Here is a 44,644-nt window from a genome sequence, read left to right as displayed (position 1 = left end):
TCCAACTACCACTGAAATAGTTGATAAAGTTATTTCTGTTGCTCTCGATTTGATGAATCCTCAACATTTAAAAAATTGGTTCACTAATTGTTGTTACTGTACCTCATAACACCGGGAAGTGCTGTAATATCTGTACTTGAGGTAAAGATTTTGTGTGTAACATAGCGATAGCGAAGCGCTGCTGCAAGCAGTTCGCCATATAATAGCGTAACGCACCATTTTAAATCATTGACATCATCAGAAAATCCCCATCTTCATCCTGTACATCCTTTCATCCTGGACATCCTGATTCTGACATTACCCCACAAAGCAACAATTAACGCAAAAAAACCGCGAAAAATTTGCTTTTTAGGTGTTGACAAAGGATTTTAAAAATGTTATTATCATCTTGATAAGGAAGAACTATCTTAAATTATTTATAGTAGGGTGTGTTAGCTGTATTCGTAACGCACCATTAGTGAATACTTTATGTGTAGCATAGCGATAGCGAAGCGCTGCTGCAAGCAGTTCGCCATATAATAGCGTAACGCACCATTTTAAATCATTGACATCATCAGAAAATCCCCATCTTCATCCTGTACATCCTTTCATCCTGGATATCCTGATTCTGACATCACCCCACAAAGCAACAATTAACGCAAAAAAACCGCGAAAAATTTAATTTTCAGGTATTGACAAAGGATTTTAAATATGTTATCCTGATATTGATAAGGAAGAACTATATTAAATTATTTAAGAGTAACGCACCATTTTAAATCATTGACATAATCATAAAATCCCCTCCTCATCCTGTAAATCCTTTCATACTGGACATCCTGATATGGCTAACGCCACGCTTCGCTATCAGACAAATGGGAATTTAAACCTGTTTGCAGGTGATTTCCTATTTGCTTAAATACTACCTAATTCTGCTGGGGTAATTGATGAATTACCCCTTTTCAACAATGATTAAATCAAATTATAAACATCTTTGTATAAAATCTGAATTGCGGAGCGGAAGCCGTTTATTCCCTAACCACCAGCATAGAGAACAGGATCTTTTAACCCCAATTCAGCAAAAGCCGCTAACCGCAATTGACAGGAATCACAGACACCACAGGCAATATCATTACCAGCATAGCAAGACCAAGTAAGATGCCAAGGCACTCCCAATTGATTACCAAGTTGGATGATTTCTGTTTTTTTTAAGTCAATTAACGGGGCGATAATTTTAATTGGTTTTCCAGAACGTCCTTGTTTTGTTCCTAAGCGAAAAACTTCCTGGATAGCTTGGATATAATCAGGACGACAGTCTGGGTAGCCAGAGTAATCTAGGGCATTAACCCCAATATATACTCGTTCCGCTGCGATCGCTTCGGCATAACCCAAAGCAAAACTTAAAAAGATCGTATTCCGGGCAGGAACATAGGTGGTAGGGATATGATCAGCCATTTCAGCCAGCGATCGCTCTTGAGGTAAATTAATCTTATCATCTGTCAGTGCAGAACCACCCCATTGCCGTAAATCAAAATTAACTACTTGATGTTCAATTACACCGACTGTATTAGCAAGCATTAAAGCAGAATTTAATTCTTTTCGATGTCGTTGTTGGTAATCAAAAGAAATAGCATAGCATTGACAACCATCCGCCTTTGCTTGGTAAAGAACCGTCGAAGAATCTAAGCCACCGGATAATAGAATTACAGCTTTCATATCAAAATCAGCAATGGGGAGAACAAGAAGTAGGGAAAATAGAGGAGAATTTGATCAATTACCCATTCCTTCACAAATTCCATTCAAAAAATCAGAAAATCAATAAAATGCAATCAAAAAATTAAATATGTACAAAAATTCCCCGGTAGGAGAACAGAAATTTTATAGACCCTCCAGCAAATTATAATCTAAATTTCCACTACTTATTTATAAGTTAAGATACTTACAAAAGAAAAATAAAATTACTGTGATCAAGAGCAGACATTTATTTGATTAGTTAATTGATTAACGGCATATCCGAGAATTTTCACTGAGAAATTAGGGAATTTATCAAGTCAACAAAAAAACACATAATTTTTTGAGGAGATGAATAAAACCGGGAAATTAATAACCATTGACCTAAAATACAATCCAGATGACGGGAACTGAACCTAAACTTTAAAATTCTTCATAAAGACAATCACTATGTTACCATCTGGATGGTTAAAGACAAATAAAACCGGGCATTTAAGTATAAAGATAAAGGTTAAAAACCTTAGAGTCTCTAAATTTGGTGGTTGAGGAGAGAACAATAGTGCAAAATAGCAGATCAGTGTCAGAACCAAATCTATATTCACAGCGCAGCCAGCCGCATCATATCCGTATAGGTGTGATTGGGGTTGGTAACATGGGACAACATCATACCCGCGTTCTCAGTTCCATGAAAGATGTGGAACTAGTAGGGGTTTCCGATATTAACGTTGAACGTGGGTTAGAAACGGCCAGTAAATACAAAGCTCGTTTTTTTGAAAATTACTGCGACCTATTACCCCATGTAGACGCAATTTGTGTTGCAGTACCTACAAGGCTACATTATCCCGTGGGCATCAACTGTTTATTAGCGGGAATTCATGTTTTAATTGAGAAACCAATAGCGGCTAGTATTTCTGAGGCCGAGTCTCTAGTGAATGCTGCTGCCGAATCTCAGTGTATTTTACAAGTTGGTCACATTGAGCGATTTAATCCCGCATTTAGAGAACTAAGTCAAGTCCTCAAAACCGAAGAAGTTTTGGCTTTAGAATCGCACCGCATGAGTCCTTACTCAGCGCGGGGGAGTGATGTTTCCGTAGTGCTGGATTTAATGATCCATGACATTGATTTACTGCTAGAATTAGCCGCATCACCAGTGGTGAAATTAACGGCTAGTGGAACTCGTTCCTTAGACTCAGGTTATTTAGATTATGTAACCGCGACCTTGGGCTTTGCCAATGGAGTTGTTGCCACTCTTACAGCCAGCAAGGTTACCCACCGAAAAATTCGCCGTCTGGTGGCCCATTGTAAAAATTCATTTACAGAAGCAGATTTTCTCAATAATGAAATTTTGGTACATAGGCAAACCCCTGTCAACCCCCTGATCGATCAGCAAAAAGTCCTATATAGACAAGATGGTTTAATCGAAAAGGTTTATACCACTAATATTCAGCCTCTGAGTGCGGAGTTAGAGCATTTTATCAACTGTGTCCGTGGTGGCAATCAACCTTCTGTTGGTGGTGAACAAGCTCTCAAAGCTCTGCGATTGGCTAGTTTAATTGAGCAAATGGCTTTAGAGGAAAGAGTCTGGAATCCATTAGAATGGTCTTCAGAATCGAGAGTCCAATCTTTGACCGAAAAAAATCGGATACAAGCCCCGTCCTTCTAGGACGGCTTTATAGTAAACTAGGTATAGTCGCCACAGGGCATTGGGAGACTATAAACGGACACTCCAGACCGGATCAGACTACTTTTCGGTAGCACCGGTCAGTGAAGTGTCAAGGAATCCTCGCTCATAAAAAGACGAGGAGGTATGTCAAATCAACCATTTAGCCCCAACTAGCAGTGGGGGAATTAACGGTTTTTTCTCCCACTCTCACAAAAGCGGAGTTATATAAACAATCTTCTGCGGGTAATTTTAGAAATTAAAAGGACTACTATACTGTTTATTTCTTGGCAACTCAATACAAGCGTAAAAACAGCAAATCGGGAATAAAAGCTTGACATCTGGTTATAAATGCCATAAAAAATGCTAAATCATCGAAAATTGACTATTGCCCATTATCAATTTAGACGTATTTCTAGTTACACTTAACCCAATCTAAAATTTTTTGTAGCTCACCTTTTTGTAAGATGAGCATGATAACTTTTTACAGAGGAGCTTTCATGACAGACCAACCCTCCGCAGCTAATCCCATAAATGCCGCTGCCATTCCCATGAACCGCCCAGCGGCAGCCACACCAATGAATTCTTTAAAGCCAACTAATGTTGGGGGTAAAACCATTCTCAGCGTTGATTTAGGCAGAACCTCCACAAAGACTTGTGTCAGCCGTGAACCGGGCAGTGTAGCCTTCATTCCTGCTAATGTGAAGCAGATGAGTGTTGCTGAAATTCGTGGCGGTGTGTTTGAGGCTAAGGCAACTGACCCACTGATGGATTTGTGGTTAGAGTATCAAGGTAGTGGCTATGCTGTAGGGCAATTAGCCGCAGATTTTGGCGCAAATCTTGGCGTAGGCCAATCTAAGGTTGAGGACGCACTGATCAAAGTCTTGTCCTGTGCCGGCTACTTTAAGCTTAAAGATGAAATTTCTGTGGTTCTGGGTCTACCCTTCTTGTCTTTGGAACAATTTGAAAAAGAAAAGGCACAGTTAACTAGTTTGGTAGAAGGACCTCATGTATTGAATTTCCGAGGTGAATCTTTATCTTTGAAGATTAGCAAAGTCTGGATTATGCCTGAAGGATATGGTAGTTTGCTGTGGTCAGAAACTCAACCTAATAAAGGAACAGGAGTTCCCGATTTTACGAAAATGTCAGTGGGGATTGTAGATATTGGCCACCAAACCATTGATATGCTCATGGTGGACAATTTCCGGTTTGCTAGAGGGGCTTCTAAGAGTGAAGACTTTGGGATGAGCAAGTTTTATGAATTGGTAGCTGCGGAAATAGAAAATGCTGATAGTCAATCTTTAGCATTGATTTCTGCGGTTAATAAATCCAAGGGCAATCGCTTTTACCGTCCTCAAGGTGCTAGTAAACCTACTAATCTAGATGATTTTCTCCCTAACCTGATAGAGCAGTTTTCACGAGAAATTTGCGCTCGTGTGTTAGCTTGGCTACCAGAACGGGTCACAGATGTAATTATTACAGGTGGCGGTGGAGAGTTTTTCTGGGAAGATGTCCAACGTCTACTCAAAGAGGCTAAAATCAATGCTTACTTGGCTGCACCTTCTCGACAAGCTAATGCTTTGGGTCAATATATTTACGGAGAAGTGCAAGCATCCGCTGCTGTTCGCCCTGCTAAATAATAAAACTAATGTTCCAATGGTCAAAAAAGGTAGTTAAATCCGTTACGTTCAATCCAGAAATTGCTGATGAGAGCTTGTTAGCGCAGGTGGAAAACTACTTAGAGGCGCAACCAGAGAAAACTTTCAGTGACCTATGTAAAGAGGCCCTATGGAAAGTTTTCTTACCGGAATCTGTACAACCAGCTTCTAAAACAGCAAATATAACCACGATTGAACAGAAAATCAGTGAGATGCAATTGCAAATAGCTAGTTTTGAGGAACGTTTTTTTGTTAAGGAGTCTCGTCGTTTGGATGCCATAGAAAGTCAAATGTTGCAACTTACTCAACAAGTTGCAAAGTTAACAACCATTCTGAGTCAGCAACCACCTACTTATATTCCTCCTCAACCTGAATCTGAACCTGAACATAATGAACCTGAACCTGAACCTCAAGAGGTAGACCCTGTAATCAGTCGTATTGGTCAGTTTCTTGATGATTTTTAAGAAAAGACCAGATTTTTACTTGTTTTTACTTTGAGAACAACTCTTAACTAAACTACCGTAAGTTCCACCAATAAGCTGCTTCAGTATTATTGGTGGGATCTTTCGTTTAAAGATTAAAAAATAAAAAAATCCCGACATTTGTATCTAAGGATTTTTAATTTTCCATAAATAGCTAGAAAGTAGATTTGTCACAATATGAGCAACTATTGGTAATAACAAGTTACCACTCAGTAAAGCACTATAACCTAAAATTACACCAATGAGAGTCGCCCAAATTACATAAGGCCATTGTTGAGGACCACTAAGGTGTAAGACTCCAAAACAAAGACTAGATACTATTACAGCTAGATGATCCGCGCCCAAAGCTGGTAACATTACACCTCGAAATAATAATTCTTCACTTAAACCTGGTAATAATCCTAGCCAGATTAAATCGGGCATTGCTAGAGGTTTGAGAACCATTTCTAGATAATAATCCGCACTTTTACGGTAATTAGGGAGAAAGCGATAAGCTAAACTACTTAATATGGTAATGATTAGACCTAAACCGATTCCTAATAATAAGTCTTGTTCGTGCCAGTGCCATTTGAAGAGGATGATATTGCTCCAATGTAACCATAACTTAGCAACTATCCAAAGAATAATCGCTGTTACACCCATTGCTACTAAAACTTGGGTGCGTGTTAAGTAAGGAATTTCTGGTTCTTGATTTTGTTGTTCAACCACAGGAATTTAAATAAATAATGGTAACGGGCAATTGACAACCGAAGGTTTTAGAGATATTTTGCGTAAGTCATAAAACATAAAATAAAATAAATTAAATTAAATTAATTCATGCTTATCTGCGTTCATCTGCGTTCATCTGCGGTTAATTATTCTAGAAGAAGTATTCTATGGAGTTTCATTTTAGCTCAATCAGAATAATTGTAGGTTGGGTAGAGCTACAGCGAAACCCAACCTAGACAATCATTAACGAAAAATGATTAATATTTGACTATATCTGACTAGATTTTTGTTATTTAAACCTAATACCTGCTTTATGCGCTACTAATAAGCCTACAGCTTCCAAATATGAGTTTACCTGTAAGCTGGGAATTTTTAACTTATGAGCAGAAACCTGTAACAAGGTTTTATTTTCCGTAACTGTAATTATTTGACATTGACTTTGACTTAAACTCAATAAAGCACTACTTCCACAGGATGTGTCAGGAATAATTAAAGCGTCAACCTGGCCTGCCCACAGATCCGTTGATAATGGCTGATAAGATTCTGTATTAATTATAAATTGCGGAGCGTTACTTAAACCAACTAAAACGCAAGGTAAGAATGTATAGCCTAGTTCTTCAGCCGCAGCACGAGGTGATAAATTAGAGGCTGTAGGGGCAGGAGAAAGGGCAGGAGCATGGGCGCAAGGAATTTTAAAGGTACGGACTAATAAATGGCTAATGACGGCTTCAGCACCGGCTAGAGGGTCTACTCCTTGACCTTGGCGATAGTTTTGCAGCGCGGTTTCGTCCATGTCTTCAGGGAAACGGGTAACAACTGCGATCGCTTGGGCTTTTTCCTGTATAATTAACTTTTCAGCAGCCCGTAATAAACTATCAGGATTACCTATTGTTCCCCAACTTGTCCCTGATGAAGAAATCCGTAATTCTACATTTAAATCTGCATCGGTAATTACATGATTTGTAATATCTAACCCTAAAGTTGCCCTGGCTGCGTCCGCTACCTGCAAGTGTCGCAGCATTAATTCCGGCTCAATACCCTGGTCTAAAAGTAAACCTACCCTATTGCTACGAACAGGACGTAAACCCCATTCTCCAGCGGCAAATTTGTCTAAACCATAACCTTCTACATAGAAAGCGTTGGGAATATTCCAGTATAAGCTTGCACCATTCATGACATTGGGGTGAGTAATCAAGCGATCGCATACCTGTGATATAATTCTCGCTACTGGTAATGCGTCACCAGCATAACCGCCAATTGCTGCCCCAATGCCAGTGGGTATAATTAAAATGACCGTGTATGGTTTTTGAATGGGTATCACAGGTTCTTTATTTCGCGGTAGACGCGAAGAATAATCTAAACAGTAACTACAGCCTCTATAGTTGCGGTTTGTTGGGTTTCGTCAATAGCGGTAATAGCCCAACGTAGGGGTTCACCTTGTTTTTGTAATTCCGCTGTAATAGCTTTTTCTAATTCAGTGGGGGTTTCTTGTAATTCAATTTCAGCGGTAATAAAATGAGTTGTCATTATTCTAAATCCTTTGTATTGGTAATCTTGAGTATAGAAGGACTTGATGGTAATTGGCAACTATATCTACCCCTTTCCAAATTGCTTATCATAAACTATTTCTTCCTTACCTGTTTCAATTTTCAAATCAGATAATGGCTTAGAAACACACAGGAGCGCGTAGCCTTGTTTTTGCAGTTCTGGACTTACACCCATTCCCTCGCTTTGATCTACAGACCCTGCTAATATTAATCCAGCACAGGTTGTACAAACACCAGCATGACAGGAAGCAGGTAATTCCAAACCCGCTGCTTCGGCTACTGATAAGACTGCTTCACCTTCTGGAACTTGCAGGGTATATATTTTACCTTCGTGATTGATTTCTACGGTGTAAGTTTTGGACATATACAATAGCAGCTTTTGGGAACGGACAAAAAATTAATTGTATTTAACAATATATAGCAATTTTGTCCAATTTGGGAAAATTTATTTTTTTTAGAAAAGATGAAAAATCTTAGACCAAGTATTAGCAGAAATATCCAGATGAACATAATATTATCAACAAATAACATCCTGTACATCCTTAAATCATGGAAATCCTGATTCAGACAAAGAAATTAAGTAACGGCTTTTTGTTGTTGATATATTTGCTTAAATAAAGCTTGCTGTTTTTGATGATCAACAATTGGTTTAGGGTAATTGACGCGATGATATTCTAGAGACGGAATTTTTCCAGTTACTAAATATGCCGTATCTAAAGAACGTAATTCCGGTATCCATTGACGAACATAAGCTGCTTCCGCGTCGAATTTTTGGGTTTGACTAGCTGGATTAAAAATGCGTAATGGTTGGGGGTCCATACCACTAGAAGCACTCCATTGCCAACCTCCATTATTAGCAGATAAATCACCATCAATGAGTTTCTGCATAAAATATTTTTCTCCCCATTGAGGATTAATTATTAAATCCTTAGTCAAAAAACTAGCAACTATCATTCTACATCTATTGTGCATCCAACCAGTTTCATTTAATTGACGCATAGCAGCATCAACTATAGGATAACCCGTTTTACCCTCACACCAAGCTTGAAAATAAGTTTCGTTATTTCGCCAGGGAAATGTTTTAAAATTATCTCTATATGCACCATTAGCTAATGTGGGGAAATGGTACATAGCGTGTTGATAAAATTCCCTCCATGCTAGTTCTTTTTGCCATGTTTGGATACTAGCATTTACTTCCTCACTATTACTATTTGCTAACGCTTCTATGGTACTTTGCCAAATAGTTCTAATACCAATAACACCGAACTTCAAAGCAGCACTTAATTGAGATGTTCCCTCAATAGCGGGGAAATTGCGCTGTTCTTGATATTCATTAATAGGATCATGGGTAAAATTTTCTAATTTTTCTTGTGCTGCTAACTCTCCAGGATTAATGATTAATTCCCTATCCCAAATAAAACCTAGAACTTCGGCAGTAGGTAAATTGATTATTCCAGATTTTTCGGCTATTTCTTGTTCTTCTGCTGTGAGATTTTGCAGATTTTCTAAAGTTTTAACTGGTTGAGATTTTGGTTTACTATACCAATTTTTCCAGAAAGGAGTATAAATTGTATAGGGAGTTTTCCCACCACTAAATATTTCCGTGGGAGAGTGAAGTAACTGATCCCAATTATAGTTAAGAAACTCAATTCCTGCGGTTTTTAAAACATCAATTACCGCTAAATCCCGAATTTGTGAATAAGGTTCAACATCCCAATTCCAAAATACTGCTTTAGCATTTAAAGCCACTGCTAATTGAGGAATTGCCACAACGGGATCATTTTGCAAAATTAATAATTGACTACCTGCTTGTCGGTATCTTTCTTGAAGGGATTGTAAACAACCAATCATATATTTTACCCTAGCAGGTGCAATATCATCACCTTCAAGAATTTGAGGATCTAGACAAAATACACCTACAATCTTGGGAGTTTTTTTTCTGGCCGCAGCTAGTCCTGTATGGTCAGAAATACGTAAATCTCGACGATGCCAAAACAAAATTAAATCAGACATTGAATAATAAAAATATGTTCCTGTAAAGTAACCGATAAAATCTGTTTTTCCTTTGATTCGTTAATAAAAATCAAAATAGATTTTCACAAAAAACTTGCACAACCCGACCTATAATTTCTTCACCAAACCAAGGAGTATTAAAAGAAAGTGTCTGGAGATTTGCCTGATTTACTTTCCAAATTTGCTGAGGATCAAATAATGTCAATTCAGCTTTTTCACCCGGTTGAATGGCTTTAACCTCCTGTTGTAAACAAGTCGCTGGTTGATGACTCAAAACCCGCCATAATTCCAAAGGTGTAAATTCTCCAGTAGCCACAAGATTTTGCCATAATAGGGGTAATGCCAATTCTAACCCAATTGCTCCCGGTGGCGATTCCGCAAAAGCTTGAACTTTTTCCTCGTAAGTATAGGCTGCGTGATCAATTGCGATCGCATCTATTATACCTGTTCGCAAACCTTCCCGTAAGCATAGCATATCTTGGTAATTTCCCAAAGGCGGATCTAAATGTAAGGCAGTGTGGTAACTTCTCATGGACGTTGTATCAAGTAAAACGTGCATCCAGGTTGTACTAGCGGTAATAGGCACACCTTTAGATTTAGCTTCAGCAATTAATTGTACGCTACGTGCAGTAGAAACACGCATAATATGGACTGGTGTACCGATATCTGCGACTAATTCTAATAAAGCTGCAATAGCCGTTGTTTCCGCACTAGCTGGCATCGGGGGTAAACCTAAACGCAAGGCTTCTGCACCTTCTCGGATCATACCATTAGCTGCTAAATGGCGATCGCAAGGCCAAAAAGCCACAGGTTTACCAAAAGGTTGAAGATACTCCAAAACCCGTCTAACTATCCCCAAATTTTCCCAAGGTTTACCATCAGTAAAACCCACAATTCCCGCAGCGGTTAAATCTGCTACTTCCGTTAATTGTTTACCTGCCAAATCTAAAGTAATTGCTCCCCAGATGTGAAGACTGGGGGAGACTTTTTGCCGATTTCGGTATTGTTGTAACTGTGTTACCAAAGCAGGTCGATCAATGACTGGTAATGTATCAGGTAAAACACACATCCTAGTAAAACCACCAGCAGTAGCAGCTTGTAAAAGAGAACTTAAAGTTTCTCGTTCTTCAAAACCAGGTTCACCGGAATGACTATATAAATCAACTAATCCAGGACCGATAACCAAACCTCGACAATCGCGGACAGACGTATCTGTAGTAAAATTTGTAATTTGTGGGGCGACATCTTGAATATAACCATCAATAATTAACACATCGGCTACTATGTCAGTTTTTTGGAAAGGATCGATTACTCTTACTTGTTTTAATAGTTCTTTTGTCATGAAAAATATTACTTATCAGTCTTTTAACCGTTGTCTATTCTACTGTTTGATCATGCAAATTAGACGTTTTAGCCATAACTTCAGTATTAAAATATAATATAGGTGTTTTTTGTAACCTATATCCTCATAATTCACATTTCCGACTTCTAGCCAGAAATCATCATTTATTCACAATTTTTTATAACTTAGGTTAATATGGAAATTATCATTATAATAATTGTTGTATTTCCACTGATATGCTTGAACCTCTCCATGATCAAGATTTGCAAAGTTGGATTGAATCAACAATTCAACACCTTAAAAATCGTCAATTTGAGGCCCTTGATATTGAATATCTAATTGAGGAATTAAATGATTTGGGTAAATCGGAAAAAAATGCACTTACAAGTAATCTTATGATCTTGTTAGCTCATTTGCTAAAGCTAAAAGTCCAAGATGCTCCAGATAGTATGAAAATGAGTTGGTATCACTCAGTTATTGAACATCGTCAACGAGTTTTAAACAATTTAGAAAATACTCCTTCTCTCAAAAGTTTTCTTTTAGAAGCTATAAATAAAGCCTATTCTCAAGGACGTAAATTAGCAATTAAAGAAAGTAAATTTGCTGCTTTTGGAGTGCGTATTGCTGATGAAAGTGAATATCCTGATATTTGTCCATTTTCTGTTGAGCAAATATTGGATGAAGATTTTTATAGTTAGTGAAAATACGCTGCATTTTTCGGTTTAGCGATACATGATTTATTCTTTCCTAACTCCTGTGTAAATCCTAAAATCTATGCACAGCTAGATCAATCAAAAGTACGAGTCAGGGTAATTCATCAATTACCCCAACAACTTAGCAAATTATAATTAGCAAATTATCAAGCGCAAATTATAACGCTCCAGCAGCAGTTTTATCCAGTACACTATTACTTAAATGTCCAGTAATATTCATTGCTTGCAGAACCGGATAACCTTGACTACCAGCAGGATAATCAATCACACTCACAGCACCATTACCTTGACGGAAATTCCAGAAATTTTCCGCAGATAAACCCAGAATATGGCACAATAAAGTTTTATTAGTCGCATCATGAGCGACCACTAAGCCTAGTTGTAATTGCTGAGATTCGGCATTTTTAATGATTCCATTCCAATCACTAACACTGCGTTCTCTCACCTGTTCTAGGTTTTCTCCTTCTGGCATCTGTACTTCTGCGGGTATTGTACGCCACCTTTCTAATTCCCCGGGAAATTCCCGTTCAATTTCCGATTCAAATTTACCTTCCCACAGTCCATGACTAATTTCTCTTAAACCGGCAAACAGTTGCAAGTTTAAACTAGGATGATATTTTAAAATAATTTCCGCCGTTTCCTTGGGACGGGACATAGTGCTACTAACCGCAAAATCAATATTCACATCTTTGAGAAATTCTGCGGCTTTTGCGGCTTGATTTCTGCCATTATCATTGAGGGGAATATCAATTTGTCCTTGAAACTTACCTTGACGATTCCATTCAGTTTCACCATGACGCACCAACAATAATCTTACCCCTTGATGACCGGGACGCAAAGAAGGGAAGGTTTCACCCAGATGTTGGGTTTGATTCATAGATTCTAACTGTACTGGTTCACCCAAACCACCAGCAAAATTTAAAACACTAATTCCGCAGTTAGACTGTTGTAAACAATGGTAACGACTGGGGGAAATGCCCAAAGCAGTGCTAATTAAGGCGCGATTAATCCCATTATGACCAACAATGAGGATAGTTTCACCTTGGTGCTGGGGGAGAATCTCTTGCCAAAATTGTTTAGCTTGGGCATATAATGCTAAAACTGGAAAATGTTCTTTAGTTTCGGAATTTTCCTGTAAAACCATGCGAAATTCATGGGGAAGTTCCTTCCAGATGCGGTAATCTGCTGTTAACTGTTCTTTGACCTCACTCGTCGTCATTCCTGCCCAAAGCGGTAAATCAACTTCCACCAATTGTTCATCAATTTGAATTATGGGAGCTTGTGTAGCCAATTGACTGCGGATAATTTCCGCTGTTGATTTTGCCCGTTGCAGGGGACTACTATAAATAGCTTGAAATGAAATACTACTGAGGGCTTTACCTGCTTTACTGGCATCATCACAGCCCTTTGGGGTTAAAGATGACGCATCAGTACGCCCTTGAATACGTTTTTCTATATTGTAGGTACTTTGTCCATGACGCACGATGATCACACGGGTCATTTTTTTACTTTCCTCTTAAATAGCACTAATTTTACTACAAAATGTACCAGCAAGTCAGAATCAGGATATCCAGGATTAAAGGATGAAAACTTTGTATAATCATTGATATTAGGATATTAGTTTCATCTGTGGAGTTAAATCTAATGACCCAAACTACAACCACAAATTTAGAATTAATTCAGCCTTCAGCTAATCATCAGACCTTGACAGATGAGCAATTTATGTTATTGAAGGAAAATGATAATCTTTATGAATATGTGAATGGAGAGCTAATTATTGTCGCAAATTCAGGTGTAGAACATGGCTACTTAGCTCTTACTCTGGGATATTTTTTAACAGGTTTTGTACGTAATTATAAGCTCGGTATAACTTGTGATTCTAGCACTGCCTTTAAAATGAAAACTGGTAACAAAAGATCGCCTGATCTGGCCTTTATTTCTAAAGAAAGGTTACAAGGTTTAAAGCGATTACCCAAGGGTTTTTTTGATGGCGCTCCTGATTTAGCTGTAGAAATTATTTCTCCTAATAACACTTTTGAAGAAATTCATCATAAATTAGTAGAGTATTTTGAAAATGGAACTCGTTTAGCATGGGTAATATTGCCAGACGAAGAATGTGTATTGATTTACCGCAAACCTAAGCCATCACAGCTTTTGCAATTGGAAGATAGTCTTGATGGAGAAAATGTTATTCCTAATTTTAATCTTCCTTTGATAGAGTTATTTCAAGAATTGTCTTTTTAGATACAGCTGCTGCAAGCAGATCGCCTACAATAATTCTGTAGACAATCGCTTATATTATTTAGAACTCAAAACAGGCTCAATTTAATATTTACCTGTAAATACCCGTTCTGCAGGTCCTGTCATGTAAATCCGGTTGTCAATTTCTGACCATTCGATTTCTAAAGTCCCACCGGGTAATTCAATCATAGCAGTGCGATCGCATTTATCATTCAATACTCCTGCTACTAAGGACGCACAAGCACCGGTGCCACAAGCGAGGGTAATTCCCGCACCCCGCTCCCAAACGCGCATTTTCAAGTAGTTGCGATTTACGACTTCAATAAATTCTGTATTGGTTTTCTTAGGAAATACCGGATGATTTTCAAATTGGGAACCAATGCTTTCTAAATCAACTGCTGCAACATCTTCTACAAATGTGATACAGTGAGGGTTGCCCATGCTGACACAGGTAACATCCCAAGTTTTCCCGGCTACTTCTAAGGGATGATTAATGACTTGAAGCCCACTAGATGCTAAATTAGTAGGAATTTCCTCTGCTAATAATCGCGGTTCACCCATATCTACTTTTACTTGACCATCATCTGTGAGTTGGGGTACAATCACACCTGCTAAGGTATGAATACTATATTTATCTTTGGTACGGTTAATGCCTTCTAATTCTGTCAAAAATACCGCTAAACAGCGAATCCCATTCCCACACATTTCTGGTTCTGAACCATCGGAGTTAAAAATCCGCATAGTGTAGTCCGTGCCATTTTGTCCAGGAAGGGCAAAAATAACACCATCTGCACCGATACCAAAATGGCGATCGCACCACTGTACCGCTTTCTCTGGTGTCAATACTGGTGTTAATGAGGAACGGTTATCAATGAGAATAAAATCATTACCGAGTCCGTGATACTTAGTAAATTCGATGGCCATTTGTTGTTTTTTGATAAGTCAAAGATTCATTAATTTTATGCAGTATTTTGTCAATTGTCAGTTGATGTGATCATTTTAATGATTACGAATATATGAGAGCCAATCAATTTGATATAGGACTACCCAGCATTCGTCAAAATCCTTTCTATTTAATAGTGATTTTCCCCTCAGCAAAGGCGATTAAAGCATTAAGTTCCTGGTTTGATCCTACCACCAACAAGCGATCGCCTAAAAGAAATGTAGTTTGATGATTAGGATAATCGATTTCTTCACCATCAGCACGACGAATAGCCATTAAACTGACTCCAGTTAAATAACGCATATTCACTTCTTCTAAAGTCATCCCAATTAAGGGAGAATTTGCTGGTAAATCATACCAACGACGATTCAGATCACGAGTCACCTTTTGTAAATACTGAGAAACTTCAGCAGCAGAACGTTCAGGACGTAAATCTAAATAATGATTTTGGCGAATTTCCTGGATTTTCTGTTGTACCAAATCTGGCAACAAACCAACCGCAATTAATAGATGATTTGCCATTTCTAAACTAGCTTCAAATTCAGGTTGTATTACTTCCTTTGCTCCCAATTGATAAAGAACTTCAATATTTTTATCTTGAGTAGCACGGACAACTGTATCTAATTCTGGACATAGTTCTAAAGCCCGTTTTAAACACAGCCGAATACTTGCCGGATCTGGAAGAGCAATGGCCATACCTTGAGCGTGACTTACTCCAGCAGTTTCTAATACATGAAGACTGACAGAATTACCATAAACATAGGGTATACCCGCTTCCCGTAACTGCTGAATACGACTTTCCGATTGGTCAATAACCACCACAGGTAATTGATATTGCTGTAACAACTTCACCAAATTCTGACCAATGCGGCCATAACCACAAACTACTATATGATTCTTCTGTGGTAAATCTGCCGATAAATCAAGAGCTTGATCATTGACTAAATAGGGTTTAAGCCAAGGAATAGATTCCGCAAAATCGAATAAAAAAGGTAATAATCGCAGGATAAAGGGAGTTAACATTAAAGTAACAGCCGTAGTTCCCAAAATTAGTAAATATATGCGCCGAGAAACCAAACCCAAAGCTTGTCCTTCACTAGCGAGAACAAAGGAAAATTCCCCAATTTGAGCTAGTCCCAAACCAGCAATTAAAGCAGTTTTTAAAGGGTAGCGAAATAGCCTGACTAAAGGAGTAATAATTAAAAACTTACCTACAAAAACCAAAGCCACTAATCCGAGAATTAACTCCAGATTTTGCCACAAAAATACCGGGTCAATCAACATCCCAATGGCTGCAAAAAACAAACTAGCAAATATATCGCGTAAAGGTTCAACAATAGTTAAAGTTTCATCAGCATATTCTACCTCAGAAATCATCAAACCAGCGACAAATGCGCCCATTTCAATGGATAACCCTAAATATTCTGTTAAGAGCGCAATTCCCAAACAGATTGTTACCACACCTAATAAAAATAACTCCTTACTTTCCGTACCAGCTAATAACCTTAATAACCGTGGAATTAACCAAATTCCCGCCGCATAAGCGCCAGCCGCAAATAAACCAATCTTCACCAAAGCCATAACCACGGCCACACCAATAGCTTCTCCTGGTTGATGGAGAGCAGGTAATACAGCTAACATTAATCCTAGAGCCAAATCCTGGACGACAAGAATCCCCAACATTACCTGTCCGTGGGGTGTTTCCGTTTCATTGCGTTCCATGAGACATTTGAGGACTACAGCAGTGGAAGACAAAGACAAAATCGAACCCAGAAACACACCTTTAGCAGGTAAAGTTCCCCAAGCTCCTGTAACACCACACACGAACACAGTGACGAGAATAGTGAGGATAATTTGTAAAGTACCACCTCCCAGGGCGATCGCCTTAACTTTCTTCAGTTCCGTCAAAGAAAATTCCACACCCAAAGCAAACAACAAAAAAGCCACCCCAAACTGGGCTAAAGTTTCCACCTGGACAATTTCCTTAATTAATCCCAGTCCAGTAGGTCCAACAACCATACCACCGATGATATATCCTAGTAACACAGGTTGCTTTAAAAGTGCTGCTAATAGACCACCGCAAGCTGCGACAGCAAACACCGAAACCAAATCAACAATTAAGCGAAAATCTTCTTGCACCTTTTTAAATCAAAAATTATCAACAACTATATAGATTCAGCATACAAAGTTTTGTCCCTTTGCGGCGCAAGTTGGGATACAATTTGGGATACAATCACAAAAAAATTTGGACTGACCAAAAATCTGGGATACAAGCCCCGTCCACTTCGGCAAGCTCAGTGCATCGCTTTTAGGACGGCTTTATGTTAGAATTTGGTTATAGTCGCCTTATGGCATTGGGAGACTTTAAACGGACATGGAGGGACGATAAGACCACTTGTGGCGTGTTCCAGTGAAGTGTCAAGAATCATCGCACCTTCAGGTCGGTGAGTATGTCAACACCCAAAAGTGATCAAGTCCCCACAGACGAAATTTATCAGAAAACGCCGTAATACCCCATCAGTTAGAACTCATGTTTGTAAATGTGGGTGCATACTTGACCGTGACCACAATGCTGCAATTAACATCCTAACTAAAGCACTAAAACAAACTGGCTATGATCTAAGTACGGTGGGGCGCACCGGAACTTCTAACGCTTGTGGAGAGATGACCCTCTACCCAGACTTAGTAACAATTGAAACAAGAATCCCCGTCCCTTTATAGGGCGGGGAGCGTCAATTACCCGTTAGAAACCCGATAACCAATATCCCGACGATAATACATCTGATCAAATTCAATTTCTTTAATACCTGCATAAGCTTGAGCTAAAGCTTCCTGGAAATCCGCACCAATTCCAGTTACATTTAACACTCTACCGCCATCCGTAATAATTTCCTGGTCTGCATTTAATTTTGTCCCCGCATGAAACACGGTCGCCCCGGCCATATCTGCTGCTACCAAGCCATTAATTACCTTACCTTTGACATATTCTCCCGGATAACCCCCAGAAGCAGCCACTACTGTCGCCGCTGCACCTTGTTTCCAAGCGATTGGTGGCATATCCGCCAAGCGCTGTTCTATACAAGCCAAGATCAGATATTCTAAAGGTGTTTCCAGTAACGGTAAAATTACCTGGGTTTCAGGATCACCAAACCGACAGTTAAATTCTAAAACCCGAAAATCACCATCAGGTGTAATCATTAACCCAGCATACAAAACGCCTCGGTAGTCAATTCCCCTAGCTTGTAAAGCGGAGATAGTTCTTTCTAATACCTCTGTTTGCACTCGTGCCATTAACTCCGCTGTGGCAATGGGCGCGGGAGCATAAGCACCCATACCTCCAGTATTGTCTCCAGTATCACCTTCACCGACACGCTTGTGATCTTGAGCAGGTAACAACGGCCGAATTGTTAAACCATCAGTTAGAGCTAAAATTGATACTTCTTGTCCCAGTAAACATTCTTCAATTACCACAGAATTACCAGCACTGCCAAACTGTCCTTGAAAAATCGCCTCAATGGCTGCTTCTGCTTGGGCAATATTTTCGGCAACTGTGACACCTTTACCAGCAGCTAAACCATCGGCTTTAATCACAATGGGCGCTCCTTGGTCATGAATGTATGCCTTTGCTGATGCTGCTTCCGTAAATACCGCAGCTTTGGCCGTAGGAACTCCCGCTTCTGCCATTAATGCTTTAGCCCAGGCTTTACTCGCTTCTATTTGCGCCCCGGCTTTGTTTGGACCAAATACCATTAAGCCTTGATTTTGCAGATAATCAGTAATTCCCTGAGCTAAAGGCACTTCTGGACCGACAACTACTAAAGAAATACTATTAGCTACTGCATATTCACTGATACCTGCAAAGTCATCTACCGCTAGGGACAAGTTTTGACAACCTTGCATAGTTGCTGTACCCCCATTACCCGGCACACAGACAACTTGCTCAATTTGATCAGATTGTAGCAATTTCCACGCTAGAGCGTGTTCCCGTCCCCCATTCCCGATAACTAAAACTTTCACTTATTTCCTCGCGCGTAATCAAGCAAAACGAGAATATATGATACCATTTTCAATTGTCCAAGCTGGTAATCTGGCTAGATTTACGGTTTGTGTGTCAAACGAGCGAACTGCTTGCAGCAGCGCTTCGCTATCGCACAATTATAATATCAATATTATGCTCTTAGTTTTATCCTAGATGCTATTTATCAGATATATTATTCATCATGGCTGTATGATAAGCTTAAATTATATAAAATCAATAATACTTTTGATATTTATAACTTATAGCAATTTGCCTTTAGATTTTCTTAATAATTAATTGAGAATCTTTTCTATTTATCAACGAGGTTGCTATACTTTCAGCGATTTGCTATAATTTCAGAGAATTTCATAATTGGGTTATTATTGTCAATTTTTGATCCTTCAAAAGATGTCAGTCTCCAACCCCTTTATTTACAATGGTTTCAGAAATCAATTTCCCAAGCTAATACAAAACTTTACAAAATTAGTAGCTATTCCTTCAACAATTTTAGCCATAAATTTGCTCAGAAATGATCTAATTTGAGAGATAGTAAAAATTTACTATTGACAAATTGACAAAAAAGTGATGCATAACTTGTCACCCGTTAAGGGGTTTAGCACTGCTAAACCCTTACATATCGCGTCAATTACAGGATGTTTGAGGGTTAGGAGATTGCAACTTAGCCCGTCTGTTCCTCATTATCAATGCTATTTAGCACTTCTTGAAGACGACTTCTAAATTCTCCTTTTGGATGTCCCCCTTTTACCTCACCCAGAATCTCAAATTCTCCCTCCGGTGAATTACAAACAATGTAAGTAGGCCATCCCATTTCTGATTTATCTGGATACTGAGCCAGTAAAATATTACGGTATTGGCGGTAAGTTGCTGTATCCTGCATTTTTACATCTATAAACTGCAAACCTAATTCCCCAGCCACTTTTTCGTCATAAAAAGACATTTTGTGGCAAATCCCACAATCCTCCGAAGAGAATTTAATCACAGCTAAAGTCATGGCTCTTGGTAAATTTTTGAATTTTTAGTCACAAATCCTAGTACAGTTTGGCGGAAATAACATGACCATTAAAAGCTCCGAAAATTTGATAGATTACAAAGCTTGAAAATGGTTCATTCACTTACGCCGCAGTGTAATAGGAGACATGATAGCATAACAACACAGATATAACCAGAAATGTTGAATTTATATACTGTACAGATTTACCATTATATGTATTAATGAAATTGCCTCTTTTCAGGCTTTTCTTGATCAAGTGTACACAAACAGGGATGTCTAAAAAATCATAATTCTACAAAATTTAACAACATGAATGGTAAATTAATTGTCTTTGAAGGGGTAGAAGGATGTGGTAAAACTACTCAGATGCACTTTTGTTCTCAGTGGCTAGAAAGTTTAAATATCTCAGTGGTGCTGACTCGTGAACCGGGAGGAACGGAGTTAGGGAAGGATTTACGGGGGTTATTATTGTCAAAGTCAGCCAATAAGCCAGTAAGTGATATTACGGAACTTTTGTTGTATGCTGCGGATAGGGCGCAACATATTGAAGAAGAATTAAAACCGAATTTAGCTATGGGAAAATATATTTTATGCGATCGCTATACAGATTCTACCATTGCTTATCAAGGTTATGGCAGGGGTTTAGATATGAGTCTAATTAATAATCTCAATCAGATTGCTACTGGAGGTTTAACAAGTGATATAACTATTTGGTTAGATGTAGATGTGGAGGTAGGTTTATCGCGCAAACGTGGACAAGCTACATTAGATCGCATTGAACAGGAAACAATTGCTTTTCATCGTCGAGTACAAAGGGGATATAAGGATTTATATGTATCCTATCCATCCCGAATTGTGCGAGTAGATAGCAGTGGGAGTCAAGAAATTGTGCAGCAAAATATACAAAAGATTTTACAGAAACGGCTGTTTTCATAATTATGTTTTCGTCATTAATCGGACAACAACAAGCGGTAGAATTACTAACCCAGTCCGTTAAACAGAACCGAGTTGCACCTGCTTATATGTTTGTAGGTGCTGATGGTGTGGGTAGAAGTTTAGCAGCACAGTGTTTTATAGAATTACTTTTTTCCAGTTTTGTAAAACCTGATCAAATTCCGATTTTACAACATCGAATTAAACAAAGAAATCATCCAGCTTTATTGTGGGTAGAACCAACTTATCAATATCAAGGACAAAGATTTACTCCAGCAGAAGCAGCACAAAAGGGAGTTAAACGCAAAGCACCACCAGTAATTCGGTTAGAACAAATTCGAGAAATTACCCAATTTCTGGCTCGTCCACCCTTAGAAGCGGCGAGAAATGTGATAGTATTAGAACAAGCAGAAACCATGGCAGAATCTGCGGCCAATGCGTTATTAAAAACTTTAGAAGAACCGGGAAAAGCGACATTAATTTTAATTGCACCTTCCCCGGAATCTGTATTACCAACTTTAGTATCTCGTTGTCAGAAAATTCCTTTTTATCGTTTAGATAATGCTGCTATGAAGCAGGTATTGACGCAAACAGGAAATACAGAGATTTTGCAACATCCAGAAGTGTTAAATATAGCCGCAGGTAGTCCAGGAAATGCGATTTCATCTTACCAACAATTGCAAAATATTCCTAGCGAATTTATGGAACAGGTGAAAAAAAGACCAACATCTTATCGTCATGCTTTAGAATTAGGGAAGAAAATTGATAAAGAATTAGATACAGAAGCGCAATTATGGTTAATTGATTATTTACAACAATACTATTGGCAACAAATACATGAACCGAAAATTATTCAACAGTTAGAAAAAACTCGGAAACATTTACTTTGTTATGCTCAACCTCGTTTAGTTTGGGAATGTACATTTTTAGCTTTGTTTCAGATATCGCAAATACAGTAAATTGTAGAATCATTGCTTTAAGTTCTTGTTTAATATTCATCAATTACAATTCCTTTATCAATCCTCAAAAATACTATCAGAAATTTCTCGTTTTACTCTAAAATTAACGTTCATAATTTGTTGGTACAATATATCTAAATCAGAAATATTAATTTTACCATTTAGCTGTAATTTACGAATCACTGCCAAAGTTCCTTTAACATTTAATCCTAGGATGCTTCTATTAATCAAGGTAGTCTTAAAAAATGGATAAATGACGTAAAAAAGCTATTGAAAAGAAGACAACCAAGCGGCTTTCGTTATATCTTCCCTGTTAATCGTTTAGACGAAAACAATAAGAGTATTTTAGAACAGCTTAAAACAGAATTTCCTAATATAGACATACAATATTATGATTGTGATTCAGTTGATCGCCTTGTAAAAGCCTTGAAAAAAGTAAATAGCTTACCTGAATTAGTTGAATATATTAAACAAGCTAGGAATTAAAATTTATGACTACATCTCTTCATTTTGCAAGACTTAAATATTTTTCTGAAGAATTTACTAAAGATAAAAAACATGATGATATTTTACAAGAGTTAAAGAAAATTTTAGCAAAAGAAGAAAGTGAAAATATTGATGAAACACTAGACAGTAAATTTACTGAAAATATAGAGACTGAATATGTTATGATCAACGCTAATATACCTGAAGTACAAAAATTACTCATCGGTGAATCAGAAATTTTATTACACCGTAAATCAAGATATTACTTTGTTAATGAAACAATATGGGAGGTTATAAAAGAAGCTATTTTTGAACAATCTAGAGAAATAGAAAAAAAAGAGGATTTTTTCAACATAGCAGAAGAATATGTAAAACTTAAAAAATATTTTGACAAAAAAATGTTAGTTTTTGAAGCTTCATAAATATAGATAGTGGCACAGGCTTCTAGCCTGTGAAACTGTTAAAATCAAACTGTGAAAATTCCAAAATCAACCTGTAAAATTTTTAAAATTAACTCTATCAAATGATTAGTGTTAATTACTTTCATAAGATAACAGGCAGGATGCCTGTTCCACAATTCACAATTATTTTAACTAAAATTCTTCCCATAAAAAAGAATAATCTTCAGGAGTTTCCACTAAATTAGCTTTAACAGGATTTTCCCTAATATAATTCCAAGTATTCACAAACTCTTGATGATTTCTCATTATCCGATCATATCTTTCATCTTGCCACACAATGCCAATATGCTTCATAACTTTGGGAATTTGCTTAGAACTATAACTTTTAATACTATGTATAATACTGCTTAAAGACCAACATTCATTTTCTGATTTAGGTAAAGGCTGCATTAACCAATGAAGATGATCTGGCATAATTACTAAAGCAAAAGTACGATATCTAATTTGATTTTTATTTTGACTAGCATCAAAAAACAAACAACAGTTTAAAACTGTTTGCATTGCTTCATTATTTAATTCCAACTTATCCCAAGTTTTAAAAGTTATAAAATAAACAGATCCCGCTAATTCCCAATGGGGTAAACATCTCTTTTTGATGTCTAGTTGTGGATTAGTTTCCACTGATAAAAGTTTAGATTGTTCTATTTCCATAGTGTTAGTATGATGTTGTTCATGATTAATATTTAGAGTATATCCAAATTCATAGAATTATATCTAATTAAGTGGCACAGGCTTCTAGCCTGTGAAAATGTGAAAATAAAATTTGTAAAAGTGTAAAAATCAGACCTGTGAAAATGTGAAAATCAACCTGTAAAATGATCACCTTTTCCCTCTCTATGAAAAGTACAACCTGCTTTTTCTAATAATTTAATTAATTCTTTGGGTTTTAAAGAAGGTATATTTTTAGGCATAAACCTTCCTCAATTCATAGATTTCTGATTGTTTTTCTTTTTCCTCAACTAACAAAAATTCATGTAATTCATCTATAGAAATAGGAGATTTATAAATATTATCTTCTGATTCATAAACATCTTCAAAAGATGCTATTGCGTCCTTTAATTTATTAACTGCATCTTCTTGAGTATCTCCCTGTCCAACAATACCATTTTCTAAACACAAACCCACCCAAAAATCAGAACTTTGTTTGAGAACAACTGTGTAAAAGTTCATTTTTGTTTTCCTATAGATTAAATTTAGGATCAAGAGAAAGTATTAAGCAATAGCAAACTCTGTAAACTTCCGAGTTTCTGGATCATGAAAAGCTAAAACAATATCCTCTTTTGGTACACCTTCCCTTAATAACTCCGTTGCTATTCCCTCCTGGGTCCAATCTTCCTCAATGTAAATCTTTTCATTTTTAATGCGAACATAAATATGAGTATTATTAACTCTTTTTTTGTTAACCCAATCAATACTACGCCAAAAATAATGATGATTATTGTCATCAAAAATTAGACAATTTTCCGGGTGAAAATCAGGAGCTTTTTCAACAATTTGATAATATTCTGTTAAGATTTTTTTGATTATTTCTCCATATCTTGTGAGCTTATCCATGATACAATTTCCTCCTGTTCGTTATTAAAAACAATAAACTCTACCTGATGACGTTTAACAATAGCTTTAACTGATTTTCTTTGAAAAAAGCTCTCAAATACAGTGTCTTTAACAGCTAAATAAATGGCATAATGTTTTTCAGATAAATCTAAAATATCACGATATACAATATATTGTCCTAATGCCAATTCAAAATCCCTCATCAGAGAAGGATTAATAAAACTTTTTATTTCCACAACAATGGTACGATCATTTTGTTCAGCTAATAACGTTTTTTCAGCAAGTAGATCAGCGTAAAGTTGGGCATCTTCGTATTGTAAAAAATAAGAAATGGTAGATATCCTTTGCCATTTTCCTCCTTAGTTTAAGTTCATTGATATTATAGTAACATTTTTTTGACATCGGCTAAATATACAGAAACACGATCTTTCTAAAGATTATATTGCTTTCTTAAACTGACTTTTCCACATAAAATATTAATCATAACATAAATTATAACATTAAGGTGAGTCCATCCAGACCCACCTTAACCTAAATCATACTAACAAAGTTTTTCTCTATTAAGCAATAGCAAACTCTGTAAACTTACGAGTTTCAGGATCATGAAAAGCTAAAACAATATCCTCTTTCGGTACAGCTTCCCTTAATAACTCCGTTGCAATACCTTCCTGGGTCCAATCTTCCTCAATGTAAATCTTTTCATTTTTAATTCTCACATAAACAGTAATTGCCTTCACTCGTTTTCTTTCATTCCAACCTACATCAAACCATAAATACTGATCTCTTTCATCATCAAAAGATAAGACTGTATCAACTCCAGAAATATTAGGAGTTTGACTAGCTATTTGATCATATTCTGTTAATATTTTTTTGACAATTGCACGATAATTATTTAATTTATCCATTGGACAATTTCCTCCTGAACAATATTAATTACAATCAGTAAAATTTTATATTCCTCTATGACAAGTTGAATCCCTTTTGTTTGAAAAAAAGTTTCATAAGCCTCTTGTTCGATTGCTAAGTAAACACGATAATCAGGATGTAATTGTCTTAGCAGTGTACGGTATAAAATATATTGTCCTAAAGCACATTGAAACTCATGAATTAGGGACAGACTCAAGAAACTTTTAATTTCCACTACAATATTAGTATCTTCTTTTTGTGCAGAAAACAACTTTTTTCCGGCAAGATCAGCAAATAGTTTTAATCCTTCATATCTAATGGTATAAGGATCACGAATAATCTGCCAACCATCCTTGAGTAAAGCGTTTTTAAATCCATCATGGTAGATATCTTTTGCTGGCATTGTTTACCCCAATAATAAACTATTATAACATTTCAGGTGAGTCCATCAAGACCCACCCTAACCTAAATTATACCAAAGCCGCCTGTTCCTCCTTACTAATCACCCTCCCCTCATCCTCAAAACCAACAATTTGATCAAAATTCAAATAACGATACAAATTATCAGCAAAAGGATTAATTTTCTCCCCAACAATCTCCATATATTCCTTAACCGTAGGAATACGTCCCAACAACGCACAAACCGCCGCCAATTCCGCTGAACCTAAATACACTTGAGCGCCTTTTCCCATGCGATTATTAAAGTTACGAGTTGAGGTAGAAAACACCGTTGTATTATCATCAACTCTTGCCTGATTTCCCATACATAAACTGCATCCTGGAATCTCCGTTCTCGCATTCGCACTTACAAAAACATCATACACTTTTTCTAGTTTTAATTGATGTTCATCCATTCTTGTCGGAGGTGCAATCCATAACCGCGCTTTCACCGCACCAGCACCTTCTAAAACCTTGGCTGTTGCTCGATAATGTCCGATATTTGTCATACAAGAACCTACGAAAACTTCCTGTACTGGATCATTCGCAACTTCTGATAATAACTTAACATTATCAGGGTCATTTGGTGCCGCTACAATTGGTTCTTTGATTTCGTTTAAATCAATCTCAATTACTGCTGCATATTCGGCATCTGCATCTGCTGATAATAATACAGGATTAGCTAACCATTCCTCCATTTTTGCCACGCGCCGCAGGATAGTTCTGGCATCACTATAACCCCGTGCTACCATATTTTTTAACAGAGCAATATTGGAACGCAAATATTCCGCTATTGTCTCTTCACTTAACTTAATTGTACAACCTGCACAAGAACGTTCGGCGGAAGCATCTGTTAATTCAAATGCTTGTTCTACTTTCAAATTTGGTAATCCTTCAATTTCCAAAATTCGCCCGGAAAAAACATTTTTCTTGTTCTGTTTTTCCACTGTTAATAATCCTTTCTGCATAGCTACATAAGGAATGGCGTTAACAATATCTCTCAAGGTAATTCCTGGTTGCAATTCTCCTTTAAAACGGACTAATACCGATTCTGGCATATCTAAGGGCATTACACCCAATGCACCAGCAAAGGCCACTAAACCAGAACCTGCAGGAAAGGATATTCCCAAGGGAAAGCGGGTATGGGAGTCTCCTCCTGTTCCCACGGTGTCGGGTAATAACATCCGGTTTAACCAGGAGTGAATGATACCATCACCGGGACGCAAAGCCACGCCACCACGAGAGGAAATGAAGTCTGGTAGTTCTTGATGGGTTTTGATATCTACAGGCTTGGGATAAGCGGCTGTGTGACAAAAACTTTGCATGACTAAATCTGCACTGAAACCTAAACAAGCCAGTTCTTTTAATTCGTCTCTGGTCATTGGTCCTGTAGTGTCCTGAGAACCCACTGTGGTCATGATTGGTTCGCAAGATGTCCCCGGACGTACTCCTGGTAAACCAGAGGCTTTACCGACCATTTTCTGCGCCAATGTGTAGCCTTTTCCGGTGTCGGTTGGTGCTTGAGGACGGATAAATAAATCGCTGGGTGCTAAACCCAAGGCTTGACGGGTTTTGTCGGTGAGGGTACGGCCAATTAATAGGGGAATGCGGCCACCTGCGCGAACTTCGTCTAAAATGGTGTCAGGTTTGAGGCTGAAGGTGGAAATTACTTCTCCTGCGGCGTTGGTAACTTCACCTTTGTAGGGGTAGATGGTAATTACGTCACCAGTTGCCATTTTTGTAACATCGCATTGTATGGGTAAAGCTCCCGCATCTTCGGCGGTGTTAAAAAAGATAGGTGCGATCGCACTACCCAAAATATAGCCTCCAGCCCGTTTATTTGGTACAAAGGGGATATCATTACCTAAATGCCATAATACAGAATTGATTGCAGATTTACGAGATGAACCTGTACCCACCACGTCACCGACATAGGCCACAGGATGTCCTTTTTTCTTTAAGTCTGCAATGGTTTCTAAACTTCCCGGTTGTCGGGTTTCTAACATTGCTAAGGCGTGTAAAGGAATATCTGGACGGGTTGTAGCGTGGGTTGCTGGTGATAAGTCGTCAGTGTTAGTTTCTCCGGGAACTTTGAAAACCGTGACGGTGATAGATGCTGGTAATGTGGGACGAGTGGTAAACCATTCCGCTGCGGACCAGGAGTCTACCACTTTTTTAGCGTATTTGTTGGTTTTTGATAGTTCTAATACATCATGAAACGCATCATAAACTAACAGGATTTTGCTCAATGCTATTGCTGCGGTTTCCGCTACCGGGGAAGAGAGTAAATCAATTAAGGATTGAACGTTATAACCGCCTACCATTGTTCCCAGTAATTCTACTGCTTGGATAGCAGAGACTAAGGGACTGGTAATTTCTCCTTTAGCAATAGCAGTAAGAAATCCGGCTTTTACATAAGCTGCTTGATCTACTCCGGGGGGAATGCGATCGCGTAATAAATGTAATAATAACTCTTCCGTACCTGTGGCGGGATTTTTCAGTAATTCACATAATTCTGAAGTTTGTACTGCGTCTAATGGTAAGGGGGGAATACCGAGTTGGGCGCGTTCTTGGGTGTGTTGTTGGTATTCTGCTAACATGATTTAGCCTTTCTCCTGCTATGTCTTGTTTTCTTTATTTTATTGTAAGGGAATTGTTACAGGAGTTACTGGTAAACGAATTTGTCAGAAATAGACAGTTTATAGTTTATGATCTTTATTCTAGGTAAATTACTAAAGATATATGTTATAATAGAATCCACATTAACAATCAAACATTTGATTATTTATGAGTATTGAAATTCCCGCATTTCAAGTAATTCAAAACAACATATCCATGCTTGTGTTTGTAACTACTGTGAAGATGATTTATGAACGTTTTGATGTTTCTCGAAGAATTGATGATAAAAAGTTAGGATATCAAAGATCATTTTCTAAAAAGAGAATCAAAGAAATTAAAAATTATATTAATCAAGAACAGGGTATTATACCTAATTCTATTCTGGTCAATATTGATGAAGGCAAATTTGACTATCAAGAAAATAATAATTTACTCATTTTACATGAGACAGAATCTTTAGGTCTAATTATAGATGGACAGCATAGAGTCAACGGTTGTTATGATGCAAACCCTGATTTTAAATTAATGGTAATTGCCACTTTGGGATTATCTATTAAGGATCAAGCAAGACTTTTTGTAACAATTAATAAAACTCAAAAAGGTGTTCCTGCATCTCTTTATTTAGATTTAATGAATTTGTTAGAAGGAGATATTGAAGATTTTGATGGAGAAGGAGTTAGTGCTGAAAGACGTGCCAGAGAAATTGCTATTAGATTAAATGAAACAGATGAAAGTCCTTTATATGAATTAATTAGAACCACTGGAGAATCAGGTTTTGGCATATCTTTAAATGAATTTGTCAATCAAATTAGAGATTATGTAGAACCCAAAACAGGAAAACTTGCTAATTATGGTTTTGAACAGCAATATAAGGTTTTTGAAATATATTTCCGTGCCGTTAAAGCTGTATTTTTAGAACAATGGGAAGATCCAAAATCTTATGTTTTGAAAACAGTGGGTTTTGGTGGACTCATGCAAGCATTTTATGAGATTTTTAATTTGGTTATACAAAAATATCAATTGTTTAATACCGAAAATACAATTAAAGTGCTGAAACTAATTCAAGACTTTAAATTTGATAGAGATAACTTACCAAGTGGTGGTGGTTTTAAAGCACAAGAGAAAGCTGGTGACATGATAGTAAGTAAGTTAAAAAATGCAGTTCGGGAAGATTTTGTGGTTATGATTGGAGATTAAAAAAGGTGTCATTAACATTTGAGGAAATTGCTATTGCTTTTAGTAATTGTAATAGTGATGCTAAAAGTTCTTTTAAAGATTATTTGATTAACTTATATAAATCAAAAACAGATTATGAAAACGGATTTACCATTTCTAATGTAAACAATTATATATTAACTGATATTGAAAAACTTTTATCTAAAGCAATTTTAAATATTTGTGCTGCTGACAATTTGATTAAAAAAGGATATTTTAGTTGGGGTTTTGTGACTTCATATTATGCTAATTTTTTTTTAATACAAGGTTTAAATAGAACACAACTTAACTTTACAACTTGGGTATCGCGTTCTATAGATTGTATAGAAAAAGATTATCAAAAAAAGAATATTCATATCATAGGTATTGCTAACTCATCAGATGAACATCAAAGACAGTTCAAACGGTTTTTTGAAAATTTTAGTCATTTCAGAAATCGTAAAGGAATTGATAGGTATTGGAATATCGGAATTAAACCTTTTGAATTAGGCAATGAATCAGAAATAAGAAATAAAATTAATTATGAAATTTGTAGTGATGCTTTTTATGAATTAGATTTAGATAATATAGAGTTTAAGAAAATCAGTAAAGATAATCTCTATTCTCCTTTTACTGAATATAAAGAAAATTCACGAATATTTGATAATTATTCCCGTCGTAATTTAAAATTAGCAATAGCTAGATTAAGAATGCTAACCTACACATTAAATTTTATTGCTGTGAGAAATTTAGAATATCACAGTTATTATCAAAGGAATATGAAAAATAGACTAACAGCTATTAATCAAAAATATCCTGATGTCAGTGTATGGATTAAAGAACTGTTTCAACAATGGTTAATTTTTGATTCAGAAATAGTAGATAATGATAATGTATTTTAAGTTGTCGCTCACTATCCCAGCATCAAAAATAACCCATCCTGTAAATCCTAAAATCCTGGATATCCTGATTCTGACAAACTGATGTTGATATTATGCTAAACGATATTCTGCACTTCATAATGTAGTATAAGCCTTTTCAAGCATTATTCTTAATAAGGGTGGAAAAATTACGTATTAAAACTTAAAATCTTTGACAATATATGTATTGTTAAAAACAATAAAAAATAAAATTAAGGAAATATTCGCATATTACAAAATGAAGTGCGGAATATGGGATACTAACATGATTTAGCTTTTCTCCTGTAATGTGTTGATTTATTTATTTTATTGTAAAGGAATTGTTACAAGAGTTAGGGATGGACAGAACTTGCCACCTGATATTTTTTGAAGTTTAAGAAATATTAAATTTTTAATATATGTTATGTAGGATTCAATTGTAATTATGATATAATTCATGTAGTCTAAATAAAGTTTTAAATTTCTATCTGTTTCTATCTCTCATGAGTAATGGATTAATACAATTAACGTCTGCGGAAATTAAACAAAAAATAAATCATCAGGAGCTTTTTGGAGTTGATGATTTGTTTGAATATCTTTTTAATTTCTGTAAAATCTGTTTAACAGCAGATACAAAGCAACTTCAAAAGTTTAGCTACTATGATTTAAAACCATCTGTCTTACTTTCTGGTGTTCCTAATACTGGTAAAACAACACTGTGTTATTCGTTATTTCATAAGTTAAGAGAAGAAGTTACTAATGAAATTAACTTCTATTATGTTGATGTAGGAAGGATGCTTGATCCAGCTTTAGGCCAGTCTTCACGTAATATAGGGGATATTTTTGATGATTTAAAAAGTAAATGTAAAAATGGTTCTTCTGTATTTCTGTTATTAGATGAGTTAGATACTTTCTGTATGAGTAGAAGTAGAACTCAAGAACATGATGCTATCAGGAGAGCTATGACGACTCTCATGGGTGAACTAGATAACCTGCATCCTAGTAAAGATAACAAACTTTTAATTTTTGGAATTACCAATGTTCCAGAACAAATTGACACCGCAGTTGTTAGAAGATTTTCTTTAAAAAAAGAAATGCAGATTCAAATGAATTTAGATACTTTTAATAAGTATTTAGAGGCTTTAGGTGATACAATTAAATATTCACCTCCTGAAGAAATCATAAAACAACTATTTGAATTGTATCAAACAAGAAAATTAACTGCGGGAGATGTAAAGAATTTTTACAAGGAAGTTTATATTGACTTTTTATGTAAAAATAAAGAACAAAGTCTAATTGAAAAGAAAATTATAGAACTTTTTGAAAAAGGTTTTTCAACTTGTGAACATCTTGAAACTACAAAAAAGGAGTTACTTAGATAATGGCTGATCAAACTGACGAAGATAAAATGATAGAAAGACTAACCATTCATAAGAATATGATTGGGTGGTTAATTGAAAAACTTCAGCAAGAAGGAATTGAATGTCAAAGAACTACTGGTAATGATTCAAAGGGAGATATCTTGTGTATTAATCCTGAAGATGTTCCCAGAGTTAAGGAAATAGTTCGTCAAATTAAAAAAGACTAAAATTCATAATTTGATTATGCCTCACATAGAAGTAAAAAGTAGAAAAGTAATTCATTCTACATTAGCTAAAAAAATCATAGATAAAGGTGATATCATTGCAGTTTTAACTACTGGATATATTACCAAACAGGCAAAAGAAGTATTTGATCAAGCTGATATAGCTTGGTCTGAAAAGATTGAAGAAGAACAATTTTTAGAATCTGAAGCACAGGAGGTAGAATAATGTCATTAGATATTACATTTTACAGCAAAAATGGTGAAGCATCAGATACCATAGAATTTTCAGAGCAATTCTATGAGAAATTAATTAAATCAGATTTCACAGAAATAGGCGCATCTCATAAAATAAAAATCAAAGTTGATGAAGAAGAACAGGAAATTGAAGCTATTGATTTGAATAAAGGAATAATAACTAATAGACAAAGATTAATTGATTTTTTCAAAGAAAAAATTGTTGAAGAAAGTAAAAATATGATAGAAAAGTTAGGAGATGCACCTTCAAAAGATGAATATGAAAAACAAAGTTATTCTCTGAAAAAATTTCATGAAATACTAGCTTCTGTAGAAGACAAGAAATATGATTATCTCGAAAGAGTTACCTAAATTAATCTATATCTTTCTGTGATCTTAGATAATGGTGCGTTACATTATATTAACGCACCCTAAAACTAATATAAAAAATAACCCCATCCTGTAAATCCTAAAATCCTGGATATCCTGATATGGCTTGCGCCACGCTACGCTATCAGACAATATGCTATAATCTACCTAATGATTTAGGAGTTAAATTAATGCTACAAATCAATAAGAATTATGTTTTAGATCAAAATCAAAAACCAATTGCTGTCCAAATTCCTATTACTGAATTTCAACAAATAGAGGAAATTTTAGAAAATTATGGATTAGCAAAACTGATGGAAGAAGTAGAAACTGATGAAGTTTTATCTAAAAATGAAGCTTTAAAATATTGAGAATTACTTAAAAATAACAATGTAGAAAGTTGAATATACAAAGAAATTGTTAAAAGAATTAGCATCTTTACCTAAAGAGATTTAATCTGGGATAGAAGCAATTGTTTTTACTGAATTAGAAATAGAAAATCTTTTTGAGTTAGGCTATCTTGGAAAAATGAAAGGTGACAAAGATAAATATAAAATTAGAGCAGGAGATTATAGAATTGGTTTAACTCTTGATCAAGAAACTCAAACTATTTGATGTCAAAGAGTTGCACATCGTAGCGAAATATATAAAATTTTTCCTTGATTTGCAATAGTACAATCGCTATTTTAATTCTACTAAATTCTGTAGGTTGGGTTGATAAAACCCAACATTTTACATTTTCAGGAAGTAATTACATCCTGATGCCAATATTTTACAACTCTTTCACCGTTAACTGAATACTCGGACTTGGTAATAACGTATATCTCAAATAGAACCCCAACCACACAAATCCAATAATTAACAAAGTTCCAATTCCCAGGAAATTAGGTAACCAAAACACCACCTCTATATGATTGATAGCACCTGGTTTAAGTGTCCAGATCAATTGATTACCATGCTTTTCTGGTTTAATAGCATTTTCATTATTGTCAATGTTTTTTGTTCCCCAAGGTGTCTGTAAACTAAAATCTAAATTGACAATTGAATTATTATTCTTGGTGGTAAGCATGGCCAAAGAACGCAAATCTAAATCATAAACTAGATGATTTCTAGAAAATAGGAAAAAATTCCTATCTTCTGCTACCAAACTTGAGGTAATATCTGATATTTCCGAATTATTGCTATCTTGAGAACTGCGATTTTTGAAAAATACAGTAAATTTTTCTTGTAATTCCTTCGCACTGGTAAAGGGAATTTTAACAATAATTTCTGCTGGTGAAATTCTCTGTGTTGAACCTCCTAAAGTTCGCGCTTGATTTTCTAAAGTTTTTAACCATTCTGATAGATAATCACCACTAAAAATGGTGAGTTTTTCCGCTAACTGAATATGCTGTATTAATTCCCCATTATTTGTGCTATTAAAATTTACTCCTAAATCATATTTTACACAACCAGATAGGAGCAATGAAGAAAGTATTACCATCAATACAATAGGTTTTATTTTGGTAATTTTGCCAATTTTACTAATTGAAAAAAATCCGGATTTTATCTTAATGAAAGTGAATACATTCATTGTAGTTTCTCCTTATTTGCTAAAAACTTAACCAAACTAAATAGGAAATTGTTAAAGAAACAGCAATTAAAGCTACCCAAACAAAGCGATTATCTTTAGTATTGACCGTGCTAAGATCAATATATTCTGGTTCTACAGATTTGGGTTGAGATTGAGATTTTTTAGGTTGGGAATTGACAACTATTTTCGATTTGTGATCAGAAACTATACCAAAGTCAGGAATTTCTGTCATCCATTCTTGAGGACGATTAAGTTTGGGTGCTTTTAAAATATAGACTAGGCGCTTTGCTTGTTGACGAATTTCATAATGGGGATGACCTACAAGTTGTTGACAAAGATTTATTGCTGCTTCTGAACGTCCCGCAGCTTCATAAGCATTCACCAACCAAATTTCTACTTCTCCAGCAAAACGGGTATTTTTTCCTAATAGGGCGCTGGCTTTTTCTAAATTTTCTACAGCCTCCCGATATTGACCATTTTCAAAAGCAATTGTCCCCATTTGGTAACGAGATCTAGCGAGTTCTAAACTTTCTGTAGTCATTAGTTATTCAGTCATTAGTTATTAGTTATTAGTTAAATCGGCGGTTAGAAACCGCATCTACACAAACAAAACCCACCTGCGTGGGTGAGAAATCTCTGGTTTTTATGCAGTCTGCGGAGGCGGAATTTGTTTGTGTAGCCGTGAATTTTATTCACCAGAACTATTAATCCTGATTATTGTCTCAACTGAGAACCAAGAATCATTGTCCCAATCCCCACATCTGTAAATACTTCTAACAGTAAAGCATGAGGAATACGACCATCAATGATATGTGAAGCTTTCACCCCTTGAGCTAGAGATCGCACACAACAATTCACTTTAGGAATCATCCCCCCACTAACTATACCATCAGCAATTAATTGTCGCGCTTCCCGAATATCTATTTTCGGAATCAAGGTAGAAGGGTCATGATAATCTTTTAAAATTCCTCTGGTATCGGTGAGCAAAATTAATTTTTCTGCTCCCAAAGCTGCGGCTATTTCCCCCGCTACGGTATCAGCATTAATATTATAAGCCTGTCCCGTTTCATCAGCAGCAACACTGGAAACTACGGGAATATAGCCATTACTAGAAAGTGTTTCTAAAATTTTGATATTGACACTGCTAACTTCCCCAACAAAACCAATTCCTTCATCACCTTGAGGACGAGCCGTAATTAAGTTACCATCTTTACCACAAAGTCCTACGGCCATACCTCCAGCCTGGTTAATTAGCGCGACAATTTCTTTATTTACACGCCCAACTAACACCATTTCCACTACATCCATGGTTGGTGCATCGGTAACACGCAAACCATTTTTAAATTGTGCTTCAATTCCTAATTTACCTAACCAACTATTAATTTCTGGACCACCACCATGAACTAAAATTGGCCGCAAGCCGACGCAAGATAAAAAGACAACATCCCGAATTACTTTATCTTTGAGGTTGCTATCCTTCATTGCTGCGCCACCATATTTAACTACAACGGTGCGACCAGCGAATTGTTGGATGTAAGGTAATGCTTCACTGAGAATTTCGACGCGATTCGCTTCAGCCTTCCTGATATACTCTGTATCATTAATCATGTTTTTACCCAAGTTGCTAATTATCTAGTTTATTGGATAACTAGCAACTAGAGTTAATAAGCTATTGTGATGATAGCAGTGGGACAGGGAGCAGAGAGATATTCATTACCCATTACCCATTACCCATTACCCATTACTTATTACCTATTACCTATTACCTGTTCCTAAGAGAGTTGAAACAAGAAAGTCACTAAATCGCCCTTACCTAAGCTAATGCGATCGCCGGGACGGAGGCGATGTCTATTTCCTGGTAATAGGGGTAAATTGTTGATGTAAGTACCATTGGAACTACCAGCATCTTCTATATAACAAGCATCTCCCTCAATCCGAATATCTGCGTGAATCCGGGAAACAATCTCAGAATTTGCGAATCCTGAAACATCAATATCTGGAGGAATGCGGTCATTAGGCTTACCAATATGAATAACCGAGAGATTTTGTGGTAATTCTATTTCTTGGTTAGCTTGAACATGAAATAACCGCGCCACTACCTGTTGTAATTGGGTGTTGGACACCTTGGCAGGTGGTGCGGCTGGGGCTACTTCAGGAATTGTCAGCGGATCTATCTGGGGTACATAAGCAGGGGGAATATAAGCCTCCGGTTCTGGTGCTACAGGTGCCGGTGGTGGGGTAAGTACAGGAGGAATATATACTTCCGGTTCTGGTGCTACGGGTGCCGGTGGTGGGGTAAGTACAGGAGGAATATATACTTCCGGTTCTGGTGCTACAGGTGCCGGTGGAGGAGTAAGTACAGCGGGAATATATACTTCCGGTTCTGGTGCTACAGGTGCAGGTACAGCAGGAATATAAACAGCTTGTTCCTGAACTACAGCTACGGGTGGGGGTGTCAGTACAGGGGGAATATAAACTTCTGGTTTTGGTGCTATGGGGGGAACATAAACGGCTTGTTCCTGAACTACAGCTACAGGTGGGGGTGCTATGGGCGGTATATTAACACTAACAGGAGGGTTGGCGGTATTCGCAATTCCCAAGGCATCGGGCTTTAATAGTTCCATGATTGGATCAGGAGCAACCGGCGGTACTTGTACAGGGATATTAGCAGCAGCACTTGGCGCGACTGTGGTTGCTGCTGTCGCAGCGGCGTGAAAATGTAGGTTATAACCGCACTGACCGCAGAATGCTGCATCTGACTGTACTGTTGCTCCACAATTAGGACATTTAGCTGTAGCTGGCAACGGGCTGTAGCAAGCTTCACATTGAACAGCCCCATCTGGATTAGGGTGATTGCAATTAGGGCAAACTATCATGGATTTAAGCCTTAGTCAAGGTCGTTGTAAAAATATTACTGACAAGCACAGAAGTAACTTTAGCTTTTGATGCTAATAATTACTTAGAGTGAAAACATTTAGCTTTTGAGTTCTAAACCAGCAGCTGTATCTAGCAACCAGTAAAGTTCTCCCTGGGGTTTAATCAAGCGAGATGGATAAGCAAAATCATCTGCTACTGGTGCGAAAATTTGCGCCAGCGCTGGCCTTTTGTTAGCACCAGCAACCATAAAAATCACACTGCGAGCCGCGTTAATCAATGGGTAAGTAAAGGTGATGCGGAGACTGTCCCCTTTGTTACCAACAGTAATTAAGCGATCGCACACATTGAGAGCCTCTGTGTGGGGAAACAAAGATGCAGTATGGGCATCATCACCCATTCCCAATAAAACTACATCTAATGCCGGGAACTCTCCAGATACGGAATTAAAAAATGTTTGCAGATGCTGGTTATACTTAGCTGCGTCCACTTCTGGATCAGCGGACAAAGTGGGGATAGCATGAATATTAGCTGCTGGTATAGCAACCTGATCTAACCATGCACGTCGCGCCATCAGTTCGTTGCTATCAGGGTGATCTGGTGGCACATAACGCTCATCTCCCCAGAATACATGAATTTTATCCCAGGGCAACTCCTGCATGGCCATGGCTTCATACAAAGGTTTTGGTGTGCTGCCACCTGATAAAGCAATTGTAAATTGTCCCCGTTCCTTAATAGCAGTTTCCACTTTTGACAGGATCAATTCTAGCGCCCGTTGGACTAGTTCGGACACGCTGGTGTGAACTTCAACAGTTTTGTTCATGGCATTATCATTACATGATGCTGTTTCTTTGCAATACCATAGCGAACTTCTGACCATTTTCCGGTTTAACTGTGGAAACTTTTAACATCATCAAGTTAAACCATAAATTATGGTCTTCTATTGTCCTTTACCTTCTTTATCATTATTCTTGATTGCTTGTCAGTATTCAGTTGTACTAATCGCTCATAATCACTCCAGAAGACTGTTGGCTGAATAAAGATACATCGGTAAATAAGCCAAAAATAAAAATTCTTACCAGTTTACCAGTTTACCAGTTTACCAGTTGTGAAAATTGACAAATTAGAGATTATTACTGATCACATTAACGTCACATAATAGAAAGTAGATTGGCAAGTAAAATATACCAGATATCCATCTGGATCAAAATCTACATCTTTTTTGTCAACTTAAACCTAATTACAAAGCTTTTCTTACTTTGTGCCTTTGCTCCTTAGCGTCTTAGCGCGAAACAAAAACCTAAAAAGTCACAACACTGCGAATAGAGTCACCCCTGTGCATTAAATCAAAAGCATCATTAATTTTTTCTATCGGCATAACATGAGTAATTAAATCATCAATATTAATTTTACCATCCATATACCAATCTACAATTTTTGGCACATCAGTTCTTCCTCTAGCACCACCAAAAGCCGAACCTTTCCAAACTCTTCCAGTTACTAATTGAAATGGACGAGTGCTGATTTCTTGTCCCGCACCAGCAACACCAATGATCACACTTACACCCCAACCTTTATGACAACATTCTAAGGCTTGACGCATGGTATTAACATTGCCAATACATTCAAAAGAATAGTCAGCACCACCTTTTGTTAAGTCTACTAAATAAGGAACTAAATCACCCGCAATTTCTTGAGGATTGACAAAATCTGTCATACCAAATTTTTCAGCTAAAGCCCGCTTTTTAGGATTAATATCTACACCAATAATTTTATTTGCACCCACCATTCGCGCTCCTTGGATGACGTTTAAACCAATCCCCCCTAAACCAAAAACTACTACATTTGCACCTGGTTCTACTTTAGCTGTATAAATTACCGCGCCAATACCTGTTGTTACGCCACAACCAATATAACAAACTTTATCAAAAGGGGCATCCTCTCGAATTTTGGCGACAGCAATTTCTGGCAATACCGTATAATTAGCGAAGGTGGATGTACCCATATAATGGTGAATAATATCGCCACCCATACTAAAACGACTAGTACCATCTGGCATTAAACCCCGTCCTTGTGTGCTGCGAATTGCTTGACAAAGATTAGTTTTGAAGCTGAGGCAATAATCACATTGACGACATTCAGGGGTGTATAAAGGAATTACATGATCTCCAGGTTTAAGACTTTTGACATCAGCCCCTACTTCCACAACTATACCAGCACCTTCATGGCCTAAAATTGCCGGAAATAAACCTTCAGGATCATCACCAGAAAGGGTAAAGGCATCCGTATGACATACTCCACTAGCTTTAATCTCAATTAATACTTCCCCTGCTTGTGGTCCTTGTAATTGGACGGTTTCAATTGTTAAGGGTTTTCCTGGACTGTATGCTACTGCTGCTTTGATTTCCATTTGATTCTCTTGATTGGCGAGGATTTACGTAATTTTATCTCACCCAGAGGCACTCCAGGCGCGAAGAGGAATATTTTTGATGATTACTTGTCAAATTGTTCTATGTATGCTAAAGTGGTGGGCATTGCCAGAAAAATATCCTATCTGATTAACTACGGTTTAGATTGGTTGAAGGCAGCAGCTATTTTAGCGATTATGACCACAAACTTGATCTTGGCTGCAACTACCCACTTTGGCGATTAATGAAATCTGTAATAAACATGATCAAACCTGCCCTTACTAAAATTGGCGCTCAAATGTCTAACTTAACTGGCGTAAGAGCGATTATGAAAGATATTAACGAAACCCTCAGAGCTAGTAAGGGAAAGGAATTATATAATTTGAGTGCCGGGAATCCCCTGATTTTACCAGAGGTGGAACAGTTATGGCGGGATTGTACGGCAGATTTATTAGCTAGTTCTGAATATGGTGAGGTTGTTTGTCGTTACGGTTCAAGTCAAGGTTATTCACCATTAATTGACGCAATTGTCAAGGACTTTAACCAGCGTTATGGGTTAAGTTTAACTGACCGGAATATTTTAATTACTGCGGGTAGTCAAACTATCTATTTTTATGCCGCTAATGCTTTCGGTGGTTATACTCAAGATGGTAATTTAAAGGAAATTGTCCTGCCTTTAAGTCCAGATTATACTGGTTATGGTGGTGTTTGTTTGTTCCCAGAAGCTTTAGTCGCTTATAAGCCTACTTTGGATATTGATAGGGACGCACACCGTTTTAAATATCGTCCTGATTTTAACCAACTTTCCATTACAGAAAATACTGGTTGTGTGATCTTTTCTCGTCCTTGTAATCCTACTGGTAATGTTTTAACTAGTGATGAAGTGAACAAAATCACCGCCTTAGCTGAACCTCATCATGTTCCTGTATTAATTGATTCTGCTTACGCGCCTCCGTTCCCAGCTTTGAATTTTACAGACATGACTCCCGTATTTGGGGAGAATATCCTCCACTGTATGAGTTTATCAAAGGCGGGATTACCTGGAGAACGCATTGGGGTGGCTATTGGTGATGAAAAGCTAATTCAGGTCTTAGAATGTTTCCAAACTAATGTGGGAATTCATTCTTCTCGATATGGTCAAGCGATCGCCGCTCGCGCCATAGAATCAGGTATATTAGCAAATATCGCTGAAAATGTGATTCGTCCTTTCTACCAGCAAAAGTTTGATGTGTTAGAAAGTACATTAGCATCGGCAATGCCAAAAAATTTACCCTGGTTCTTACATCGTGGTGAAGGAGCGATTTTTGGCTGGTTGTGGTTGCAAGATTTACCCATGACTGATTGGGAATTTTACCAGGAATTAAAGAAAGTTGGTGTGATTGTTGTTCCTGGTAGTAGTTTCTTCCCCGGTTTACAAGAGGAATGGGAACACAAACACCAATGTCTCAGAATTAGTTTGACTGGTAGTGATGAGGAGATTATTATCGGTATGCAGCGTTTAGCTAAGGTTGCTGAACAGGTTTATCAAGTTGCGGCTGTAAGTGTGTAAGAGAAATGAACCACGAAGACGCAAAGAACACGAAGAAAATATTGCAGGGAAGCAGGAAGCAGCCAGCAGCGGTAAAAGCTCAAAAATCACCTCTTCCTGGTGCGGTAAGGGCTGAGAAACCCCATTCTCAACCAATTCCTAATCTTGATGATTGGTTAGAAATTGGTAAAATTGTCGCACCTCAAGGTTTAAATGGGGAGTTGCGGGTTTATCCTGATACTGATTTTCCCGAACGCTTTGAAGAACCAGGAAGACGCTGGTTATTACGTCCAGGGGAAACGGAACTTCAACCTGTAGAATTATTAAGTGGACGCTATATTGAGGGTAAAAATCTCTATGTGATTAGATTAAAAGGAGTAAGCGATCGCTCTCAAGCTGAAAATATGCGTGATTGTCGGTTCTTTGTGCCTATAAGCGATCGCCCTAAATTGGCAGCGGGTGAGTTTCATGTGATAGACTTGCTAGGATTGCAGGTTTTTATGCAATCTTCTGGGGAGTTGGTGGGAACACTGGTAGATATATTACCTTCAGGTCATGATTTATTAGAAGTAAAATTAGATTCTGCTTTTGCTGAAGATAAAGCCGGAAAAACAGTTTTAATTCCCTTTGTGATGGAAATTGTCCCTGTTGTGGATTTGGAAAATCGTCGCGTCGAAATTACCCCTCCCCCTGGTTTGTTATCAATTAATGATTAGTTAAACTGTGTCACATAAGTGGTTTAATAAATCTTTTTATTTGCAATTAATACCTGCCTATATTTACTTAGGTTCAGATGAATTTACTGTTATATCGTGTCTGCCTAATCACTGACGATATAGTTCGTCATTGTATTGCCTTTTCCCAATTACCAATTACCCATTACCAGCCTCAACAGATATGATCAGTGTTCAACCGGACATGATATTAAAATCCCTCACCCCAATCTAGGACCTATCCCATAATTTCTATATTGCCAATAATCTCGCAAAATCCGGTCGTGATCAAAACACAAATCACTAGGAACACACCAAGGCTCGAAAATACCCACACCCTTAGCATCATCACCCGCTAAAGGTTGACCTGTAGCTGTTGCTAAAAACACAATACTAATTGTATGCTGACGAGAATCACGACGGGGATCAGAATAAACTAAAAATTGTTGAATTAACTCTACTTTTAACCCTATTTCTTCCTCTGCTTCCCTAATTGCAGCTTTTTCCACAGTTTCACCATAATCCACAAAACCACCAGGTAGCGCCCACCCTAAAGGTTCATTATGTCTTTCAATGAGAATAATAGGGCGATGAGGTCTATCAATTAACTCAATAATGATATCAACAGTGGGTGCAGGATTTCTATAAGTCATTGTTCATTTGTTAATATGTAGGTTTATAGATCCTCGACTTGTTCAATGGGGATCTGAGTGAGTACAATAGATTATTGTGATTCATCTTCTTATTTCTTCACAAATCACAACAGTCAAGACTAACCATGCCATGATAAATTCGATGCGTAACTGATAAACGATTACCCTTTCCTATATTTCAGGTTAAATATGCCTTTTCCTAGATCCAGTGGTATTCTACTACATCCCAGTTCTTTCCCCAGTCGTTTTGGTATTGGAGATTTAGGACTGGAAGCCTATGATTTTATTGATTTTCTTAAAAATAGTCACCAGCAATATTGGCAAGTTTTACCTCTAGGTCCGACTGGTTACGGTAATTCTCCCTATATGTGCTATTCTGCAATGGCGGGAAATTACTTTTTAATTAGTCCCGACAAGTTGCTAGAGGAGGGCTTATTAACTACAGCCGATTTAGCTGATTTGCCAGATTTTCCAGCAGATTATGTAGATTTTCAGGAAGTTATCCCGGTTAAGGTTAATTTACTGATTAAAGCTTGTGAAGATTTTAAAACTAAAGCAACTTTAACTCAAAAACAAGCTTTTACCAAGTTTTGTACTGATAAAGGCTATTGGTTAAATAATTACGCTCTGTTTATGGCTATTAAAGATGCCCAAAATGGTGCAGGCTGGCATAATTGGGAGCCGGAATTGGCAAAGCGTGAACCAGCGGCTTTAGCTGCGATGGAACAAGAGTTAGCGGCAGAAATTTTTTATTATAAGTTTGTCCAATATGAGTTTTTCCGTCAATGGTCAGAACTGAAAAACTATGCTAATGAAAATGGTGTAGAAATTATTGGTGATATCCCTATTTACGTAGCCCATGATAGCGCTGATGTCTGGGCTAATCCTGAGATATTTGCTCTAGACGAGGAAACAGGATCAGCGGCTTTAATGGCCGGAGTCCCACCAGACTATTTTAGTGCCACTGGTCAATTATGGGGAAATCCGGTGTATAATTGGGAAGAATTACAAAAACAAGACTTTAAATGGTGGGTGCTGCGTTTTGAGGCCATGCTGGATTATGTAGATATCATTCGCATTGATCATTTCCGGGGTTTTGAGGCTTATTGGGCTGTACCCCAAGGTGAAACAACTGCTATGAATGGTGAATGGATTAAAGCACCCGGTGTGGCTTTATTTGAAACTATTAGAAAGCAGTTAGGTAAGTTACCTGTGCTTGCGGAGGATTTGGGGATTATCACCCCAGAAGTGGAAGCACTACGAGATCAATTTGAGTTTCCAGGAATGAAGGTATTACAGTTTGCTTTTGGTTCTGATCCCGGAAATCCCTTTTTACCCTTTAACTACAATCGTAATGCTGTAGTTTATACTGGCACTCATGACAATGATACAACTGTGGGCTGGTTTAATGTTGCAAATGATTACGAAAAGCAAAATTTATTGTTGTATTTAGGTTGTATTAGTCCTGACGGCATAAACTGGGATTTAATTAGATTAGCTTTGAGTTCTATCGCTAATCAGGCGATTATACCTTTACAGGATGTATTAGGTTTGGGAACTGATGCAAGAATGAATTTTCCAAGTACAGCGGAGGGAAATTGGCAATGGCGTTATCAAGCAGGTGTATTAACCCAAGAATTAAGCGATCGCTTAAAAACTCTCACCCTGCGTTGTGGACGCGCCCCTAGACAATCCTAAGTTAGTTAAATAAATTTGGGCTAATAAACGCGAAAAAAAACTGATGTTTTCGCTATTTTGTCCTGGTTTGACTGAATAGACGAAAACCCCAAGTTTTTGATCAAACCACCCTTGATTGAGATCAAGCCAAAAGCCAAAATAAGCCAAAATTTAACGATGATGATGATTTCCGGTTAGTTTGGTCCAGCAGCGATCTTGATTTCCTCGGTTTTGCCAATTTCCCCCATTTCTTTGGCTTTCTGCCGATTCACGCTCATTAACACCCCACCAGCATTATTAGTTTTTACTATCAGCTGCTGACTAGCTTTCCAAGTACGACTAAAACCTTGTGGTAAAACTCCTTCAAAAGCCGTTTTACCATCTGTCACCACACTAATCCATGAGGAGGCTTTTAACCCACATTCCGCACCCTGAACTGTCACAGATCAAAAAAGCAGAGATAGTAGTACATAATAACTAACGATCAATTAAAGAGAAATAAGCTTAATGAGAATACATATCATTAAAAGGGGGGTG

At 37.2% G+C, this 44,644-nt stretch carries 48 protein-coding genes and 2 pseudogenes; 21 read left to right on the top strand and 29 right to left on the bottom strand.

Annotated features, from left to right (window positions below):
• Positions 1-1,011: 1,011 nt before the first annotated feature.
• Positions 1,012-1,692 (bottom strand): 7-cyano-7-deazaguanine synthase QueC, encoded by a 681-nt coding sequence (gene queC, locus FFO06_RS16020; RefSeq protein WP_137908928.1) that lies wholly within the window; start codon positions 1,690-1,692, stop codon positions 1,012-1,014.
• Between the two features lie 574 nt (positions 1,693-2,266).
• Between queC and FFO06_RS16015 the strand changes: the two genes are divergently transcribed.
• The 3 genes from FFO06_RS16015 (at position 2,267) to fcmC (ending at position 5,489) form a co-directional block, all read left to right on the top strand.
• Entirely contained in the window at positions 2,267-3,370 is a 1,104-nt protein-coding gene (locus FFO06_RS16015) for a Gfo/Idh/MocA family protein (RefSeq protein WP_137908927.1), read from the top strand.
• Between the two features lie 497 nt (positions 3,371-3,867).
• Positions 3,868-5,007 carry a filament morphology actin-like protein FcmB gene (gene fcmB / locus FFO06_RS16010; protein ID WP_137908926.1) on the top strand — a complete coding sequence of 380 codons (1,140 nt, stop codon included), beginning with the start codon at positions 3,868-3,870 and terminating at the stop codon, positions 5,005-5,007.
• 8 nt (positions 5,008-5,015) lie between these two features.
• Entirely contained in the window at positions 5,016-5,489 is a 474-nt protein-coding gene (fcmC, locus tag FFO06_RS16005; protein WP_137908925.1) for a filament morphology membrane protein FcmC, read from the top strand.
• Between the two features lie 144 nt (positions 5,490-5,633).
• Here the strand turns inward: fcmC and FFO06_RS16000 are convergent, their stop codons facing one another.
• From FFO06_RS16000 to FFO06_RS15980, 6 genes are all read right to left on the bottom strand, one after another.
• A complete protein-coding gene (locus FFO06_RS16000; RefSeq protein WP_137908924.1) occupies positions 5,634-6,215 on the bottom strand; it encodes a CPBP family intramembrane glutamic endopeptidase in 582 nt (193 codons plus the stop codon).
• 289 nt (positions 6,216-6,504) lie between these two features.
• Positions 6,505-7,527, bottom strand: a complete 1,023-nt coding sequence (locus FFO06_RS15995) for a DUF3326 domain-containing protein (RefSeq protein ID WP_137908932.1) — start codon at positions 7,525-7,527, stop codon at positions 6,505-6,507.
• Between the two features lie 44 nt (positions 7,528-7,571).
• Positions 7,572-7,742, bottom strand: a complete 171-nt coding sequence (locus FFO06_RS21645) for a DUF8621 family protein (RefSeq protein ID WP_190372175.1) — start codon at positions 7,740-7,742, stop codon at positions 7,572-7,574.
• A 66-nt stretch (positions 7,743-7,808) separates the two neighbouring features.
• The gene (locus tag FFO06_RS15990; protein WP_028090963.1) at positions 7,809-8,126 is read right to left on the bottom strand and encodes a 2Fe-2S iron-sulfur cluster-binding protein; all 318 of its coding nucleotides are present in this window, start codon (positions 8,124-8,126) and stop codon (positions 7,809-7,811) included.
• A 212-nt stretch (positions 8,127-8,338) separates the two neighbouring features.
• The gene (locus FFO06_RS15985; RefSeq protein ID WP_137908923.1) at positions 8,339-9,775 is read right to left on the bottom strand and encodes an FAD-binding domain-containing protein; all 1,437 of its coding nucleotides are present in this window, start codon (positions 9,773-9,775) and stop codon (positions 8,339-8,341) included.
• A 70-nt stretch (positions 9,776-9,845) separates the two neighbouring features.
• On the bottom strand, positions 9,846-11,117 hold the full coding sequence (locus FFO06_RS15980; RefSeq protein WP_137908922.1) for a dihydroorotase: 1,272 nt from the start codon (positions 11,115-11,117) through the stop codon (positions 9,846-9,848).
• A gap of 236 nt (positions 11,118-11,353) precedes the next feature.
• Here FFO06_RS15980 and FFO06_RS15975 point away from each other — a divergent pair, with 236 nt between their 5' ends.
• The gene (locus tag FFO06_RS15975; protein WP_028090960.1) at positions 11,354-11,815 is read left to right on the top strand and encodes a DUF29 domain-containing protein; all 462 of its coding nucleotides are present in this window, start codon (positions 11,354-11,356) and stop codon (positions 11,813-11,815) included.
• A gap of 172 nt (positions 11,816-11,987) precedes the next feature.
• Here FFO06_RS15975 and FFO06_RS15970 read toward each other — a convergent pair whose 3' ends face one another.
• Positions 11,988-13,331, bottom strand: coding sequence for a histidine phosphatase family protein (locus FFO06_RS15970; protein ID WP_137908921.1), 1,344 nt, complete (start codon positions 13,329-13,331; stop codon positions 11,988-11,990).
• Positions 13,332-13,474: 143 nt separating this feature from the next.
• On the opposite strand from FFO06_RS15970, the gene FFO06_RS15965 reads away from it, so the two are divergent.
• Positions 13,475-14,074 (top strand): Uma2 family endonuclease, encoded by a 600-nt coding sequence (locus tag FFO06_RS15965; RefSeq protein WP_190396749.1) that lies wholly within the window; start codon positions 13,475-13,477, stop codon positions 14,072-14,074.
• An 81-nt stretch (positions 14,075-14,155) separates the two neighbouring features.
• Here the strand turns inward: FFO06_RS15965 and dapF are convergent, their stop codons facing one another.
• Together dapF and FFO06_RS15955 are read right to left on the bottom strand one after the other, a co-directional pair.
• Entirely contained in the window at positions 14,156-14,995 is an 840-nt protein-coding gene (gene dapF, locus FFO06_RS15960) for a diaminopimelate epimerase (protein ID WP_137908920.1), read from the bottom strand.
• A 145-nt stretch (positions 14,996-15,140) separates the two neighbouring features.
• The gene (locus FFO06_RS15955; RefSeq protein ID WP_137908919.1) at positions 15,141-17,153 is read right to left on the bottom strand and encodes a monovalent cation:proton antiporter family protein; all 2,013 of its coding nucleotides are present in this window, start codon (positions 17,151-17,153) and stop codon (positions 15,141-15,143) included.
• A gap of 378 nt (positions 17,154-17,531) precedes the next feature.
• On the opposite strand from FFO06_RS15955, the pseudogene FFO06_RS22055 reads away from it, so the two are divergent.
• Positions 17,532-17,735, top strand: a pseudogene (locus FFO06_RS22055) (hypothetical protein); the annotation flags it as partial.
• A gap of 15 nt (positions 17,736-17,750) precedes the next feature.
• Here FFO06_RS22055 and purD read toward each other — a convergent pair.
• Both purD and FFO06_RS15940 read right to left on the bottom strand, forming a co-directional pair.
• Positions 17,751-19,031 carry a phosphoribosylamine--glycine ligase gene (gene purD, locus FFO06_RS15945; RefSeq protein ID WP_137908918.1) on the bottom strand — a complete coding sequence of 427 codons (1,281 nt, stop codon included), beginning with the start codon at positions 19,029-19,031 and terminating at the stop codon, positions 17,751-17,753.
• Between the two features lie 680 nt (positions 19,032-19,711).
• Positions 19,712-20,044 carry a thioredoxin family protein gene (locus FFO06_RS15940; RefSeq protein WP_137908917.1) on the bottom strand — a complete coding sequence of 111 codons (333 nt, stop codon included), beginning with the start codon at positions 20,042-20,044 and terminating at the stop codon, positions 19,712-19,714.
• A 309-nt stretch (positions 20,045-20,353) separates the two neighbouring features.
• On the opposite strand from FFO06_RS15940, the gene tmk reads away from it, so the two are divergent.
• Both tmk and FFO06_RS15930 read left to right on the top strand, forming a co-directional pair.
• Positions 20,354-20,980 carry a dTMP kinase gene (tmk, locus tag FFO06_RS15935; protein ID WP_137908916.1) on the top strand — a complete coding sequence of 209 codons (627 nt, stop codon included), beginning with the start codon at positions 20,354-20,356 and terminating at the stop codon, positions 20,978-20,980.
• 2 nt (positions 20,981-20,982) lie between these two features.
• Positions 20,983-21,936: a DNA polymerase III subunit delta' gene (locus FFO06_RS15930; RefSeq protein WP_137908915.1), complete on the top strand. Its 954-nt coding sequence runs from the start codon at positions 20,983-20,985 to the stop codon at positions 21,934-21,936.
• A 57-nt stretch (positions 21,937-21,993) separates the two neighbouring features.
• On the opposite strand, the gene FFO06_RS22050 is transcribed toward FFO06_RS15930, so the two are convergent.
• Positions 21,994-22,167 (bottom strand): hypothetical protein, encoded by a 174-nt coding sequence (locus FFO06_RS22050; protein ID WP_236097164.1) that lies wholly within the window; start codon positions 22,165-22,167, stop codon positions 21,994-21,996.
• A gap of 39 nt (positions 22,168-22,206) precedes the next feature.
• Here FFO06_RS22050 and FFO06_RS15920 point away from each other — a divergent pair, with 39 nt between their 5' ends.
• Both FFO06_RS15920 and FFO06_RS15915 read left to right on the top strand, forming a co-directional pair.
• Complete coding sequence (locus FFO06_RS15920) at positions 22,207-22,422, top strand: hypothetical protein (RefSeq protein ID WP_137908914.1); 216 nt, start codon at positions 22,207-22,209, stop codon at positions 22,420-22,422.
• Between the two features lie 5 nt (positions 22,423-22,427).
• A complete protein-coding gene (locus tag FFO06_RS15915) occupies positions 22,428-22,844 on the top strand; it encodes a hypothetical protein (protein ID WP_137908913.1) in 417 nt (138 codons plus the stop codon).
• 171 nt (positions 22,845-23,015) lie between these two features.
• Here the strand turns inward: FFO06_RS15915 and FFO06_RS15910 are convergent, their stop codons facing one another.
• The 8 genes from FFO06_RS15910 to acnB all read right to left on the bottom strand — a co-directional run bounded on the left by FFO06_RS15910 (position 23,016) and on the right by acnB (position 28,381).
• The gene (locus FFO06_RS15910; protein ID WP_137908912.1) at positions 23,016-23,534 is read right to left on the bottom strand and encodes an REP-associated tyrosine transposase; all 519 of its coding nucleotides are present in this window, start codon (positions 23,532-23,534) and stop codon (positions 23,016-23,018) included.
• A 152-nt stretch (positions 23,535-23,686) separates the two neighbouring features.
• Positions 23,687-23,794 (bottom strand): type II toxin-antitoxin system HicA family toxin, encoded by a 108-nt coding sequence (locus FFO06_RS15905; protein WP_199290914.1) that lies wholly within the window; start codon positions 23,792-23,794, stop codon positions 23,687-23,689.
• Complete coding sequence (locus FFO06_RS15900) at positions 23,787-24,053, bottom strand: type II toxin-antitoxin system HicB family antitoxin (protein ID WP_137908911.1); 267 nt, start codon at positions 24,051-24,053, stop codon at positions 23,787-23,789. Before FFO06_RS15900 ends, FFO06_RS15905 begins: the two co-directional genes overlap by 8 nt.
• A gap of 42 nt (positions 24,054-24,095) precedes the next feature.
• Entirely contained in the window at positions 24,096-24,437 is a 342-nt protein-coding gene (locus FFO06_RS15895; protein ID WP_137908910.1) for a XisI protein, read from the bottom strand.
• Complete coding sequence (locus FFO06_RS15890) at positions 24,407-24,769, bottom strand: element excision factor XisH family protein (RefSeq protein WP_236097165.1); 363 nt, start codon at positions 24,767-24,769, stop codon at positions 24,407-24,409. Before FFO06_RS15890 ends, FFO06_RS15895 begins: the two co-directional genes overlap by 31 nt.
• Before the next feature lie 228 nt (positions 24,770-24,997).
• Positions 24,998-25,342 (bottom strand): XisI protein, encoded by a 345-nt coding sequence (locus FFO06_RS15885; RefSeq protein ID WP_137908908.1) that lies wholly within the window; start codon positions 25,340-25,342, stop codon positions 24,998-25,000.
• Positions 25,330-25,746 carry an element excision factor XisH family protein gene (locus tag FFO06_RS15880; RefSeq protein ID WP_137908907.1) on the bottom strand — a complete coding sequence of 139 codons (417 nt, stop codon included), beginning with the start codon at positions 25,744-25,746 and terminating at the stop codon, positions 25,330-25,332. Before FFO06_RS15880 ends, FFO06_RS15885 begins: the two co-directional genes overlap by 13 nt.
• Positions 25,747-25,813: 67 nt before the next feature.
• Complete coding sequence (gene acnB, locus FFO06_RS15875) at positions 25,814-28,381, bottom strand: bifunctional aconitate hydratase 2/2-methylisocitrate dehydratase (protein WP_137908906.1); 2,568 nt, start codon at positions 28,379-28,381, stop codon at positions 25,814-25,816.
• A 187-nt stretch (positions 28,382-28,568) separates the two neighbouring features.
• Between acnB and FFO06_RS15870 the strand changes: the two genes are divergently transcribed.
• The 7 genes from FFO06_RS15870 to FFO06_RS15840 all read left to right on the top strand — a co-directional run bounded on the left by FFO06_RS15870 (position 28,569) and on the right by FFO06_RS15840 (position 33,052).
• On the top strand, positions 28,569-29,597 hold the full coding sequence (locus FFO06_RS15870) for a DGQHR domain-containing protein (RefSeq protein WP_137908905.1): 1,029 nt from the start codon (positions 28,569-28,571) through the stop codon (positions 29,595-29,597).
• Positions 29,598-29,602: 5 nt separating this feature from the next.
• Entirely contained in the window at positions 29,603-30,496 is an 894-nt protein-coding gene (locus FFO06_RS15865; protein ID WP_137908904.1) for a hypothetical protein, read from the top strand.
• A gap of 500 nt (positions 30,497-30,996) precedes the next feature.
• Positions 30,997-31,875 (top strand): ATP-binding protein, encoded by an 879-nt coding sequence (locus FFO06_RS15860; RefSeq protein ID WP_137908903.1) that lies wholly within the window; start codon positions 30,997-30,999, stop codon positions 31,873-31,875.
• Positions 31,875-32,081, top strand: a complete 207-nt coding sequence (locus tag FFO06_RS15855) for a hypothetical protein (RefSeq protein WP_137908902.1) — start codon at positions 31,875-31,877, stop codon at positions 32,079-32,081. Before FFO06_RS15860 ends, FFO06_RS15855 begins: the two co-directional genes overlap by 1 nt.
• A gap of 16 nt (positions 32,082-32,097) precedes the next feature.
• Complete coding sequence (locus FFO06_RS15850) at positions 32,098-32,304, top strand: hypothetical protein (protein WP_137908901.1); 207 nt, start codon at positions 32,098-32,100, stop codon at positions 32,302-32,304.
• Positions 32,304-32,684, top strand: a complete 381-nt coding sequence (locus FFO06_RS15845) for a hypothetical protein (protein ID WP_137908900.1) — start codon at positions 32,304-32,306, stop codon at positions 32,682-32,684. Before FFO06_RS15850 ends, FFO06_RS15845 begins: the two co-directional genes overlap by 1 nt.
• 119 nt (positions 32,685-32,803) lie before the next feature.
• Positions 32,804-33,052, top strand: a complete 249-nt coding sequence (locus FFO06_RS15840; protein WP_236097163.1) for a RelB antitoxin-like protein — start codon at positions 32,804-32,806, stop codon at positions 33,050-33,052.
• A gap of 401 nt (positions 33,053-33,453) precedes the next feature.
• Here the strand turns inward: FFO06_RS15840 and FFO06_RS15830 are convergent, their stop codons facing one another.
• The 6 genes from FFO06_RS15830 to FFO06_RS15805 form a co-directional block, all read right to left on the bottom strand.
• Entirely contained in the window at positions 33,454-34,254 is an 801-nt protein-coding gene (locus FFO06_RS15830; RefSeq protein WP_137908899.1) for a DUF3153 domain-containing protein, read from the bottom strand.
• Between the two features lie 19 nt (positions 34,255-34,273).
• Positions 34,274-34,795, bottom strand: coding sequence for a tetratricopeptide repeat protein (locus FFO06_RS15825; protein WP_137908898.1), 522 nt, complete (start codon positions 34,793-34,795; stop codon positions 34,274-34,276).
• Between the two features lie 173 nt (positions 34,796-34,968).
• The gene (gene argB / locus FFO06_RS15820; RefSeq protein WP_028090507.1) at positions 34,969-35,862 is read right to left on the bottom strand and encodes an acetylglutamate kinase; all 894 of its coding nucleotides are present in this window, start codon (positions 35,860-35,862) and stop codon (positions 34,969-34,971) included.
• Positions 35,863-36,026: 164 nt separating this feature from the next.
• Complete coding sequence (locus FFO06_RS15815; RefSeq protein ID WP_137908897.1) at positions 36,027-37,130, bottom strand: double zinc ribbon and FHA domain-containing protein; 1,104 nt, start codon at positions 37,128-37,130, stop codon at positions 36,027-36,029.
• A gap of 98 nt (positions 37,131-37,228) precedes the next feature.
• The gene (pgl, locus tag FFO06_RS15810) at positions 37,229-37,951 is read right to left on the bottom strand and encodes a 6-phosphogluconolactonase (RefSeq protein WP_137908896.1); all 723 of its coding nucleotides are present in this window, start codon (positions 37,949-37,951) and stop codon (positions 37,229-37,231) included.
• Positions 37,952-38,428: 477 nt separating this feature from the next.
• Positions 38,429-39,538, bottom strand: coding sequence for an S-(hydroxymethyl)glutathione dehydrogenase/class III alcohol dehydrogenase (locus tag FFO06_RS15805; protein WP_137908895.1), 1,110 nt, complete (start codon positions 39,536-39,538; stop codon positions 38,429-38,431).
• Between the two features lie 102 nt (positions 39,539-39,640).
• On the opposite strand from FFO06_RS15805, the gene FFO06_RS21220 reads away from it, so the two are divergent.
• The 3 genes from FFO06_RS21220 to rimM are packed head-to-tail and all read left to right on the top strand — an operon-like array spanning position 39,641 to position 41,780.
• Positions 39,641-39,781, top strand: coding sequence for a hypothetical protein (locus FFO06_RS21220; RefSeq protein WP_162501204.1), 141 nt, complete (start codon positions 39,641-39,643; stop codon positions 39,779-39,781).
• A 20-nt stretch (positions 39,782-39,801) separates the two neighbouring features.
• The gene (locus tag FFO06_RS15800; protein WP_137908929.1) at positions 39,802-41,085 is read left to right on the top strand and encodes a valine--pyruvate transaminase; all 1,284 of its coding nucleotides are present in this window, start codon (positions 39,802-39,804) and stop codon (positions 41,083-41,085) included.
• 5 nt (positions 41,086-41,090) lie between these two features.
• Entirely contained in the window at positions 41,091-41,780 is a 690-nt protein-coding gene (gene rimM, locus FFO06_RS15795) for a ribosome maturation factor RimM (protein WP_137908894.1), read from the top strand.
• A 218-nt stretch (positions 41,781-41,998) separates the two neighbouring features.
• Here the strand turns inward: rimM and FFO06_RS15790 are convergent, their stop codons facing one another.
• Complete coding sequence (locus tag FFO06_RS15790; RefSeq protein WP_137908893.1) at positions 41,999-42,430, bottom strand: NUDIX domain-containing protein; 432 nt, start codon at positions 42,428-42,430, stop codon at positions 41,999-42,001.
• 189 nt (positions 42,431-42,619) lie between these two features.
• Here FFO06_RS15790 and malQ point away from each other — a divergent pair, with 189 nt between their 5' ends.
• A complete protein-coding gene (malQ, locus tag FFO06_RS15785) occupies positions 42,620-44,128 on the top strand; it encodes a 4-alpha-glucanotransferase (protein WP_137908892.1) in 1,509 nt (502 codons plus the stop codon).
• 173 nt (positions 44,129-44,301) lie between these two features.
• On the opposite strand, the pseudogene FFO06_RS15780 reads toward malQ, so the two are convergent.
• Positions 44,302-44,523 (bottom strand): annotated as a pseudogene (locus FFO06_RS15780) (DUF4115 domain-containing protein); the annotation flags it as partial.
• Between the last annotated feature and the right edge of the window lie 121 nt (positions 44,524-44,644).

This window comes from Dolichospermum planctonicum (genome assembly GCF_005402965.1).
Classification (GTDB): domain Bacteria; phylum Cyanobacteriota; class Cyanobacteriia; order Cyanobacteriales; family Nostocaceae; genus Dolichospermum; species Dolichospermum planctonicum.
Note: the sequence above shows the minus strand (reverse complement) of the source record. Positions and strands in the feature narration are given on the sequence as shown.

Excerpts from the sequence above, each read along its gene's own strand:
- FFO06_RS15840 (WP_236097163.1), top strand. The coding sequence starts at position 32,804 with ATGGCTTGCGCCACGCTACGCTATCAGACAATATGCTATAATCTACCT.
- FFO06_RS15970 (WP_137908921.1), bottom strand. The coding sequence starts at position 13,331 with ATGACCCGTGTGATCATCGTGCGTCATGGACAAAGTACCTACAATATA.
- queC (WP_137908928.1), bottom strand. The coding sequence starts at position 1,692 with ATGAAAGCTGTAATTCTATTATCCGGTGGCTTAGATTCTTCGACGGTT.
- argB (WP_028090507.1), bottom strand. The coding sequence starts at position 35,862 with ATGATTAATGATACAGAGTATATCAGGAAGGCTGAAGCGAATCGCGTC.
- FFO06_RS15850 (WP_137908901.1), top strand. The coding sequence starts at position 32,098 with ATGCCTCACATAGAAGTAAAAAGTAGAAAAGTAATTCATTCTACATTA.
- FFO06_RS15905 (WP_199290914.1), bottom strand. The coding sequence starts at position 23,794 with ATGCCTAAAAATATACCTTCTTTAAAACCCAAAGAATTAATTAAATTA.
- FFO06_RS15845 (WP_137908900.1), top strand. The coding sequence starts at position 32,304 with ATGTCATTAGATATTACATTTTACAGCAAAAATGGTGAAGCATCAGAT.
- FFO06_RS15990 (WP_028090963.1), bottom strand. The coding sequence starts at position 8,126 with ATGTCCAAAACTTACACCGTAGAAATCAATCACGAAGGTAAAATATAT.
- FFO06_RS15930 (WP_137908915.1), top strand. The coding sequence starts at position 20,983 with ATGTTTTCGTCATTAATCGGACAACAACAAGCGGTAGAATTACTAACC.
- FFO06_RS15830 (WP_137908899.1), bottom strand. The coding sequence starts at position 34,254 with ATGAATGTATTCACTTTCATTAAGATAAAATCCGGATTTTTTTCAATT.
- FFO06_RS15880 (WP_137908907.1), bottom strand. The coding sequence starts at position 25,746 with ATGCCAGCAAAAGATATCTACCATGATGGATTTAAAAACGCTTTACTC.
- FFO06_RS21645 (WP_190372175.1), bottom strand. The coding sequence starts at position 7,742 with ATGACAACTCATTTTATTACCGCTGAAATTGAATTACAAGAAACCCCC.
- dapF (WP_137908920.1), bottom strand. The coding sequence starts at position 14,995 with ATGGCCATCGAATTTACTAAGTATCACGGACTCGGTAATGATTTTATT.
- FFO06_RS15855 (WP_137908902.1), top strand. The coding sequence starts at position 31,875 with ATGGCTGATCAAACTGACGAAGATAAAATGATAGAAAGACTAACCATT.
- FFO06_RS21220 (WP_162501204.1), top strand. The coding sequence starts at position 39,641 with ATGTATGCTAAAGTGGTGGGCATTGCCAGAAAAATATCCTATCTGATT.
- rimM (WP_137908894.1), top strand. The coding sequence starts at position 41,091 with ATGAACCACGAAGACGCAAAGAACACGAAGAAAATATTGCAGGGAAGC.
- FFO06_RS15940 (WP_137908917.1), bottom strand. The coding sequence starts at position 20,044 with ATGACTTTAGCTGTGATTAAATTCTCTTCGGAGGATTGTGGGATTTGC.
- pgl (WP_137908896.1), bottom strand. The coding sequence starts at position 37,951 with ATGAACAAAACTGTTGAAGTTCACACCAGCGTGTCCGAACTAGTCCAA.
- FFO06_RS15965 (WP_190396749.1), top strand. The coding sequence starts at position 13,475 with ATGACCCAAACTACAACCACAAATTTAGAATTAATTCAGCCTTCAGCT.
- FFO06_RS15790 (WP_137908893.1), bottom strand. The coding sequence starts at position 42,430 with ATGACTTATAGAAATCCTGCACCCACTGTTGATATCATTATTGAGTTA.
- malQ (WP_137908892.1), top strand. The coding sequence starts at position 42,620 with ATGCCTTTTCCTAGATCCAGTGGTATTCTACTACATCCCAGTTCTTTC.
- FFO06_RS15985 (WP_137908923.1), bottom strand. The coding sequence starts at position 9,775 with ATGTCTGATTTAATTTTGTTTTGGCATCGTCGAGATTTACGTATTTCT.
- FFO06_RS15915 (WP_137908913.1), top strand. The coding sequence starts at position 22,428 with ATGACTACATCTCTTCATTTTGCAAGACTTAAATATTTTTCTGAAGAA.
- tmk (WP_137908916.1), top strand. The coding sequence starts at position 20,354 with ATGAATGGTAAATTAATTGTCTTTGAAGGGGTAGAAGGATGTGGTAAA.
- fcmC (WP_137908925.1), top strand. The coding sequence starts at position 5,016 with ATGTTCCAATGGTCAAAAAAGGTAGTTAAATCCGTTACGTTCAATCCA.
- FFO06_RS15910 (WP_137908912.1), bottom strand. The coding sequence starts at position 23,534 with ATGGAAATAGAACAATCTAAACTTTTATCAGTGGAAACTAATCCACAA.
- FFO06_RS15825 (WP_137908898.1), bottom strand. The coding sequence starts at position 34,795 with ATGACTACAGAAAGTTTAGAACTCGCTAGATCTCGTTACCAAATGGGG.
- fcmB (WP_137908926.1), top strand. The coding sequence starts at position 3,868 with ATGACAGACCAACCCTCCGCAGCTAATCCCATAAATGCCGCTGCCATT.
- acnB (WP_137908906.1), bottom strand. The coding sequence starts at position 28,381 with ATGTTAGCAGAATACCAACAACACACCCAAGAACGCGCCCAACTCGGT.
- FFO06_RS15860 (WP_137908903.1), top strand. The coding sequence starts at position 30,997 with ATGAGTAATGGATTAATACAATTAACGTCTGCGGAAATTAAACAAAAA.
- FFO06_RS15870 (WP_137908905.1), top strand. The coding sequence starts at position 28,569 with ATGAGTATTGAAATTCCCGCATTTCAAGTAATTCAAAACAACATATCC.
- FFO06_RS15900 (WP_137908911.1), bottom strand. The coding sequence starts at position 24,053 with ATGAACTTTTACACAGTTGTTCTCAAACAAAGTTCTGATTTTTGGGTG.
- FFO06_RS15815 (WP_137908897.1), bottom strand. The coding sequence starts at position 37,130 with ATGATAGTTTGCCCTAATTGCAATCACCCTAATCCAGATGGGGCTGTT.
- FFO06_RS15975 (WP_028090960.1), top strand. The coding sequence starts at position 11,354 with ATGCTTGAACCTCTCCATGATCAAGATTTGCAAAGTTGGATTGAATCA.
- FFO06_RS15885 (WP_137908908.1), bottom strand. The coding sequence starts at position 25,342 with ATGGATAAATTAAATAATTATCGTGCAATTGTCAAAAAAATATTAACA.
- FFO06_RS15805 (WP_137908895.1), bottom strand. The coding sequence starts at position 39,538 with ATGGAAATCAAAGCAGCAGTAGCATACAGTCCAGGAAAACCCTTAACA.
- FFO06_RS15980 (WP_137908922.1), bottom strand. The coding sequence starts at position 11,117 with ATGACAAAAGAACTATTAAAACAAGTAAGAGTAATCGATCCTTTCCAA.
- FFO06_RS15895 (WP_137908910.1), bottom strand. The coding sequence starts at position 24,437 with ATGGATAAGCTCACAAGATATGGAGAAATAATCAAAAAAATCTTAACA.